43 protein-coding genes and 1 pseudogene are annotated in these 44,140 nt (G+C 71.1%); 26 read left to right on the forward strand and 18 right to left on the reverse strand.

Translation table 11 applies throughout. The features are described from left to right. The first annotated feature begins 51 nt into the window (after window positions 1-51). From HW837_RS46885 to HW837_RS46915, 7 genes are all read left to right on the forward strand, one after another. The gene (locus HW837_RS46885; RefSeq protein WP_045563270.1) at window positions 52-489 is read left to right on the forward strand and encodes an RbsD/FucU domain-containing protein; all 438 of its coding nucleotides are present in this window, start codon (window positions 52-54) and stop codon (window positions 487-489) included. Beyond that, window positions 486-1,535 (forward strand): (R,R)-butanediol dehydrogenase, encoded by a 1,050-nt coding sequence (locus HW837_RS46890; protein WP_045563271.1) that lies wholly within the window; start codon window positions 486-488, stop codon window positions 1,533-1,535. The genes HW837_RS46885 and HW837_RS46890 overlap by 4 nt, the downstream gene beginning before the upstream one ends. Then, window positions 1,532-2,302: an SDR family oxidoreductase gene (locus HW837_RS46895; protein ID WP_045563272.1), complete on the forward strand. Its 771-nt coding sequence runs from the start codon at window positions 1,532-1,534 to the stop codon at window positions 2,300-2,302. The genes HW837_RS46890 and HW837_RS46895 overlap by 4 nt, the downstream gene beginning before the upstream one ends. After that, window positions 2,299-3,024, forward strand: coding sequence for a bifunctional 4-hydroxy-2-oxoglutarate aldolase/2-dehydro-3-deoxy-phosphogluconate aldolase (locus HW837_RS46900; protein ID WP_078853981.1), 726 nt, complete (start codon window positions 2,299-2,301; stop codon window positions 3,022-3,024). The genes HW837_RS46895 and HW837_RS46900 overlap by 4 nt, the downstream gene beginning before the upstream one ends. A 79-nt stretch (window positions 3,025-3,103) precedes the next feature. Beyond that, window positions 3,104-4,159 carry a sugar kinase gene (locus HW837_RS46905; RefSeq protein WP_193382156.1) on the forward strand — a complete coding sequence of 352 codons (1,056 nt, stop codon included), beginning with the start codon at window positions 3,104-3,106 and terminating at the stop codon, window positions 4,157-4,159. An 88-nt stretch (window positions 4,160-4,247) separates the two neighbouring features. Then, window positions 4,248-5,255, forward strand: a complete 1,008-nt coding sequence (locus tag HW837_RS46910) for an aldo/keto reductase (RefSeq protein ID WP_093792474.1) — start codon at window positions 4,248-4,250, stop codon at window positions 5,253-5,255. Beyond that, window positions 5,246-5,983: a FadR/GntR family transcriptional regulator gene (locus HW837_RS46915; protein ID WP_045563275.1), complete on the forward strand. Its 738-nt coding sequence runs from the start codon at window positions 5,246-5,248 to the stop codon at window positions 5,981-5,983. Before HW837_RS46910 ends, HW837_RS46915 begins: the two co-directional genes overlap by 10 nt. 7 nt (window positions 5,984-5,990) lie before the next feature. On the opposite strand, the gene HW837_RS46920 is transcribed toward HW837_RS46915, so the two are convergent. Beyond that, the gene (locus HW837_RS46920) at window positions 5,991-6,734 is read right to left on the reverse strand and encodes a class I SAM-dependent DNA methyltransferase (RefSeq protein WP_045563276.1); all 744 of its coding nucleotides are present in this window, start codon (window positions 6,732-6,734) and stop codon (window positions 5,991-5,993) included. A gap of 151 nt (window positions 6,735-6,885) precedes the next feature. Here HW837_RS46920 and HW837_RS46925 point away from each other — a divergent pair, with 151 nt between their 5' ends. Genes HW837_RS46925 through hpaD form a run of 4 tightly spaced genes read left to right on the forward strand, consistent with a single transcriptional unit; the run spans window position 6,886 to window position 11,457 of the window. Beyond that, entirely contained in the window at window positions 6,886-8,028 is a 1,143-nt protein-coding gene (locus tag HW837_RS46925; protein ID WP_269153824.1) for a fumarylacetoacetate hydrolase family protein, read from the forward strand. Beyond that, window positions 8,025-8,957, forward strand: coding sequence for a 4-hydroxy-tetrahydrodipicolinate synthase (gene dapA / locus HW837_RS46930; RefSeq protein WP_193382155.1), 933 nt, complete (start codon window positions 8,025-8,027; stop codon window positions 8,955-8,957). The genes HW837_RS46925 and dapA overlap by 4 nt, the downstream gene beginning before the upstream one ends. Beyond that, window positions 8,954-10,435 (forward strand): 5-carboxymethyl-2-hydroxymuconate semialdehyde dehydrogenase, encoded by a 1,482-nt coding sequence (hpaE, locus tag HW837_RS46935; protein ID WP_193382154.1) that lies wholly within the window; start codon window positions 8,954-8,956, stop codon window positions 10,433-10,435. Before dapA ends, hpaE begins: the two co-directional genes overlap by 4 nt. Beyond that, window positions 10,432-11,457 (forward strand): 3,4-dihydroxyphenylacetate 2,3-dioxygenase, encoded by a 1,026-nt coding sequence (hpaD, locus tag HW837_RS46940; protein ID WP_193382153.1) that lies wholly within the window; start codon window positions 10,432-10,434, stop codon window positions 11,455-11,457. Before hpaE ends, hpaD begins: the two co-directional genes overlap by 4 nt. Before the next feature lie 79 nt (window positions 11,458-11,536). Here the strand turns inward: hpaD and HW837_RS46945 are convergent, their stop codons facing one another. Beyond that, window positions 11,537-11,629 carry a hypothetical protein gene (locus tag HW837_RS46945; protein ID WP_193382159.1) on the reverse strand — a complete coding sequence of 31 codons (93 nt, stop codon included), beginning with the start codon at window positions 11,627-11,629 and terminating at the stop codon, window positions 11,537-11,539. A 523-nt stretch (window positions 11,630-12,152) separates the two neighbouring features. On the opposite strand from HW837_RS46945, the gene HW837_RS46950 reads away from it, so the two are divergent. Then, window positions 12,153-12,542 (forward strand): hypothetical protein, encoded by a 390-nt coding sequence (locus HW837_RS46950; protein ID WP_060886372.1) that lies wholly within the window; start codon window positions 12,153-12,155, stop codon window positions 12,540-12,542. Between the two features lie 15 nt (window positions 12,543-12,557). On the opposite strand, the gene HW837_RS46955 is transcribed toward HW837_RS46950, so the two are convergent. From HW837_RS46955 to HW837_RS46965, 3 genes are all read right to left on the reverse strand, one after another. Then, window positions 12,558-13,511, reverse strand: coding sequence for a hypothetical protein (locus HW837_RS46955; RefSeq protein ID WP_193382152.1), 954 nt, complete (start codon window positions 13,509-13,511; stop codon window positions 12,558-12,560). Then, a complete protein-coding gene (locus HW837_RS46960) occupies window positions 13,508-15,169 on the reverse strand; it encodes a serine/threonine-protein kinase (protein WP_045563281.1) in 1,662 nt (553 codons plus the stop codon). Before HW837_RS46960 ends, HW837_RS46955 begins: the two co-directional genes overlap by 4 nt. Before the next feature lie 252 nt (window positions 15,170-15,421). Further along, window positions 15,422-15,958, reverse strand: a complete 537-nt coding sequence (locus tag HW837_RS46965; RefSeq protein ID WP_045563282.1) for a GNAT family N-acetyltransferase — start codon at window positions 15,956-15,958, stop codon at window positions 15,422-15,424. A gap of 32 nt (window positions 15,959-15,990) precedes the next feature. Between HW837_RS46965 and HW837_RS46970 the strand changes: the two are divergent. Continuing rightward, window positions 15,991-16,158: pseudogene (locus HW837_RS46970) on the forward strand (helix-turn-helix domain-containing protein); the annotation flags it as partial. 470 nt (window positions 16,159-16,628) lie between these two features. After that, the gene (locus HW837_RS46975; protein WP_045563283.1) at window positions 16,629-17,216 is read left to right on the forward strand and encodes a TetR/AcrR family transcriptional regulator; all 588 of its coding nucleotides are present in this window, start codon (window positions 16,629-16,631) and stop codon (window positions 17,214-17,216) included. A gap of 48 nt (window positions 17,217-17,264) precedes the next feature. On the opposite strand, the gene HW837_RS46980 is transcribed toward HW837_RS46975, so the two are convergent. The 4 genes from HW837_RS46980 to HW837_RS46995 all read right to left on the reverse strand — a co-directional run bounded on the left by HW837_RS46980 (window position 17,265) and on the right by HW837_RS46995 (window position 20,731). Further along, window positions 17,265-18,098, reverse strand: coding sequence for an ABC transporter ATP-binding protein (locus tag HW837_RS46980; protein WP_045563284.1), 834 nt, complete (start codon window positions 18,096-18,098; stop codon window positions 17,265-17,267). 13 nt (window positions 18,099-18,111) lie between these two features. Beyond that, on the reverse strand, window positions 18,112-18,897 hold the full coding sequence (locus tag HW837_RS46985; RefSeq protein ID WP_193382151.1) for an ABC transporter permease: 786 nt from the start codon (window positions 18,895-18,897) through the stop codon (window positions 18,112-18,114). After that, the gene (locus HW837_RS46990; protein ID WP_045563306.1) at window positions 18,894-19,667 is read right to left on the reverse strand and encodes an ABC transporter permease; all 774 of its coding nucleotides are present in this window, start codon (window positions 19,665-19,667) and stop codon (window positions 18,894-18,896) included. Before HW837_RS46990 ends, HW837_RS46985 begins: the two co-directional genes overlap by 4 nt. 89 nt (window positions 19,668-19,756) lie before the next feature. Next, entirely contained in the window at window positions 19,757-20,731 is a 975-nt protein-coding gene (locus tag HW837_RS46995; RefSeq protein WP_093792460.1) for an ABC transporter substrate-binding protein, read from the reverse strand. A gap of 469 nt (window positions 20,732-21,200) precedes the next feature. Here HW837_RS46995 and HW837_RS47000 point away from each other — a divergent pair, with 469 nt between their 5' ends. Next, window positions 21,201-22,283: an alpha/beta hydrolase gene (locus tag HW837_RS47000; RefSeq protein ID WP_093792458.1), complete on the forward strand. Its 1,083-nt coding sequence runs from the start codon at window positions 21,201-21,203 to the stop codon at window positions 22,281-22,283. A gap of 59 nt (window positions 22,284-22,342) precedes the next feature. On the opposite strand, the gene HW837_RS47005 is transcribed toward HW837_RS47000, so the two are convergent. Continuing rightward, entirely contained in the window at window positions 22,343-22,996 is a 654-nt protein-coding gene (locus HW837_RS47005) for a TetR/AcrR family transcriptional regulator (RefSeq protein WP_196790432.1), read from the reverse strand. A gap of 200 nt (window positions 22,997-23,196) precedes the next feature. Here HW837_RS47005 and HW837_RS47010 point away from each other — a divergent pair, with 200 nt between their 5' ends. The 3 genes from HW837_RS47010 to HW837_RS47020 are packed head-to-tail and all read left to right on the forward strand — an operon-like array spanning window position 23,197 to window position 26,802. Continuing rightward, window positions 23,197-24,000 carry an SDR family NAD(P)-dependent oxidoreductase gene (locus HW837_RS47010; RefSeq protein WP_045563287.1) on the forward strand — a complete coding sequence of 268 codons (804 nt, stop codon included), beginning with the start codon at window positions 23,197-23,199 and terminating at the stop codon, window positions 23,998-24,000. 45 nt (window positions 24,001-24,045) lie between these two features. Then, window positions 24,046-25,167: a DUF5938 domain-containing protein gene (locus tag HW837_RS47015; protein ID WP_193382150.1), complete on the forward strand. Its 1,122-nt coding sequence runs from the start codon at window positions 24,046-24,048 to the stop codon at window positions 25,165-25,167. A gap of 57 nt (window positions 25,168-25,224) precedes the next feature. Further along, window positions 25,225-26,802: an acyl-CoA synthetase gene (locus HW837_RS47020; RefSeq protein ID WP_093792454.1), complete on the forward strand. Its 1,578-nt coding sequence runs from the start codon at window positions 25,225-25,227 to the stop codon at window positions 26,800-26,802. Window positions 26,803-26,914: 112 nt separating this feature from the next. Here the strand turns inward: HW837_RS47020 and HW837_RS47025 are convergent, their stop codons facing one another. Then, entirely contained in the window at window positions 26,915-27,784 is an 870-nt protein-coding gene (locus HW837_RS47025; RefSeq protein WP_193382149.1) for an alpha/beta fold hydrolase, read from the reverse strand. Between the two features lie 4 nt (window positions 27,785-27,788). Continuing rightward, window positions 27,789-28,406 (reverse strand): dihydrofolate reductase family protein, encoded by a 618-nt coding sequence (locus HW837_RS47030; protein ID WP_193382148.1) that lies wholly within the window; start codon window positions 28,404-28,406, stop codon window positions 27,789-27,791. Window positions 28,407-29,142: 736 nt separating this feature from the next. Here HW837_RS47030 and HW837_RS47035 point away from each other — a divergent pair. From HW837_RS47035 to HW837_RS47060, 6 genes are all read left to right on the forward strand, one after another. Beyond that, window positions 29,143-29,760, forward strand: a complete 618-nt coding sequence (locus HW837_RS47035) for a DUF1707 SHOCT-like domain-containing protein (protein ID WP_045563292.1) — start codon at window positions 29,143-29,145, stop codon at window positions 29,758-29,760. Between the two features lie 165 nt (window positions 29,761-29,925). Next, window positions 29,926-30,318: a VOC family protein gene (locus tag HW837_RS47040; RefSeq protein WP_045563293.1), complete on the forward strand. Its 393-nt coding sequence runs from the start codon at window positions 29,926-29,928 to the stop codon at window positions 30,316-30,318. A gap of 638 nt (window positions 30,319-30,956) precedes the next feature. Further along, window positions 30,957-31,739 carry a phosphotransferase enzyme family protein gene (locus tag HW837_RS47045; RefSeq protein ID WP_045563295.1) on the forward strand — a complete coding sequence of 261 codons (783 nt, stop codon included), beginning with the start codon at window positions 30,957-30,959 and terminating at the stop codon, window positions 31,737-31,739. A gap of 115 nt (window positions 31,740-31,854) precedes the next feature. After that, complete coding sequence (locus tag HW837_RS47050) at window positions 31,855-32,232, forward strand: DUF4259 domain-containing protein (protein ID WP_193382147.1); 378 nt, start codon at window positions 31,855-31,857, stop codon at window positions 32,230-32,232. Then, the gene (locus HW837_RS47055) at window positions 32,232-32,750 is read left to right on the forward strand and encodes an NUDIX domain-containing protein (protein ID WP_045563297.1); all 519 of its coding nucleotides are present in this window, start codon (window positions 32,232-32,234) and stop codon (window positions 32,748-32,750) included. Before HW837_RS47050 ends, HW837_RS47055 begins: the two co-directional genes overlap by 1 nt. 231 nt (window positions 32,751-32,981) lie before the next feature. Beyond that, window positions 32,982-33,911, forward strand: a complete 930-nt coding sequence (locus HW837_RS47060) for an alpha/beta hydrolase fold domain-containing protein (RefSeq protein WP_052683197.1) — start codon at window positions 32,982-32,984, stop codon at window positions 33,909-33,911. Window positions 33,912-33,955: 44 nt separating this feature from the next. Here HW837_RS47060 and HW837_RS47065 read toward each other — a convergent pair whose 3' ends face one another. From HW837_RS47065 to HW837_RS47080, 4 genes are all read right to left on the reverse strand, one after another. Further along, a complete protein-coding gene (locus HW837_RS47065; protein WP_313895677.1) occupies window positions 33,956-34,975 on the reverse strand; it encodes an AI-2E family transporter in 1,020 nt (339 codons plus the stop codon). A 282-nt stretch (window positions 34,976-35,257) separates the two neighbouring features. After that, window positions 35,258-35,914, reverse strand: coding sequence for a response regulator (locus tag HW837_RS47070; protein ID WP_045563298.1), 657 nt, complete (start codon window positions 35,912-35,914; stop codon window positions 35,258-35,260). After that, entirely contained in the window at window positions 35,911-37,242 is a 1,332-nt protein-coding gene (locus HW837_RS47075) for a sensor histidine kinase (protein WP_193382145.1), read from the reverse strand. The genes HW837_RS47070 and HW837_RS47075 overlap by 4 nt, the downstream gene beginning before the upstream one ends. Before the next feature lie 132 nt (window positions 37,243-37,374). Continuing rightward, window positions 37,375-39,633, reverse strand: a complete 2,259-nt coding sequence (locus tag HW837_RS47080; RefSeq protein ID WP_193382144.1) for an MMPL family transporter — start codon at window positions 39,631-39,633, stop codon at window positions 37,375-37,377. A 411-nt stretch (window positions 39,634-40,044) separates the two neighbouring features. Here HW837_RS47080 and HW837_RS47085 point away from each other — a divergent pair, with 411 nt between their 5' ends. Then, on the forward strand, window positions 40,045-40,740 hold the full coding sequence (locus tag HW837_RS47085) for a type 1 glutamine amidotransferase domain-containing protein (protein ID WP_193382143.1): 696 nt from the start codon (window positions 40,045-40,047) through the stop codon (window positions 40,738-40,740). 232 nt (window positions 40,741-40,972) lie between these two features. Then, the gene (locus HW837_RS47090; protein WP_193382142.1) at window positions 40,973-42,178 is read left to right on the forward strand and encodes a hypothetical protein; all 1,206 of its coding nucleotides are present in this window, start codon (window positions 40,973-40,975) and stop codon (window positions 42,176-42,178) included. 49 nt (window positions 42,179-42,227) lie between these two features. Here the strand turns inward: HW837_RS47090 and HW837_RS47095 are convergent, their stop codons facing one another. Both HW837_RS47095 and HW837_RS47100 read right to left on the reverse strand, forming a co-directional pair. Continuing rightward, window positions 42,228-42,959 (reverse strand): FadR/GntR family transcriptional regulator, encoded by a 732-nt coding sequence (locus HW837_RS47095; protein ID WP_193382141.1) that lies wholly within the window; start codon window positions 42,957-42,959, stop codon window positions 42,228-42,230. A gap of 295 nt (window positions 42,960-43,254) precedes the next feature. Then, window positions 43,255-44,133 (reverse strand): amidohydrolase family protein, encoded by an 879-nt coding sequence (locus HW837_RS47100; protein ID WP_193382157.1) that lies wholly within the window; start codon window positions 44,131-44,133, stop codon window positions 43,255-43,257. Window positions 44,134-44,140: the final 7 nt, after the last annotated feature.

Genomic DNA, 44,140 nt, shown 5'->3' on the forward strand with positions numbered 1-44,140 from the left:
ACAGCCCGTGTCTGAGGGTGCCCCGAAAGTGACTGCGAGAAGGACACCCCCATGCTCCTGACGGAACTCCTCCATCCCGGCATCCTGGAAGCCCTGGCCGGATCCGGTCACGGAGCGCGCGTCCTGCTCGCCGACGGCCACTACCCGGCCGGCACGGCCGTCGGCGAGCGCGCCAGGACGGTGCACCTCAACCTGGCACCGGGCCTGTTGGACGTCACCACGGTGCTGGACGTACTGCTGCGTGCCCTGCCCGTGGAATCGGCCGACGTCATGGTGCCCCCGGCAGGCGAACCGGAGCCGCCGGCCATCACCGAGTACCGCTCCCTGCTGGCTCCGGTCCCCGTCACGACGCTCGGCCGCTTCGAGTTCTACGAGGCCGCCCGCTCACCCGACCTGGCGCTGGCCGTGGTCACCGCCGACATCCGTACCTACGCCAACCTGCTGCTCACCATCGGCGTCCGCCCCGAAGCAACCCTGGGATCACGATGACCACTTCACTCTCAGTCCGCTACACCGCCGCGCGAACCCTGGATCTGGGGCCCGCAGTGAGCGCGCCGCCGGGTCCCGGCGAGGTGGAACTGGCCCCGGCCTACGTCGGTATCTGCGGCACCGATCTGCATATCTTCCACGGTGACATGGACTCCCGGGTCAGCACTCCCGCCGTCCTCGGGCACGAGATGTCCGGGCGGATCGTCCGGGTGGGGCCGGAGGTCGAGGGCTGGGGCGTGGGCGACGCCGTGACCGTCGTGCCGCTGCGCTGGGACGGCACCTGCGCCGCCTGCCGGGCCGGTCACCAGCACATCTGCCAGCACCTGGACTTCATCGGCATCGACTCCCCCGGTGCGATGCAGCAGCGCTGGGTGGTGCCCGCCTCCACGCTCGTACGGCTGCCCCGCTCGGTCTCCCTGCAGCGGGCGGCCCTCGTCGAGCCGACGGCTGTGGCCGTGCACGACGTGGGCCGGGCCGGTGTCCGGGACGGCGAGCGGGTCGTCGTGGTCGGCGGTGGACCGGTGGGCCTGCTGATCGCCCTGGTGGCGCGGTCCGCCGGAGCCGACGTCCGCGTCGTGGAGCTGAGCGGCCACCGGCGGATCCTCGCCGAGGAGCTGGGCCTCACGACCTGGGATCCCGCCGCACAGGACGTCCCCGAGCTGGTGCGGCAGTGGACGGACGACGCGGGCGCGGACGTCGCCTTCGAGGTGTCCGGCGCGGCAGGCGGCGTCGACACGGCGGTGGAGGTGCTGGGCGTGCGCGGCCGCCTGTGTCTCGTCGCCATCCACCCCCGGCCACGCGAGATCAATCTGCACCGCTTCTTCTGGCGCGAACTCACCCTCGTCGGGGCCCGGTTGTACGACCGCGCGGACTTCGAGCAGGCGGTACGGCTGATCGCGGACGGCACCGTTCCCGCCGACCGGCTGATCAGCAAGGTCGTCCGACTCGCCGAGGCACCCTCGGCGTTCGAGGCCCTGGAAGCCGGTGGCGACGTGATGAAGATCCTCGTGGACTGCGGGAACGACACGACGGGAGCCCTCGTATGACCGCCGCGCACCCCTTCGACCTGACCGGGCGGCTCGCCGTCGTCACCGGCGCCCGCCGGGGCATCGGCCGGGCCATGGCCCGTGCGCTCGCCGAGGCCGGGGCCGACGTCATCGGCGTCAGCGCCGGTCTGGAGGAGTCCGGCAGCGACGTCGAGAAGGACGTGCACGCCGCCGGCCGCTCCTTCGAGGCGATCCGGACGGACTTCGCCGACCCCGACGCCGTACGGGCGCTGGGCGCCGACCTCGCCGGACGTACACGTCCGGTGGACATCCTGGTCAACAACGCGGGCACCATCCGCCGCGCGCCGGCCGCCGAACACAGCGACGCGGACTGGGAGTTGGTGCTCCAGGTCAACCTCAACGCGCAGTTCGCCCTCACCCGGGCCGTGGGCGCGGCGATGGTGGCCCGCGGCCGGGGGAAGATCATCTTCACGGCCTCGCTGCTCAGCTTCCAGGGCGGCATCACCGTCCCCGGTTACACCGCCGCCAAGCACGGCATCGCCGGTCTGACCAAGGCCCTGGCCAACGAGTGGGCCCCGCACGGTGTCAACGTGAACGCCATCGCCCCTGGTTACATCGCCACCGACAACACCCAGGCCCTGCGGGACGATCCGGACCGCAGCGAGGCGATTCTCGCCCGTATCCCGGCCGGGCGTTGGGGCACCGCCGACGACCTCGCGGGTGCCACCCTGTTCCTGGCCTCCGACGCAGCCGCCTATCTCCACGGCACCGTCCTGCCGGTCGACGGCGGATGGCTGGGCCGATGACCACCGGCATGGTGAACCTTCTGGACGGCGCCCGGGTCATGCCGGTGCTGACCGTGCCGGTGGTGTCGACGGCCGCCCCGCTGGCCGAGGCGCTCGCCGCCGGCGGGGCGGCCTGCGTCGAGGTCACCTTCCGCACACCGGACGCCGAGCAGGCGCTCAGGGCGATGGCCGCGCAGGGAGGGCTGACCGTCGGCGCCGGCACGGTACTCACCGCCGAGCAGGCGGAGCGGGCGGTGGCGGCCGGGGCCCGGTTCGTGGTCTCCCCCGGCTTCGACTCCGCTGTCGTCGACCGCTGCCGCCGGTTGGGGGTACCGGTCGTACCCGGCATCGCCACCGCGACCGAACTCATGCGCGCCCTCGGGGCCGGCCTGGACACGGTCAAGCTGTTTCCCGCCGAGGCCCTGGGCGGAACCGCGATGATCCGGGCACTCGCCGCGCCGTTTCCGCGGGCACGGTTCCTACCGACCGGCGGCATCGGGCCCGCCCAGGTGGCCGGGTATCTGGGCCACCCTGCGGTCGTCGCCGTCGGCGGCAGCTGGATGGCGACGACCGAGCATCTCGGGCGTGGGCAGTACGAGGAGATCAGGCGGCTGACCGCCGAGGCGGTGGGAGCTGCCGAGGCCGTCGGGGCTTCCGACGCCGGCGGGGCTTCCGACGCTGTCCGGCCTGGGGACGCCACCGGGGTTGTCAACGCCGTCGCGGCTGCCGGAGCCGAGGCGTGAGGGGCGCAGACGTCAGGCACGCAGCCGTGCGAGCCGGGGACGTGCGGGCCGGGCAAGTGACCGGAGACAGGAGCAGGACATGAGCGGGCCCGGCCGAGCACCTGATGTGATCGCCCTGGGCGAGGTGATGCTGCGCTTCGACCCGGGCGAGAGCAGGATCCGGACGGCGCGCACCTTCCAGGTCTGGGAAGGCGGGGGCGAGTACAACGTCGCGCGCGGTCTGCGGCGCTGCTTCGGTCTGCGTACGGCCGTCGTCACGGCGCTCGCCGACAACGCGGTGGGCCGGCTCGTGGAGGACCTGATCCTCCAGGGCGGCGTCGACACCTCGCTGATCCGCTGGGTGCCCGGCGACGGCGTCGGCCGCGTCGCCCGCAACGGGCTGAACTTCGTGGAGCGGGGCTTCGGCATCCGTGGAGCGTTGGGTGTCAGTGACCGCGCGAACACCGCCGTCTCGCAGCTGCGCAAGGGCGACGTCGACTGGGACGCGGTCTTCTCGACGGGCCCGCGCTGGTTCCATACGGGAGGTGTCTTCGCCGGCCTGTCCGACACCACCGCGGATGTCGTGGAGGAGGCGATGGCATCGGCCCGGCGCCACGGGGTGACCGTCTCCTACGACCCCAACTACCGCGCCAGCCTCTGGGCCGACCGTGGAGGTCCGGGGCGCGCTCGTGAGGTCGACCTGCGGCTCGCCCCGCTGGCGGACGTCGTGGTGGGTGCCCTGGGCCTGGCGGGACCGCACCCCGGCGCGGTACGCATCGGCGCCGACGCGCTGCCGGACGCGTTCGCCGAGGTCGCCGCCCGAGTCCCCGGCGCGAAGGCGCTGGCGACCACCTTGCGCGAGGTGCCGTCGGCGGGCGTCAACGACTGGTCCTCGGCGGGCTGGTCGCCCGAGACCGGGTTCGTCACCGGCCCGCGCATGCCCGGGCTCCACGTCATGGACCGGATCGGATCGGGCGACGGCTTCGCGGCGGGGTTCATCCACGGCCTGCTGGCCGACGCCGGTCTGGAGCGAGCCCTCGCCTACGGCACGGCGCACGGGGCGCTCACCATGACCACGCCCGGGGACGTCTCCATGGCCTCGCTCGCCGAGGTCGAGGCACTCATGGCGGGCGGCTCCGCCCGGGTCACACGCTGACCGACCGCCCCGACCGCCCAACGACCCGACAGCCCCGTACGACCGACCCGCAGACCCAACCGACCGCACCCAAACTGAGGAGCAGGCCTTGCGCCACCGGAACATCACCAACACGTCCGTGGAGCTCACCGAACTCGGCTTCGGAGCCTCGGTCATCGGAAACCTCTACCGCGTCACGCCGGTCCACGACGCGACGGCCGCGATCGGCGCGGCGTGGGACGCGGGGGTCCGGTACTTCGACACCGCCCCGCACTACGGGCTGGGGCTGTCCGAGCGGCGGCTCGGTGCCGCCCTGAAGGACCGTCCGCGCGCCGCGTATGCCGTGTCCTCCAAGGTCGGCCGGCTCCTCGTGCCCAACGAACGGCCGCGAGGCACCGACAGCGAGGGCTTCGTCGTACGGGACGACCTGCGCAGGCAGTGGGACTTCAGCCGAGACGGCGTCCTCCGCTCCGTCGAGGAGACCCTGACCCGCATGGGACTGGACCGTCTCGACATCGTGTATCTGCACGACCCCGACGACCACTGGCGGCAGGCCGCCGAGGAGGCCATGCCCGCCCTCGCAGAGCTGCGTGACCAGGGGATCGTCGGTGCCATCGGGGCGGGCATGAACCAGTCGGCCATGCCCGCCCGCTTCCTCCGCGAGACCGCGGCCGACGTGGTGATGGTGGCCGGCCGGTACACCCTCCTCGACCAGTCGGCGCTGGACGACGTGCTGCCGGCCGCGCTGGAACTCGGCAAGAGCGTCGTGGCGGCCGGGGTGTTCAACTCGGGGCTCCTCTCCCGCGAGCGGCCCGCGCGGGACGCGAAGTACGACTACCAGGACGCGCCGACGGAGCTCGTCGCCCGCGCCCATGCGATCGCCGAGACCTGCGAACGGCACGGCACGACTCTCCCCGCGGCCGCCATGGCCTTCCCGTTCAGCCATCCCAGTGTCATCAACGTGACCGTCGGCATGCGCGATGCCGGGCAGGTCGCGCGGAACGTGGAGCTTCATGGCCGAAGCGTCCCGGACGCCCTCTGGGACGAGCTTCGCGATCGAGGTCTGATCAGGGCCGACGTGCCCGCCGCCACGGGAGGTGTGTCACGTTGTCTCTGACGGACAGGGCCATCGCACAGCTCAGGGAGCTGATCCGGTCGGGCGCCCTGCCGCCCGGGTCGAAACTGCCCCCGGAGCCGGATCTGGCCGCCCAGTTGGGACTGTCACGCAACCTGGCGCGAGAGGCCGTCAAGGCGCTGGCGGTCGCCCGGGTGCTGGAGGTCAGACGGGGCGACGGCACCTATGTGACCAGCCTGCAGCCGAGCCTGCTGCTGGAGGGCCTGAGCGGGGCGGTGGACCTGCTCCAGAGCGACTCCGGCGCCCTGCTGGATCTGATGGAGGTCAGACGGCTGCTGGAGCCCGTCGCCACCGCACTGGCCGCCACCCGGATCTCCGACGAGGACCTGGCCGAGGTGAAGCGGCACCTGGACGCCATGCGGGAAGCGCAGGACGACGTCGAGCGGCTGAACGCGCACGACGCGGCCTTCCACCGCGCCGTCGTGTCGGCCACCGGGAACGAATCCCTGCTCAGCCTTCTCGAGGGCATCTCGGGCCGTACGTCGCGGGCGCGCATCTGGCGCGGACTGGTGGACGCCCGTGCCGCCGACCGGACCCTCGCGGAGCACCAGGCGATCTTCGACGCCCTCGCCGGCCGCGACGCCGCCCTCAGCAAGGCCGCCGCCCTGCTGCACGTCGGCAACACCGAGCAATGGCTGCGGGAGCACGTCCGGGTCGACGCCTCCATGCCCGACGCGCCGCCGGCTGAGAGCCACGTCGTACGACTGTGAGTCCTGGCTACGGCGTGGGCGGCAGCCGGTAGACGGAGACATGGGAGCGCGACTCGGCGGTGAACTCGGCACCGGACCAGTCCGCATGCCTGCTCTCCAGCTCGAATCCGGCGAGCTGGGCCATCAGATCGAGTTCGGACGGCCAGACGTAGCGGTGAGGGCTGCGGAACAGCCGGGTCTGCCCGCTCTCGTCGAACGAGAAATGGTGCGACACGACCTGCTGACGCAGGACGTCGTAGGTGCCCACATTGACGTAGCCGGGTGCGGACCGCTGGACGACACCTGGTTGCCCCGGCGGGAGCCTGCGCAGATCCGGTACGCCGAGCTCGACCACGAACCGCCCGCCGGCGGTGAGGTGGCGGGCGGCGTTGCGGAAGCAGTCGACCTGCTCGGCCTGGGTGAGCAGGTTGGAGAGTGTGTTGTAGACGAGGTAGACCAGGCTGTACTTCCCGGGGGCGACCGTCGTCGCCATGTCGCCGATGATCACGGGAAGAGTCGCTTCGTCAGCCTTGGCACGCAGTTGCTCCACCATCGGCCGCGACAGCTCGATCCCGGTGACCGGTACGCCTCGCCGGGCGAGAGGAACGGCCACACGACCGGTACCGACAGCGAACTCGACTGCCGCTCCGCCACCCGCCAGTGCGGCAAGGCGCTCCACGGCCGGCCCCACGACGTCGGGCGCGAACATCCCGGTACCGGGCGTGTCATAGCTCTGGGCGACGTCAGCGTCCCAGATCATCTCCTGATCCATTCAGCCAACGCTCCCCACTGACGCGTGCACTGTCCAACGATTTTCCGCGTCCCCTCCCGCACGACGGGCCGCCGACCCCCTCGACTCGCGGTAAGCGTCAGCCCACAGACTCGCGGTAAGCGTCAGCCCACATCAAAGCCACGGAAGGTCCCTGTCCCATCAGCGGCGTCGGCTCCGTTCCAAAGGCGCCGACGGCTTCACCCCGATCGGGCCGCGCCTGCTGGACGCCCGACGGCTCGACCCGGCGGCGCTGCGGCTGCGGACCTGGGTGAACGGCGAGCTGGTGCAGGACGACACCACGGACACGCTGCTGTTCCCGTTCGGGCAGCTGGTCGCCGACCTGTCACGGCTGGTCACCCTGGAGCCCGGCGACGTGATCCTCACCGGGACCCCGGCAGGGGCGTCGGTCGTCTCCCCCGGTGACGTGGTGGAGGTCGAGGTCACCGGCGAGTCCACCGACGGAGAGCTGTCGACCGGGCGGCTGCGCAACCCGATCGCCGCCGGACCGGAGCTGCAACCGTTCGGGGCGATGCCCAGGACCGACCCGGCCGAGCGGGAATCGGCGTACGGGAGCGGGTACGTGCCCGCGCCCCTGCTCCCCGAGGGCCTCGCCACCGGGCTGCGTTCGGTCGCCGTCGCGACGCTCAGCGCGCAGCTCAGGGCCCGCGGGCTGCCACACATGTCCCTCGACGGCGTACACCCGCTCGCCCCCGGCACACACCTGGTGGGAGTCGCCCACACCCTGCGGTATCTGCCGCTGCGCGAGGACCTGTTCAAGCGGTACGGCACCGGTATGAACGCGCAGAAGAGGGCGATCGAGGAACTGCGTCCCGGACATGTCCTGGTGATGGACGCCCGGCGGGACGCGACGGCCGGAACCCTGGGCGACATCCTCGCCCTGCGGGCCGCCAAGCGGGGCGCGGCCGGGGTCGTCACCGACGGCGCGGTGCGCGACAGCGCGGCCGTCGCCGGCCTGGGCCTGCCGGTGTACGCGGCGAGCAGACACCCCTCCGTCCTCGGTCGCCGCCACGTCCCCTGGGACACCGGAGTGCCGATCGCGTGCGGTGGGGCGCTGGTGCAGCCGGGCGACCTGATCGTCGGGGACGACGACGGCGTGATCGTCGTACCGCCGGACCTCGCCGAGGAGTTGATCGCCGACTGCCGGGAGCAGGAGCGGCAGGAGCGGTTCATCACCGAGCGGGTCACCGCCGGAGAGAGCATCGACGGCCTGTACCCGCTGGGTCCGGCCTGGCAGGACGCCTACGAGACCTGGTGCAAGGGAGAGACACAGTGAAGTTCCGCAGTGACCCATCGGTCGTCCGGGGGTCCATCGCCCCCGTCGTCACACCGTTCACGGCGGACGGCGCCGTCGACCACGACAGCCTGCGCGGCCTGATCAGCTTCCAGCTGGAGTCCGGCTCGCACGGCATCTCGCTGGGCGGATCCACCGGCGAGCCCAGTGCGCAGAGCGTCGCCGAACGGATCGCGGGGATGCGCACCGCGGTGGAGGAGATCGGCGACCGGGTGCCGTTCCTGCCCGGCACGGGCTCCCACAAGCTCGACGAGACCCTCGAAATGACCGCCGCCGCACAGGAGTTGGGCGCTGACGCGGCGCTGGTGATCACGCCGTACTACGCGCGGCCCACCCAGGAGGCGCTGTACGAGTGGTACGCGACGGTGGCGCGGGAGTTCCCGGACCTGCCGATCGTCGCCTACAACGTGCCCTCGCGCACGGCTGTCGACATCGCGCCCGAGACGGTGAAGCGGCTGTTCTCCGACTTCGAGAACTTCGTCGGGGTGAAGGAGACGACGAAGGACTTCGAGCACTTCTCCCGCGTGCTGCACGCCTGCGGCCGTTCGCTGCTGATGTGGTCGGGGATCGAGCTGCTGTGCCTGCCGCTGCTGGCGCTCGGCGGGGCGGGCTTCGTGTCGGCCGTGGCCAACCTCGCGCCGACGGCGGTGGCGCGCATGTACGAGCTGTGGGAGGCCGGCGAGTTCGACGCGGCGCGTGACCTGCACTACCGGCTGCACCCGCTGGTGGACCTGCTGTTCGTCGAGACCAACCCGGCGCCGGCGAAGTGGGTGCTCGCGCGGCAGGGCCGTATCTCCTCCGCCCATGTCCGGCCGCCGCTGACCACCCCGACGGAAGCGGGTCTGGCGAAGATCCGCGCGCTGCTCGCGGAGGGCGGCGACCTCACCGCACCGATCGGAGCCGACAAGTGACCCCTGAGAATCTGCCCTCCCTCATCCCGCACTGGATCGGCGGCGAAGCCGTCGAGGCCGCCGACGGGCGGACCTTCGATGTGGCCGATCCGGTCACCAACGGCGTCTACGCGCAGGCCGCACGGGGCACGGCCGCCGACGTCGAACGGGCCGGGAACGCGGCCCGGGCCGCGTTCCCGGCCTGGGCCGGCCTCGCGAACCGCGAGCGCGCCGGCGTTCTGTACCGCGTCGCGGACGCCGTCGAGGCCCGCCACGAGCGGCTGGCCGCCTTCGAGACCTACGACACCGGCCTGCCCATCACGCAGGCCAAGGGGCAGGCACGCCGTGCGGCGGAGAACTTCCGCTACTTCGCGGATGTCGTCGTCGCGCTCGGCGAGGAGGCGTTCCGGCAGGGCGAGAACCAGTTCAGCTATGTCGTGCGGGCTCCCGTCGGCGTGGCGGGGCTGATCACGCCGTGGAACACCCCGTTCATGCTGGAGAGCTGGAAGCTGGCCCCGGCCCTGGCCTCCGGCTGCACGCTGGTGCTCAAGCCGGCCGAGTGGACACCGCTGTCCGCGTCGCTGTGGCCGGAGATCTTCACCGAGGCGGGCGTCCCGGCGGGCGTGGTGAACATCGTGCACGGCATCGGCGAGGAGGCCGGCCAGGCGCTCGTCGATCATCCGGACGTGCCGCTGATCTCCTTCACGGGGTCCACCGACACCGGCCGCCACATCATCCGCTCCAGCGCCGAGCACCTGAAGACGACCTCGATGGAGCTGGGCGGCAAGTCCCCCGCCGTCGTCTTCGCCGACGCCGACCTCGAAGCCGCCCTCGACTCGGTCGTGTTCGGGGTGTTCTCCCTCAACGGTGAGCGCTGCACGGCCGGTTCACGGGTGCTCGTGGAAAGGCCGGTGTACGAGGAGTTCACCCGCCGTCTGGGCGAGCGGGCGGCGAACGTACGCGTCGGGCTCCCCGCCGACCCCACCACCGAGGTCGGCGCGCTGGTCCACCCCGAGCACTACGCACGCGTCCTGAACTATGTCGAGATCGGCCGGAAGGAGGCCAGACTGGTGGCGGGCGGCAGCCGTCCCGACCACCTCACCGAGGGCAACTACCTCCAGCCGACCGTCTTCGCCGATGTCGAACGCGACGCGCGGATCTTCCAGGAGGAGATCTTCGGCCCGGTCGTCGCGGTGGCCCCCTTCGACACCGAGGAGGAGGCGATCGAGCTGGCCAACGCCACGCAGTTCGGCCTGGCCGCCTACATCTGGACGTCCGACATCAAGCGCGGCCACCGCATCGCCCATGCCGTCGAGTCCGGCATGCTGTGGATCAACTCCCACAACGTCCGTGACCTGCGCACCCCCTTCGGCGGGGTCAAGGTATCCGGGGTCGGCCGCGAGGGCGGCGCCCACTCCATCGACTTCTACACCGAATCGAAGATCGTCCACGTCGCCCTCGGCGACGTCCACACGCCCCGTTTCGGAGCCACGTCATGAGTACGCACCCGCATCCCGACGCCCCGGACGTCATCCGCTCCGCGTACGCCCAGCTCGCGGTCGCCGACCTCGGTGCCGCCCGCTGGTTCTGGGTCGACATGCTCGGCTTCCACGTCCAGCACGAGGACGCGGGAGCGCTCTACCTGCGCGGCAGCGACGCACTCACCCACCACTCCCTGGTGCTGCGGCGCGGGGACGTGGCCGCTCTGGATCACATCGCCTACCGGGTGCGCACGCCGGACGACGTCGACAAGGCGGAGACGTTCTTCCGCCGGCTCGGCCGGCCGGTCAAGCGGCTGAGGAAGGGAGAGGGCACCCACGGCGTCGGCGACGCGGTGCGGGTCGTCGATCCGCTCGGCTTCCCCGTCGAGTTCTTCCACGACATCGAGCGCGCCGAGCGGCTGATCCAACGCTACGACCTGCGCCACGGCGCCGAGATCGCCCGCCTGGACCACTTCAACATCTGCACGCCCGACATCCCCGCCGCCTACGCCCACTACCGGTCCCTCGGCTTCGGCTGCTCCGAGACGATCGAGGGACAGGACGAGGACGGCGAGCACGAGCTGTACGCGGCCTGGATGTACCGCAAACAGACCGTCCACGACGTCGCCTTCACCGGCGGAGCCGGACCGCGTCTGCACCACCTCGGCGTCGCCACCCACGAGTCCCACCAGGTCCTGCGCGCCGCCGACCTGTTCGGCTCCCTGCGCAAGGAGCACCACATCGAGCGCGGTCCCGGCCGCCACGGCGTCTCCAACGCCTTCTACCTGTATCTCAGGGATCCCGACGGCCACCGGGTCGAGATCTACACCTCCGACTACTACACCGGCGACCCCGACCACGAGACGTACCGCTGGAACGTCCACGACGACCGCCGCCGCGACTTCTGGGGCAACGCCGTCATCGAGTCCTGGTACAAGGAGGCCACGCGGGTTCTCGACCTCGACGGCCACCCGCAGCCCGTCTCCGACGCGCTGCTCGACGAGTCCGCCGTCCAGGTGGGGGCGGACGGACTGGGCTGACACCCCCGGGGGCACGTGCGGCTCCCGGCTCACAGAGCGAGGCACCGCGCGGACCGGGTGTCAGTCCTCGCAGGAGACCTCATCCCCGCATGGTGTCGGCACCCGCGCCGCCCCACAGTTCGTCGGCGCCGTGCCCGCCGTTCAGGGAGTCGTCGCCCGCGTCGCCCTCCATCACGACACGGACGCCGCTGGGCCCCGCGTCGGGGGTGTCACCGTGTCGGCGAGGTCGCCCGTGTCGATGGACAGCGCGCGTACCCCGGCCCGCGCAGATCACGGAGTCGGGGGTGCGCTGGGTGCAGCCCGTGCCGGCGGTGACGGTGTCGCCCTCGTCGGCGATGACGACATTGCCGCCCGACGCGCTGACGGTGACCTCTGCTGCTCCTGTCGTCGAGGTGTCCGTGAGCCGACCGTTCGTCGGGCGATCGGCGCTCGTTGGAGCATGCCCATGGCGAGGTCGGGGCGGACGGGGGCACGGCCCCCAGTCATGGAGCACGCGTCCTGGCGTGCGTCCCACGGGCGTCCCAGCGCCCGTGGAACGTCCCAGGCAGCAGCGGCCACGGCGTCCCACCGTCCCCCGGGCCCCGGATCTCCTTGCCGGAAAGGATCATCGTCGGCAATGTCTGTTGCCCACCGGGCCTCTCCGCGATCACCGGAGACAGGGACCCGTGGCATCTCATCGACAGAAGGAAGCAGACATGCGCCTTTCCCTCAGCAAGCGCACTTTCGCCATGGTCGGCGCCATGGTCGCCGGTTCGGCGATCTTCGCCGCGCCCCAGGCCCACGCCGACTCCTACAAGGGCTGCGTGTACCCCCGCGTCTGCTTCTATCTGACCGCCGCCGACTGGGAGGCGCAGTCGCCGACCGCCGCGTACCAGGACGTCACCAGCAGCTACCAGAACCTGGGATCGCGGAGCCGGGGCTCGGTCTATGTCTTCAACACCCGCAACGACGACCGGGTGATGCTCAGGTACCTCCGCAACGGCGTGACCGGCTACGAATGCATCGAGCCGAGCACGGGACGCCAGTACCCCTCCAATCACACCGTGACCGGCGTCATGATCCAGAGCGCTTCCAGCTGCGACTGACGCGCACGACGGCCCTCAGGAGCAGTCGTACGTGAAGCGGGTGCCGGCCGTGTGCCGGTCCGCGGTGAGGATGCGCAGTTCGGCCCGGGCCGTGCGGTGGCCCTTGCCCTGGAAGGTCCACCGCAGGTGCACGCGTGCCTGACGCTGCCCCCGGACCATCACCTCTTCCAGGACACCCGAGCGGGTCCCGTCGCTGCGGATCCAGCGGTACGAGAACGTGCCCGGACGGCCGTTCGTCGCGACGACGGCGACGATGTCCGCGGTGCCGTCGCACCCCAGGACCGTGGGCCGGGCCGTGACCGTCACCGTGTCGACCTCGAGAGGCGGTCCGAGCCGCTGCCAGGCGAGGAACGCGAGGACGCACAGGAGCACCAGCACGGGCAGGGCGTGTCGGCGCAGCCGTCGGCGCCGCGGTACGGGGGTGGGCGGCAGGGCGGGGAGCGTGCGGTGGGTTCGCTGCGCGACGACGTTGGTCACGCCCGGGCCGAAGCGCAGCAGCGTGCCGTCGATGCGGTCGGGCGGGGTGGACCCGTTCACCGCGGCCGCGGAGGGCTGTTCGACGGTCCTCTCGGGGAGGGTCGCCTCGGCAAGGGTCGCCTCGGCGAGGGTGTCGTCGGTCTCGGGTCTCTGGATCCAGTGGCTGGCCAGCACGGTGGCGCTGTACTCGGGGGCGTGCTCGGCGTCGGCCGCGTTCGTCTCGGCGGCGGGGACGCGGTCCTCGACGGGGCCGAGGTGGAGGGTGGCGGCGGGCCCCAGTCGCACTGTGGCGGCGGGGCCGAGGTGCATGGTGGGGGCCGACTCGCCGACGGTCGGAAGAACCTGGGTGGGCTCGCCGGCTCCGGTGTGCTCCGGCACCTGTGTGACCGCGTCGTCGACGCCCTCCACCAGCGTCACCGAGTCCGGCAGCATCATCGTGGGCTCGTCGGCCGCCGCGGTCGCGGGCGTGCTGTCGTCGTTCTGCGTGGTCATCGGATATCACACCGTCTGGTCAGAAGCTGCTGCGAGGCACCGCCGTCGGCGGAGGTCGGGGTGGTCGTGGCCTGCACCGCCCAGTAGCAGGCGGTGCTCCGGAAGGCGTGGTCGACGGTGAGTGTGTACTGGGTGGCGCCGCTGCGTTCGAAGGTCTGGGACGTGCCGTCCGGGGCGCCGAGTTGTCTGCCCGAGTCGCCCGCGAACCACGAGACGGTGAGGGAGAACGGTCCGGTGCCGTCCGTGACGATGCTGATGGTCGCCGTGGCGGTCACCGGACCCGTCTGCCGGAAGCCGGAGACCGTCACGTCCTTGACGGCGGGCGCGACGACCGGAGCCGGGGAGGTGGTCGTCGGCGCCGGGGTGGTGGTCTCCCCGCCGGGCTCGGTCGTCTCCGTGGTCCCGCCCGTGGTCCCGTCCGTGGTGGCGGAGGACGAGGGTGCGTCGGTCGGGGTGGGGACGGCGTCCGAGGGCGACAGGGAGGGTGACGGCGACTGGCCGGCCGAGTCGGAGGGCGTCGGGGACGGGGAGGGTGAGCCGGTCGGGGACGGGGGCGCCGCCGTGTCCGTACTCGCATCGGCGCTGGTGGTGGCAAGGGCCTGGGCCACCTGACCGGTGTCGCCCCCGGGGGTGTGCTGGAGTCCGACGGTGAGGACGGCTCCGAGGAGCAGCGCGGCACCGGAGACGAGCATGCCGGAGCGGCCCGGCAGCCACGCCTGGGCGCCGCCGCGGCCCGGTTCCTGGTGCAGGACCGTGCGGGCGGTGTCCGTGGTGGTTCGAGGGGTACTGCGGGCCGAGGGCAACAGCAACGGCAGGAGGGCCACCAGCGCGGCGAGCCGGCCACGGCCGCGTTCCTCCCATTCGGGCCCGTAGCCCGCGAGGGCGGCCGCCTCCAGTTCCCTGACGAACGCCTCGGCCTCCTCCGGCCGGTCCTCCGGGTCCTTCGCCAGACCCCGGCGTACCAGCTCACGCACCGCCTCCGGCACCTCGTCCGCGGGCACGGGTGCGTCGACGTGCTGCAACGCGAGCGCCGCGAGGTTGTCGCCGCGGTACGGCTTGTGGCCCGTCAGGCACTCGAAGAAGGTGGCGGCGGCCGCGTACACGTCGGCGGCGGGGGAGGCGGGCGCTCCGGTCCACTGCTCCGGGGCCATGTAGGAGGGGGTTCCGGCCACACCCGCGCTGGTGCCCGCGTCCACCGCGATGCCGAAGTCGACCAGCTTGGAGGATCCGTCCGGCGCGACGAGGACGTTCTCCGGCTTGTAGTCGCGGTGGACGACGCCGACGCGGTGCGCGTCCGCCAGTCCGAGCAGTGATCCCTTGAGGATGACGAGCGCGGCCTCGGGCCCGAGCGGGTCCTCCCGCTTCAGCACGGCGCGCAGCGAGACGCCGTCCACCAGCTCCATCACGATGGCGGCGCCGTCCGGGCCCTCCACGTACTCGTACAGCTCGGTGACGAAGGGGCTCTCCAGCCCGCCGAGCAGCCGCGCCTCGGTGCGGAAGTCGCGTACGAAGCCCGGCCGGGTGCGCAGGGACTCGCTGAGGTACTTCACGGCCACCGGCACGCCGGTCTCCTCGTGCACGGCGAGAACGACCCGCCCGCTCGCCCCCGACCCGAGCTCGGACGACTCGGTGTATCCAGGCAATGTCCATGTGTTCATTCCAGCCCCCCAAGGCCGCCGTGCGTCGAAGCCCCACCTCTCTGGCGAATCGCCGCGCCGCGCGATGAGAGACACATTTTCAGCCACTGCGGTTGCGGTGCGCCATCCTCTGCGGAGCGACTTCCTGCGGACCGCTTTCCTCTGAGGAGCGCCTCCCCTGCGGCACGCGGTCCTCGCGTGCGTGCGACCGCGCTACGGCAGCGGAGTGTACGGCGGGACCGCTCGTGCTGCGAAGACTCGCGTCGAACCTGGTCACCCACGCGTGTGCTCCTCGCGTGTGATCGCGTGGACGCGTACTCGTCTGCCGTGCGCGGGCACCGTCGTCTCGCGGTCCAGGTGCATGCCGAGTTTGCGCATGACGGACTCGGAGGCGGTGTTGTCTACGTTGCAGATGCTCAGGATCCGGTCCAGGCCGACTCCGTCGAAGGCGTGCTCCAGGACGGCACGAGCAGCCTCCGTGGCGATGCCGTGTCCCCAGAAGCGGCGCGCGAGACGCCAGCCGATCTCGACGGCCGGAAGGACCTCGGGCAGGAAGTTCGGAACGGCGGTGCCCGTCCAGCCCGTCAACTCGCCGGTCTCGCGCAGTTCGACGGCGAACAGACCGTGCCCCTGCTCCTCCCCATCGGCCCGTATCCGGTTCAGCCATGCCGCCGTCTCGTCCCTCGTACGTACGGAGCCGTCGCCGACGTACCGCATCACCTCCGGGTCCGCGTGCATCTCGGCGAGCAGGTCGAGGTCGTCGTCGCGCCAGGGCCGCAACCGCAGCCGGGCAGTGAGGAGTTCGGGCACGGCGCATCATCGCACGCGATCTTCGATGAAGCCTGCGCCGCAGCGAGGTCGTCGCGCTGGCCGACGTCAGCGTCGAGTACTACGCCAAGCTGGAACGCGGCAACCTCGCCGGAGTCTCCCCGGGCGTCCTCGACGCCGTCGCCCGCTCTCTCCGGCTCGACGACGCCGAACGGACCCACCTGCTGCACCTGGCGAAGGCCCACCACCGAGCGTCAACCCGCCAACCTCGCCCGGTACGCGTTTTGGGATCCCGCGTCGTTCCCACGCCGACCCCCGGGAGTCACCAGCCCTTCGGATCGTCCGGCCCCCGTGGTGCCCACACGCCCCCGGGCGCGGCAGAAAGCTGACCGCTCGCCGACCATTTCGCCACGTGCGCCCGCGCGTCTTAGGTCCATGTACTGAATGCGAATGGGGCCAGGGTCGGGTTCCGGACCGGCACCGCGCCGCTATCGTTGGCGCTCCGCAACGATCACCTGCGTGCCGCTCCAGACCGTCGCGGCCTGCCCGACGCGTTCCCGTGAGGTGCCGCCGGTCGCGCCCAGGTGTCGTGGACGCACCCGAGGAGAGCCATGCCCAGCAGCGGCTGCACCTACATCCGCGAGGCCGACGAGCTGGAGGACGGGGTCCCCCGGCGGTTCGAGACCGAGGGCGTCGCCCGCTCCGGTGAGCGATGACGGGGACGCCGGACGACGTCACGGCGGAGCGGGCCGATGCCGCTCGCAACCGCGCACGGCTGCTGGAGGCGGCCGCTTCCCTGGTGGCCGAGCTGGGAGCCGAGCATGTGACCATGCACGAGGTCGCGCGGGAGGCCGGGGTCGGAAAGGGCACGCTCTTTCGCCGGTTCGGCGACCGCACCGGGCTGCTGCTGGCCCTGCTGGACGACGCCGAGGCGGAGTTCCATGAGGCGTACACCTGTGGTCCCCCGCCGCTGGGACCGGGAGCACCGCCGAGAGACCGCCTGACGGCGTTCGGCTGCGCCCTGCTCGCGCGCACGGCCGACGACGCGGACCTGGGTGCGGCGCTGGCACGCCAGGTCCCCCTCGAACGGCGCCACGCCTCGCTCGTCGGCCGGGCCTTCCATCGGCACGTCGCGTCTCTCCTGCGGGAAGCGGGAGTCGAGGGCGATCACGACATGCTCGCCCACACCATGCTCGCCCTGACGAACTTCGAGACGGTGGACTATCTGCGCGAGAAGAACGAGGTCACCACCGCGCGCCTCCAGGCCACCTGGGTGGACCTGGTACGGCGGGTGACCTGAGCCGACGCACGACGGAACCGCGGCCGCGCATCGTGACCGGGACGCCACCTACGACTCGCTCTTCTGCAGGGCGAGGTCGTCGCTGCGGTCGGTGGTCCGGGGGACGGTGTCGCCGCTGTGGTGCTTGGCGCGCTGGATCTGTTCGTAGACGTGGGCGCGCAGTTCGGCGAAGCGGGGGCTGGAGCGGGTGTGCAACTGGTCGCGCTCGTCGGGGAGGTCGATGGTCAGGTCCTCCTGCACCACCGTCGGCGACTTCGACAGGATGATGGTGCGCTGCCCGAGGTAGACGGCTTCGTCGATGTCGTGGGTGACGAACAGGACGGTGACCCCCAGCTCGTGCCACAACCGCCGGATGAGGTCCTCCAGTTCGGCGCGGGTCTGCGCGTCGACCGCGGCGAACGGCTCGTCCATCAGCAGCACCTTCGGTTCGAAGGCGACGGCGCGGGCGATGGCGACGCGCTGCTGCATGCCGCCGGAGAGCTGCCACGGGTAGGCCTGGTGGGCGTCGGCGAGCCCGACCACGTCGAGGGCGTGGTCGACCAGTTCCCTCTCGCGGGCCTTGCCGAGTTTCTTGCGGCGCAGGGGCAGGGCGACGTTGTCGCGGACGTTCATCCAGGCGAACAGGGAGCGGCCGTACTCCTGGAAGACCACGGCCATGTCGGCCGGGGGCCCGCTGACCGGGCGGCCGTCCAGGCTCACTTCGCCGCTCGTCGGGGTGAGCAGTCCCGCCATGCACTTCAGCAGGGTGGTCTTGCCGCACCCCGACGGGCCCACCAGACAGACGAGTTCGCCGGCGCCGATGTGAAAGGTCAGGTTCCGCAGTGCTTCGACGTTGCGGTTGCGGCCGGTGTAGATCTTCTGCAGGTTGCGTACGTCGAGCATCGACGTCTCCTTGTCAGGGGTTGCGCTGGGCCCGGCGCAGGCCGTGGTACCAGGCGAGGACCCGGTTCTCGGCGATGCGGAACAGCAGGGAGAGGACGAATCCGAGCAGGCCGAGCAGCAGGACTCCGCTCCACATCTCGGGGATGGCGAAGGAACGCTGGAACTGCACGATGGTGAAGCCGAGTCCGTTGCTGGCGGCGAACATCTCGCTGATCACCATGAGGATGATCGCGATCGACAGCGCCTGGCGCATACCGGTGACGATCTGCGGGCTGGCCGAGCGCAGCACCAGGTGCCACAGCCGGGAGGGGCCGGTGATGCCGTAGGAGCGGCAGGTGTCGCCGAGGACCTCATCGACCGCTCGGACGCCTTCGACGGTGTTGAGCAGGATCGGCCACATGCAGCCGCTGACGACGACGAGCACCTTCATGGTGTCGCCGATGCCCGCGAACAGCATGATGACGGGGACGAGCACCGGGGGCGGGATCGCTCGGAAGAGCTCCAGGACGGGCTCCAGGACGTCGCGCACGCCCCGGTGCAGGCCGACCAGCAGGCCGAGTCCGACGCCGGCGGCCACGGCGAGGACGTAGCCGACGAGCAGCCGGACCAGGCTGGGCACGACGTCCGACAGCAGTCGTTCGCCGGTCCACACGTCCCCGAATCTGCCGAGGATCGTGGAGAGCGGGGGGACGTAGAAGTCGGTGCTGCCGGCGGTGGCGAACCACCAGACCGCGAACAGGACCGCGGGCAGTCCCAGGACCAGCCCGGCCCGCCGGGCCAGTGTGAGGACGGTCGTCATCGTCCCTCCCTGCGCATCGACTGGTGCCAGTGCAGTGCCCGTCGCTCGACCGCCCGGGCCACCAGGTTGACCGCGACTCCGAGGATCCCGGTGACCAGGACCAGGGCGTAGACCCTCGGCACGGCGCCGGACGTCTGTGCGACCGCCAGCTCCTTGCCCAGGCCCGGAGCGCCGATCACGAGTTCGGCGGTGATCGTCAGGACCAGGGCCACGGTGGCGGCCAGCCGCACGCCGGTCATCACGTACGGCAGCGCGGTGGGCCACAGGACGTACCGCACCCGCCCCCAGGTGCCGATGCGGTAGCTGCGGGCGGTGTCCTCGGCGACCGGGTCGACGTCCTGGGTGCCGGCCAGCACCTGGACGAGGACCTGCCAGAAGGAGGCGTACACCACCAGCAGCAGCTTGGACTCCAGGTCGGTGCCGTAGAGCAGCACCGCCACGGGGATCAGGGCCACGGACGGGATCGGCCGCAGGAACTCGATGGTGGAGGCGGTCACCGCCCGCAGCGCCGGGACCGAGCCGATCACGACACCGGCGACCACCCCGGCCACCACGGCGATGGCCAGGCCGAGGCCCCAGCCGGTGAGGGTGTCGCCGAGCGCGGTCCAGAACACGTCCTCGCCGAGCAGCTGCCACAGGGCCCGGCCCATCTCGGAGGCGGGCGGCAGGTAGTCGGCGGAGACGAGGCCGGTGTGCGGCAGCACCTCCAGCAGGACGACCAGCCCGGCCAGGCCCGCCAGTCCGCGCAACGGGGTGCCCGCCGAGTCCATCGCGCGCCGGACGCGGCCGTCACCCGGCCCGCCGGGACCGGTGGAGGTCCCGGCGTGCTTCGTCAGAACGGGAGTGCTCCCGGTGGCGCTCATGAGAACAGGGCGTCCAGGTCGGGCTTCTTGCCGCCGAAGAGGCCGTCCTGCTCGCCGAGTTCGGCCAGCTTCCGCAGGGAGGCCATGTCGTACCCGGCCGGCCAGGTCGGCAGCGTCAGGTCCTTCAGCACCCCACTGTCGATCTTGGTGTAGCCGGTGATCGTCCGACGTGCCTCGTCGGGGTGGTCGGAGGCGTACTTCAGGGACTCGGTCACCGCCTCGGTGAACTTCTTGACCAGGTCGGGGTTGTCCTGGGCCAGCTTGGTGGAGGCGAAGTACGTCGCGATGGTGAGGTTCGGGTCGGTCTCGGCGAACGGTGACGCGATGACGCGGGCGCCCTGCCCCTTGGCTATGGTCAGCGCCGGCTCGCCCATCCAGGCGGCGTCGACCTGGCCGCCGTCGAGCGCGGCCGGCATCTGGTCGAACGGCATCTCGACGAACTTGACCTTCGAGGGGTCGCCGCCGCCCTTGCGCACCACCTCACGGACCGTGGTGTCGCCGATGTTCTGCAGGGTGTTGACCGCCACCGTCCTGCCGGCGAGCTCCGCCGCGGACTTGATCGGGCTGTCCTTCTTGACGGCGACCCCGCTGATGTCCTTGGCGGTGTCTCCGGTGGAGGAGGCGCCGTTCACCACGGACTTGATCGGTACGCCCTTGGTCTGGGCGATCATGAGCGAGGTGACGTTGCTGAACCCGAACTGGAACTGACCGCTGACCACCCCGGGGATGATGGCGGCGCCGCCCTGGGCGGCTTCCATCGTCAGGTCGATGCCCCGCTTGCTGAAGAATCCCTTCTCCTTCCCCAGGTAGAGCGGTGCCACGTCGACGATCGGGATGATCCCGACCTTGACCTCGGTGGTCTTGCCACCGTCGGACGACGAGGCTCCGGTCGTGGACGACGACGATCCACATCCGGCCGCGGCCGCGACCGTCAACACCGCTACAGCAAGCCCTAGAACGCGCCTTCGCATAGGGGCCCTCCTGACAGAAAAAGTGGAGTGTTCGCACTGCGCACAAATCTGCGTGTGCCGAACAAGGCAAGCGGAGGTTATGTCTCCAGGTGGGGTGCGTCAATAGGCGCGCTCGAGCAACTCGCACCGCCCCGCGAGGGCCCTGCCGGACGGAGAGCCCTCCCCCCACCGCCGGGGCCCGGCGTCCGAGACCTACCCAACTCACGCAGGTACATCCACCACGCGATCGAGCGCCAGGGCACGCACCGGCAGGCCCTCGGCGCGACGGAGGCATGACTGATCGACACTCGCCCCCTACAAGGCGAGGCGCACGGGCGACAGCTAGTGGACAATAATTCACCAAGCGAACATCCTGGCCGGAGCCGGCCGCATCGGAGCCGTCGTCGGCCCCTGGCCGTGGACGCCTGGGCGCTGCCCCGCTCGACCGCTTTTCGCTCACTCCCGCCCGCACCCGCAGAGGAGAGACACGATGCACACACGAACGCAGTCGGGATGGTCGCGCGGAAGGCGCGTTCCGCTGACCGTGGCGGTGGCCGCCACGGCGGGGGCCGCCGTCACCCTCGTCACCACGGCGAGGGCCGCGACCTCGCCCCCCGGAGCGGGGAAGAAGGCGACTCCCGAGGTGCAGATCACCAAGGACCTCGCCTACGCGCCGGCCCAGCCCGCCGGCACCGAGGGCCATCTGCTCGACCTGTACGTACCGAAGTCCAGGAAGCCCGTCCCGCTGGTGATCTCGACCCGCGGCTCCGCCTGGCTGGCGGACAACGGACGCCGGGACGCCGACAAGGTGGCCGCCCACCTCAACCCGGCCGGCTACGCCGTGGCCGGCGTGTCCATCCGCTCCACCTCACAGGCCCGCTTCCCGGCCCAGCTGCACGACGTCAAGGCCGCCATCCGCTGGCTGCGGGCCAACGCCGAGAGGTACAACCTCGACCCCGGGCGCGTCGCGATCATGGGCGACTCCTCGGGCGGCTGGGCCTCCGCGATGGCCGCCGTCACCACCGGCGACCCCGCGACGGAGGGCGACGTCGGCGTCAGCGGCCCCTCCAGCGCCGTACAGGCGGCGATCCCCTTCTACCCGCCGACCGACTTCCGCCAGATGGACGCCCACATGCCGGGCAACTGCGAGGAGTTCAACGCGATCATGGGGACCACCGGGTGCCACAACGACCCGCGCTCCCCCGAGTCACGACTGGTCGGTCGCACCGTCCCGGACTGCACCGAGGAGCAGATCGCCCCCACCGACCCGCTCACCTACGTCGGCAGGCGCCCCGTCCCGCCGACGCTGATCTTCCACGGTGAGCCGGACGCCCTCGTCCCCTACCACCAGGGCCGTCTGCTGTTCGAGGAGCTGGCGGACAAGGGGCACGACACCGGCATGTACTCCTTCCCGAAGGCGGCTCACGGCACGCTCTTCGAGATGCTCAGCGACGACGCGGTCCGCGAAGGCGCCTACAAGGAGACCGCGCGGAACGGCCGGACCACACCCGCCCGCCCGACCACCCCCACCTGGAACACCGTCATCGCCTTCCTTGACCGGCATCTGCGGTAGGACCGGAAAGGCCGTAGGACCCGCAAGGACCACATCGAGAACGAAGGCGGCGGCTGCGCTCAGGCAGCTGCGACCAGGTGATCCAGGAGCTGGGCCACGCTCGCCTCCAGGTCGGACGGGGCGCTCTCGCGGCCGCTCAGGTGCCTCAGCAGCGCCTGTTGGAACAGCCCGTCGAAGAGCGCGTAGGCGACGGGGGACGAGACGGCGGCGGGCGCACCGGCCAGGTCCGCGTACTGGCTGACGATGCGCCAGATCATGCGTTCCAGGCTCTGGTCGATGTCGAGGACGTCGTCACGGAACGACTCCTCGAACAGGCTCTGGTTGCGCAGGTCGTACCAGAGCCGGTGCAGGGCCGCGTCGTCACGCAGGGTCCCGGACATCGCCTCGGCGAAGCCCTTCCTGAGCGCCTGGGCCGAGTCGGCGGTGGCGACGATCCCGTCGTAGCGGGTGACGCACTCCGCCTTGTACTGCCGCACGCAGTAGGTGATCAGCTCGACCTTGTCGCGGAAGTAGTAGTGCAGGACGCCGTGCGAGAACTCGGAGTTCTGCGCGATCTCGCGGAGGCTCGTACGGGCGTAGCCCAGCTCGGACAGGGTCCGTAGCGCGGACGCGGCCAGCTGGGCCCGGCGCTCGGCGAACTTGTCGACCTGCCGCCGGGAGATCCGGTCCGCGTTCTTGCCGTCCCTGCCGTCCTTGCGCACGGTCTGCGTCACAGCTGCATTCCCGTCAACCTCTCCACCGGCCCCGCCCCGCGCGGGCTCCGCCCCCACGTTATCGCGGCCGGGACGCTCCCGCACCGATTCCCTTGACACTCGTCCAGTAAAACCTTGACGAGCGTCCAAGAAACTCTTGACGAGTGTCCAGAAATGGCCGACGCTGACGCCACTCAGCCATCTCGACGAGGAGAGGTTCCATGAGCGTGTACGACCTGACGGGACGCAAGGCGCTGGTGACGGGCGGGGCTCGCGGACTGGGCGCGGGGATGGCGGAGGCACTGGCCCGTGCCGGGGCCGCCGTCGTCATCGGCGACATCCAGGAGGAGGCGGGCAAGGCGACCGCCGACGCGCTGCGGGAGTCCGGCGCGCACGCCGGGTTCGTCTCCCTCGACGTCACCGAGGACGCGAGCTGGGAGTCAGCGGTCGCGCAGACGGTCGACGAACTGGGCGGCCTGGACATCGTCGTCAACAACGCCGGGATCGAGATCTCCGGACTGGTCGTCGACCTCGACCCGTCCGACGTCCGCCGGATGCTCGACGTGAACATCCTGGGCACGGCACTCGGCATCAAGCACGCGTTCCGCGCGATGCGCCCGGGCGGTCCGGCAGGCGGGGGCGGCGCGGTCGTCAACATCGCGTCGGTCGCGGCGACCATCGCCTTCCCCGGCATCGCGGGCTACTCCGCGACGAAGTCGGCGGTGGACCGGCTGACCCGGGTGGCCGCGCTGGAGTCGGGCAAGCTCGGCTACGGCGTGCGCGTGAACTGCGTGTACCCCGGTCTGGTCCCGACCGAGATGGGCGCCCGCCTGGCGGCGGACATGGAGACGCTGGGGCTCTTCCCCAGCGCGGAGGCGGCGGTCGGCGGCGTGATCGGGCTGACGCCGCTCGGCCGGCTCGGCGAGGTCACCGACATGGCCGACGCCGTGGTCTTCCTCGCCTCCGACGGTGCCCGCTTCATCACCGGGGCCGGCCTGCCGGTCGACGGCGGCATGGGCATGTGACGGCCCCGCCCACCCCTCCCTCCCCTAACGAAAGGCCGACCGATCATGAGCAACAGCAAGCCCGTCGTCGTCTACGGGGCCTCCGGCTACACCGGCCGCCTGGTCTGCGAGTACCTCCGCGAGTACAACATCCCCTTCGTCGCCGCCGGCCGTGACAAGGCCCGTATCCAGGAAGTCCTCGACAAGGTCCCCGGCATCGACACCGTGGACCACGAGGTGGTCGAGGTCGAGCACGCGGTCGGACCGCTGACCGAGCTCTTCCGCGGCGCCAAGGTGGTCAGCAACATGGTCGGCCCGTTCATCAAGTACGGGCCGGAGGTCGTGGAGGCAGCCCTCGCCGCCGGCTGCCACTACCTCGACACCACGGGCGAGCAGGACTGGGCCCTCGACGCCCAGGCGCGGTGGGGCGACGCGTACGCCGAGAAGGGCCTGCTGCTGTCTCCCGGCATCGCGCAGATGTACACCACCGGCGAGATCGCGGCCAACATCTGTCTGGAGACCCCCGGCCTGGACACCCTCGACGTGCTGGTGCTGTGGAAGGGCTTCCCCACCTACGCGTCGACCCAGACGATCTTCACCATCCTCAAGGCCGACTGGCACTACCTGGAGGAGAACCAGTACCGCAGGTGGGACCCGCTCACGGCCGTCGACGTCGCCGTCCCCGGACAGCACGAGACGGCACTCGCCCTGCCGTGGGGCGGCACCCTCCACCCCGTGTGGTTCAAGAACGACCCCAGGGTGGCGACGTGCAAGGTGCTCGGCGGGGTCATGGACCGCGGCGTCATGCAGGGCGTGGTGGAGACGGTCAAGATGGTCGAGTCGCAGATCAAGACCCTCCCCGCCGAGCAGCAGGACGCCGCCCTGGCCGAGGTGGCCGCCTCGGTGCAGGCCGGCATGCCGCCCCGCGAGAACCCGCGCGTCAACACCTCCATCGACTCCGTCCACGCCTCGGGGCCGCTGGGGCGCGCCCACTGCGTGATCCACGGCCACAGCAACTACAAGCAGACCGGACTGCTCCAGGCGTACGCCGCGTACTGCCTGCTCCAGCAGCCGCCCCGGCGCGTCGGTGCGGCCTCCGCGTGCCAGGCGTTCGGCCACCGTGAACTGCTCGGCGCGCTCAAGGCGTTCGGGCTCGTCCTGGACCCGGTCCTCACCGTCCACAAGTGACTTCTCGACGACCGCCGGACCACTTCCCGAGAACCATGGAGGAACGAGGATGACGCCGTGCGTCTGACCGACTGTCTCGACAAGGGCGCGTCCCTGGGACCCGACGCCCCCTGCCTCACCACGGGGGACCACACGCTCACCTACGGCGAGGTGCAGGGCCTGTCCCGGCGGGTGGCCCGGGCGTTGGGCCGGTCGGGCGTGCGGCCCGGGGACAAGGTGGCGGTGCTGTCCGCCAACGATCCCACCGCCTTCTCCTGCGTGTTCGGCATCTCCCGGGCGGGCGCGGTGTGGTGCCCGGTGAACCCGCGCAACGAGGCCGCCGAGAACCGCGAGTTGCTCGACCTCTTCGACTGCGTGTGCCTGATCTTCCAGGAGTCGTACGCCCCCTTGGTCGCGCAGATCCTTCCCGAGCTGCCGAAACTGACCACGCTCGTCTGCCTCGACGGCTCCCCGTCCTTCGCGACCCCGCTGGAGACCTGGCTGGACGGCGTCCCGGCCACCCCGGAGCGGGCGGACCCCGTCGGTCCCGTCGCGCCGGTCGACGACACCGTCATGCTCGTCGGCACGGGCGGCACCACGGGCCGCCCCAAGGGCGTGATGCTGACCGGCCGGAACATCGAGACCATGTCGGCCCTGACGCTGATGAGTTACCCGTTCGGCCCGTCGGGCGACCGGCCGGTCTATCTGGCGCTCGCGCCGCTGACGCACGCCGCCGGGGTGCTGTGCTTCCCCGTGATGACGCTGGGCGGCGAGATCGTCATCATGCCGACGCCGGACCTCACCGAGTTCCTCGCGCTGGTCGAGCGACACCGGGTCACGCACACCTTCCTGCCGCCCACGCTCATCTACATGCTCCTCGGGCACGCCGACCTGCCCTCCACGGACCTGACCTCCCTGCGCTGCCTGTGGTACGGCGCCGCCCCCATGTCGGCGGCCCGGCTGAGGGAGGCCATCGAGCGGATCGGCCCGGTGATGGGGCAGCTCTTCGGCCAGTCCGAGGCGCCCATGATGATCTCGACCATGGCGCCGGAGGACCACTTCCACGCCGACGGCTCGCTCGCCGTCGAGCGGTTCGCCTCCGCCGGACGCCCGTCTCCCCTGGTGACGGTGGCCGTCATGGACGGCGACGGCCGACTGCTGCCGCCCGGCGAGCGCGGTGAGATCGTGGTGCGCGGCTCCCTGGTGATGGCGGGGTACCACAAGAACCCCTCGGCCACCGAGGAGGCGTTCCGGCACGGATGGCACCACACCGGGGACGTCGGCTATCTCGACGCCGACAACTATCTGTTCATCGTGGACCGCGCCAAGGACATGATCATCAGCGGCGGGTTCAACGTCTACTCCGCGGAGGTCGAACAGGCGCTGATGGAGCACCCCGCCGTCCAGGACTGCGCGGTGGTCGGCATGCCCGACGACAAGTGGGGCGAGCGGGTGACCGCCGTCGTCCAGCTCCACACCGGGGGGAGCGCCACCCGTGTCACCGCTTCGGGCATCCGTGACTTCGTCAGGTCCCGGATCGGGGGCGTCAAGGCCCCCAAACAGGTCGAGGTGTGGCCCGACCTGCCCCGCTCCAAGGTGGGCAAGGTCCTCAAGAACGAAGTCAGGGCCCACCTCCTCGGTAACACGCGCGAATGAAACCGCCGGCACGACATCGGCCCGGGCGGGGCTGGCGCAATCACTCCGTACGAGAGCGCCCTCACCTGAACTCACGCCGCGGATCGTGCTCCTGCCTGTGGGGCCGTCCGGTTCATCGGGGTCCTGTCGCCTCCGGCCGCTGGGCGAGTGAGAGCATCGCGGCGGTCACCTCGTCGATCGCCGCAGCGGGGAGCGCGGTGGCGGCCTCCTCGAGGACGAGCAGTCGTGCGCCGGGGATCTCGCGGGCGATCGCCTCGCCGTCACCGACGGGGAAGAACCGGTCGCGACGGCCGTGGACGACGAGCGTGGGGACCGTGATCTCGGGCAGCCGCTCACGCCAGCGAGGTGCGCAGTCGAGGCGGGAGAACTCCATGCCCATCTGGTTGGCCATCTGGACCGGGGGTGCGGTGCCGGGCGTGCGGTCCCAGACGCGGGCGGCGGTCTCCCGCGCGGTGACGGGGTCGTCGCCGAGGATCTCCGCACCGCCGGCGGTGAACTCCGCGACCGCCTCGCGGTCGGTCCAGTCGGGCAGCGGCCGCGTGAACAGCCGGCTCATCGCCGCTTGGTCGTGGTCGGGGAGGTCGTCGTCGGGCGGGCCGGGGGCGACCGCGCGCGTGCCGACCAGGGTGAGCGCCGAGAACGCGCCGGGATGGTCGAGGACGGCCACCTGGGCGACCATCCCGCCGACGCTGATCCCCGCCAGGTGCGCGGGGCCACCGCCGAGCGCGTCGACAAGGGCCGCCGCGTCGGCGGCCAGGTCGCGCAGGGTGTAGGCGGGCGCCTCCGGATCCCTCGTCGTCGACTGCCCGCTGTCGCGCAGGTCGTAGCGCACCACGCGACGGCCGCCGGCGGCGAGGCCTTCGCACAGCGCGTCGGGCCAGGAGAGCATCGTCGTCCCGCCGACGAGCAGGACGAGCGGTGCGTCGTCGTCGCCGAACGACTCGACGCCGAGGGTGATCTCACGGATGTGGAGGGTGGTCATCGGATCACCGCTCGACGTCGTAGGTCAGGTGCGTGGCCGTCGATGTCGCGAGCACGCTCCGCCGCACCAGCGTGCGTGGCGTCCCGCCGGTGAACAGGGGTGTCCCGGAGCCCAGCACGACGGGCGCGAGGTGCAGGGTCAGCGCGTCGACCAGTCCGGCCTCCAGCGCCGAGCCGACCGTGGCGCCGCCGCCCATGAGCACGACGTCGAGGTCCTTGCCACGGTCCGACGACGCCGCCTCGGCCCGCTCGCGCGCGGCGGTGACCGCGTCGGGCAGACCGGTGGTGACGAACGTCCAGTCGAGGCCGCTCGTCCGGACCGACGCCGGTGGCGTGCTGGTCACGACGACGAAAGCGGGCCTGCCGACCTCGCCCGCGCCGTAGCCGACGGTGTCGTCCCAGCCCTTCGGCCCGTCGACCACGTCGAAGAGGTGACGGCCGAGGACGACGGCGCCCGAGCGGGCGGTCGCCTCGCGCAGGAGGCGGCGGTCGTCGGGGTCGTCGGAGAAAGCCCAGGTGTGCAGGGCCTCGCCGCCGGTGCCGAGGCCGGTGTCCGGCCCGGGGTCGGGCCCGGTGACGTAGCCGTCGAGAGAGACCGAGATGTCAGCGATGATGCGAGTCATACAGGGTAGACCCGGCCGGCCGCCCGAACTCATCGCTCACGTGTGACCGGACGCACGGGGACGAGCCCCCACAGCCACCCGGGGGTCCGTGGCTCGGCCGGCCGTCGCCACCCTGGGGCCGGCGTGCCGAAGTGGCAAGTTTCGAATCCCGGGAAGTCCTGCCCACCGAGCCCGGCGCCCTCGCCGGCTCCGAGGCCCTCGCCGACGTGAAGAAGCGCCAGCGGGCACGCGCTCGTCGTGCTCCTGCATACAGCGACAGCGGTCTGCCCCGCCGCCGTCATCGTGCTCCACGAACGACGTATGACCTGTGCCGGAGCCTTCGATGGCCGAGGGCGCACATCGTTCCCGGCCATCGAAGCCTCCGCCCGCCCCCGATCAGTGCGGGCCTGGTGGGCGTATCTGATGCTCGGACCGCTCGCGCTCCGCATAGGCGGTGATCCGGGCCCGGCACCATCCTCCAGGCCACCTCGGCCGGCGCCATCTGGTGCGACTACGGGGAACCGGCCGGACACTGCTGCATTCCCGGCCGGTCCACCCCCGGCCGCGCCGCCATCGGCTCCATCGACTTGCGCCTCCAGCCGGCCCCGGGCCTCGCTGAACTCCTACGGGGTCATGGCCCTCACCTCCGTGAGGCCGACACGCCATTCCCCATCCAGGACAACCAAGCCCTACTGGGCAGTGATGGAGATGTGCAGTCCCAACCCGCTCGGTCCGCTGGCCGCCTATCCTTGTGGCCATGCCTACCCAGACTCCGGAGCCCTCTCCGCGCCCCGCTTTACCAGGAGAGATCCGCGCCTCTCACGACGACCGGGAAGCGGTCGTGGAGCAGCTGCGCGATGCGGCAGCCGAAGGACGAATCGATCTCGATGAGCTGGATTCGCGCCTGGAGCAGGCGCTGAAGTCGAAGACCTACGCCGAGTTGGCCGTCGTGACCGCCGACTTGCCGAGGCTGAATTCCCCGGAGAACCAGCCGCCGCTGGTGCTCAAGGGCGGCATATATGGCGCGTCTCGAGGCCCCGGGCGCTGGGAGGTTCCCGGGCACGTGATCGCGCGCGGAGGCGTGGGGGGTGTGAAGGTCGACTTCACCCGGGTTGAGTGCCGCCTCACGGAGGTCGCAGTGGAGGCGTACGGGGAGACATCCGGAGTCACGATCATCATCCCCGACGGCTGGGCCGCAGACACCAGCGGCATGGATCCCGGTGCCGGCGGCCTGACGGACATGACCACTCCCGACCGGCTCCCGGGAACTCCGCTGATCCGGCTCACTGGGTCCGGCGGCATGGCGGGAGTAGTCATCCGCCACCCCGACCGCCGGGAACGGCGCAAGCTGCACAGCAACCCGACGCAGGGTTAGGGCGCCGACGACGGGGCAACGGCCACGGGATCGGCGGTAGATCTCGGCGACTCCCGGCAGTGAACCGCACCTGACGGCACCCCCGTGAGTGCGTACGGCCATCGAGGAGACCCCGCTCAGCCCTGCCACGCGGATCCGCGCGCCGAAACCGGGCAACAGCACCGTATGAAGCATCAGCCGCGTTTCACATTGGCCGCGACCACCCTCGACGCCCCGGACGCCGACGAACTCGCGCGGTTCTACCAGGGACTGCTCGGGTGGCCGAGGCGGAAGGACGAAGCGGACTGGATCGAGATCGCGCCGCCGGACGGGGGCGCCGGGTTGTCCTTCCAGACAGAGCCGCTCTTCAGGCGCCCGCAGTGGCCTTCCACCGGGTCCGCCCAGCAGATGATGCTGCATCTCGACATCGAGGTGGACGACCTGTCATCAGCCGCCGCCCGTGCCCTGTCCCTGGGAGCGACCATGGCGGACTTCCAGCCCCAGGACGACGTACGCGTGCTGCTCGACCCGGCGGGCCACCCCTTCTGCCTTTTCGTACGCACCGACTCGAGCACCTGACACGGGAGCCGCGCGGCACCGCCGGCAACGACCTGTCGTGCGGTGCGCCCCTGTCCCTGACGGAATCCCGAGTCGGTGGCGTCCGGAAGGACACATGTGATGACCTGTGACCTGACGGAACAATCCGGACGTCGTGACGATCGACATCGAGTATCGCCGGGAGGAGGCCACCACCCGGCAGTCCGGTACCGAGGCCGCGGAGGACTTCATCGATGCCCGCGCCACGTTCCTGCGCGACCACTCCGTGTGCTTCGAGAAGGTGCCGAGCATCGGTGATGCGACCATGGAGACGTCTGGCACGCAGCCTGGCTGTCGCTGCCGTCGAGAAACTGAAGGAAGCGTGATCGGGGAGAGCGCGCATCAGGGCGTGAGCGGGAAGCCACAGACCGCGGACCCGGGACCAGAGGCCGACCGCGCGGACTCCGCGGTGAGGACAGCGCGCACATCCCGGCCCGAGCCCAGGCTCGGCGGGTCCCCGTCCTCGGGGAAGTCCCCGAGCTCGGGCGGAAGCCTCATGATGAACACATCCCAGCTCACCCGCCCAACGTTGAGCTTGTTCTTCAACCTCCCTCCGTCCCTACTCTCACGGTCCCCCTTAATGGGGTGATCATGACGAGCTGATCCGACACACTGGTTCGATGCGGCACGATGATGAACAGCCTTTGTCCGGTGGCAACGTCAGTGAGGGTGTCGTTCGCGTCGGGGACACCGTTCGCCGTCCGGCCGGACCATGGACTCCGGCCGTGCACGCCCTGCTTGCCCACCTGCACGAGGCGGGCTTCGGCGCGGCGCCTCGTCCGCTCGGCATTGACGATCAGGGGCGTGAGGTCCTGACCTTCATGGCGGGAGATGTGGTCTGGCCCGAGCGGTTCTCGCTGATGGAACCCGCTCGTCAACTGGCTCGTGTGGCACGGCTGATCCGGGACTTCCACGACGCCGTGCAGGACTTCACGCCGCCCTCCGATGCGCGGTGGCAGACGCTGATCCCCGCAGAGGGCGGTGACATCATCGCCCACAACGACTTGGCCCCCTGGAACCTCGTGGTCGCGGACGAGGCGCGGTGGGCCCTCATCGACTGGGACGGTGCGGGTCCCGGCTCGCGCCTGTGGGATGTCGCGTACGCCATGCACGGATTCATCCCGCTGTCCGCGCATCCGGACTGGCAGAGCCCGGACGCGGCGGGCCGACTGCGAGTCTTCGCCGACGCCTACGGTCTGGCTGAGTCCGAACGCCGCCGGTTGGTCCCCCTACTGGGGCGCCGTACGCGTTCCATGCACGACTTCCTGCGCGACCAGGCAGCCCAAGGAACCCTGCCCTGGGCGAGGCTGTGGGCTGAAGGCCATGGCGACGCCTGGCGAAACGACGCCGAGTACATCGAGCAACGCGAAGACCAGTGGTTGCGGGCGCTGCTGGCCGGCTGAGGCATGTCCACGTCGTTCAGTGCGTCCCAGCCGCCGCACCTCTGTGCGCTTGCCCGGTTGTCAATGCGCGCTGATACAACTCTCGCGCACCGACCCGAAGAGCAGAGGAGGCCACGTGGGCGACTGGGGCACCGGCAATTTCGAGAACGACACGGCCGCAGACCATCTGTCGGTCCTGACGGACCGGCTCATCACCGAGGTGGTGGACGCGATGGCCGGCGACCCGGTTGGGATCGAACCCGACGAGTACTGGGGAGTGGCGGTGCCGGCCAACCTGGAGCTGCTGAGCCTCCTGGCGCGGCAGGGCTACGTGGGGGCGTCGCTGCCCGAGGCCGACGTGGTCGAGGAGTGGAAGAGGACGTACATGGCGGTGTGGGAGGACTACATCGATGAGTTGGAGGTCTCGGCGGGTTACAGGGAAGAGCGCCGCGCAGTCCTCATCCGTACTTTCGACGAGCTCGCCGAGCTCAGGAAGAAGGAGGACTCTGCCTGATGTCTGCGCCGAACGGACGCTCACCCGGCGCCGATGAACTCGTGGAACGCGTCGACGCTCAGGACCGTGTGGTGGGGGTGGTCGGCCGGTGGGAGGCCGTCGGGGAGGGCTGGCTTCATCGAGTTGCTTCGGTGGTGTGCCGTGATGGACAAGGCCGCTTTCTCGTCCATCGGCGTGCCGAGCAGCTGTCCCGTTTCCCGGGGCATCACGAACTCGGGGTCGGGGGCGCCGTAGGAGTCGGCGAGTCCTATGAGGAGGCAGCCGCACGCGAGCTCAGCGAGGAGCTGGGGTCGTCGGCAACGGTGCGCCTGCGGTGCAAGTTCCTCAACCGGGGCGGGCTCAGCCCTCACTGGCTCGGGGTGTGCGATGCCGTGCTTTCGGAGGTCGTCGCCCCCGATCCGGGTGAGGTGGCCTGGTACGGGTGGCTGACCGAGTCCGAACTGCGGCGGGCTCTGCGGCAGTGGACGTTCACTCCCGATAGCCAGGAGATTTTCGGTCGCTATCTCGCTTGTCTTTGACCGAGGGCAACGGCGCGCCTGTCCTTTCGGAGGATGCGGCCCCCTACTCCGGTACCGGTCGGCCCGGCCCTTTTCACTTCCTCGGTGCCATGCTCCTCCCGTACCGGATCACTAGCCTGGACATGCGCCACAGGGCACCTCGGGCGGGTCCGGCAGGAGCAGGGTGTCGCGTCGTGTGGCCGCCCCTCGAAGCGGCGAGCCCGGCGCGCCCTCCCACCGAACGGAGCTGTCATGTCCCTCCTGGCCCGGCCCGCGCTGGCCTCCCCCGCCGCCAAAGTGATGCAGCGTCTGAATGCCCTGCTGGCGGACCGCCATGTCGCGTCCTCCCTCCACAAGCGTTATCCGGAGTACCCCAGGAACACCCGTGAGCTGACCGTTCCGACCTCCGTCGCCCCGGCCCGCGCGGTCGTGTACGTCCCCGACCGTCCCGCCGACGCACCCCTGCCGCCGGTCCATGTGAACTTCCACGGCGGCGGCTTCGTCCTGCCGCCCGTCGAGCTGGACGATCCGCTGTGCCGTTTCCTCGCGGCCGAAGCGGGTGTGGTGGTGGTCAACGTGGACTACGTCGTCGCGCCGCAGCACCCGTTTCCCGCGCCGCCCCTCCAGGCGTACGAGGTGGTCGAGTGGGTGGCCGGGCACGGCGCCGAACACGGCTGGGACGGCGGCCTCCTCACCGTGGGCGGCCAGAGTGCCGGCGGGGCCCTCGCGGCGGCGGTGGCCCGTCAGGCGCTGGAGAAGCGAGGTCCCTCCATCGCTCTGCAGATCCTGCACTATCCCCCGCTGGACCTCGTCACCGATGCCCGCGACAAGCGCTCGGTCATCGCCAAGCCGTTGCTGAGGCCGTGGATGGCGGACATCTTCGACACCTCCTACGTGCCGGACCCGGCCATGCGCGGCGATCGTCTGGTCTCCCCCGCCCACCCCTCCGACACGGCCGACCTGACCGGTATCGCCCCTGCCCTCGTCATCACGCCGGAGCACGACCTCCTCCATGCCGAGGGCCTGCGCTACGCCGAGCGGCTGCGCGCCGCCGGAGCGCTTCGCGACCGGCGTGACGTGCCGGGCGCCGACCACGGCTACGACCAGAACGACGCCGAGACGGCCAGAGACGTCTACGGCCTGATGGCCCAGCACCTGCGTCGAGCCGTTCGCCCCGACTGATCGCGTGACGCCCGCCCCGGAATCGACGAGCGGGGCGGCCGGCGTCAGCTGTCGTGTCGCAACGGTGCGCCCGTGCCCTCGTACCGGCCCCGCAGTTCCGACATGACACCGAACACGGCCGCGGTCATGGGCACGGACAGGAGCATGCCGAGGACGCCGGCGACCGAGGCGCCGGCGGTGATCGCCAGCAGGATCACCGCGGGGTGCATCTGCAGTGTGCGGCTCTGGATCATCGGCTGGAGCACGTTGCCTTCGAGGAGCTGCACCACGAAGACGATGGCGAGGACCCACAGCGCTGTCCCGAGGCCACCGTCGGCGAAGGCGACCAGGACCGCGACCGTGCCGGACAGGAGCGCGCCCAGGTACGGGATGTAGGCGCCGATGAAGACCAGTGCCCCGAGGCCCACCGCGCCCGGTACGTCCAGGACGAGCAGGCCCACGGTGATGCACACGGCGTCGATGAAGGCGACGATCGTGGTGCCGCGCATGAAGCCCTCGATCGCCCGGAAGGCGCGGCGGGCCATGACTTCCAACGTCCCACCGGAGCCGCGCGGGGCGAGCGAGTGGAGCGCGGCGACGGCCCGGTCGGAGTCGCGCAGGAAGAAGAACATGAGCAGGATCGCGAGCGTTCCGGTCGCGGCCATCTCGACGATCACGCTCACACCGCTCAGCAAGCCGGACACGGCGGTGCCGCCGAACTTCGACAGCAGGCCCTTCGCGTTCGCGGCGAGATCGTCGAGGGAGGCCCCCGCCGGTTCGAACCTCTCCTCGATCGACGCGGCCGCGTCGCGCAGCGAGGAGATGATCTGGTCGCCCGTGTCGATGAGGGCGGTGACCACGATGTACGCCGCCCCGCCCATGACCACGACCACGGCGGCGCAGGTCAGCCCGGCGGCCAGCGACTTGTTGATCCTCATCGCGACGAGCCGGCGGTAGAGCGGCCCGAGCAGCGCCGCGCCGAGCAGGGCGAACAGAACCGGCGTCACGACGGTCTCGAACGTGACGCAGAACCACACCACCACGGAGACGACTCCACTGACGAGGAGTATCAGCGCGCTCCCCACGGCCACGCGGCGGGCGATCCCGGAGAGCGCGTCGTGCCGGGGATCAGCGCCGGACCGGTCGCTCCGCCCCGGTCGGTCGGCCGGCGTGCCCGTGGTCCTGAGCACCGGACGCGTCCGGTGTGTCGGCCCGCGCCGTCGGCTCTTTCCCGGGCCGGGACGGACTCCGTCATGTGCTTCGATGCGCGTGCTCATGTGCTCGTCTCCGCTCGCGGGTGGCCGCCGCCGGCGACCACCGCCCGTGTGTGGCTCGGTGGCTGAGTGACCGTGTACCGCTCCGGCTGCTCAGGCCGGCCGTACGAGCCCCACGTCGTAGGCGAAGATGACCGCCTGGACCCGGTCCCGCGCACCGATCTTGGCGAGGATGCGGCTGACGTGGGACTTGACGGTGGTCTCGGCCAGATGCAGGCGTTCGGCGACCTCGGCGTTGCTGCAACCGCCGGCGACCGCGGTGAGCACCTCGATCTCGCGTTCGGTGAGGACCTCCAGTTGTCGCGTCTGCTCGGGGCTGTGGCCGGGCAGGCGCGTGGTGAAGGCGTCGATGAGTTTGCGGGTCAGGCCCGGTGAGATGACGGCGTCCCCGGCCGCCACCGCCCGGATTCCGGCGAGGAGTTCCTCGGGCAGGGCGTCCTTGAGGAGGAAGCCGCTGGCTCCGGCGCGCAGGGCGTCGTAGGCGTACTCGTCGAGGTCGAAGGTGGTCATGACCAGCACGCGGGAGCGGCCACCGGAGGTGACGATGCGTCGGGTCGCCTCGATGCCGTCCATGCCGGGCATGCGGACGTCCATCAGGACGACGTCCGGGTGGAGTTCGGCCGTCATGCGGACCGCTTCGGCGCCGTGCGTGGACTCGCCGACGACGGTCAGGTCGGGGTGCTGTTCCATGAGCATGCTGAAGCCGAGGCGTTGCAGGGCCTGGTCGTCGACGATGAGGACTGTGGTCATGCCGGGTTTCTCTCCGTGGGCGTGAGCGCGTGGGTGGGGGTCGGGGTGGGTGGGGCGAGGTGCAGTTCCGCTCGGACGCTCCAGCCGCCCCGGGAGTTCGGGCCGGCGGTCACGGTCCCCTGGTAGAGCGAGACGCGTTCGCGCATGCCGAGGAGGCCCTGTCCCCCGTCGTCGCGGGGGTGTCGGCGCGGGGCGCGGGGCGGGCCGCTGTCCTCGACGGCGACGCGTACGACGTGCGAGGTCGCCACGACAGCCACGTCGATCGTCGTGGCGAGCACCGCGTGCTTGAGGGTGTTGGTCAGTGCTTCCTGGACGATGCGGTACACGGTGAGCTGAAGTCCTGCAGGGAGTCCGGCGAGAGTTCCCTCGGTGCGCAGGGTCACGGTGGGGCCGGCGGTCCGGATCCGTTCCAGGAGGGCATCGAGGTCGGTCAGGCCGGGCTGTGGCGCCAGGGGGGTCTCGCGGGAGGCGGTGACGGTGTCGCGGAGGGTGCCGAGGAGCCGGCGGAGGTCCGCGAGGGCGCCGCGCCCGCTGTCGGCGATGATCCGCAGTGTCTCGGCGCCTCGCCGGGGCGCGGTCTCGGCCAACCCGGCCGCGCCGTCGGCGAGACCGACGACGACGGCGAGGGTGTGGCCGAGGATGTCGTGCATCTCCCGCGAGATACGGGTGCGTTCCGCCGCCTCCGCGAGCCGGGCCCGCTGGTCCCGTTCCACCTCCAGCCGGACCGCCCGGTCCCGCAGTGCGGTGATGTACAGCCGTGCCACCCGGCCGCCCAGGCCCAGTCCTGCCATCGCGATCATGCTGAGCGTCAGCATGACGGCCAGGGCCAGGGCGGTGGTGATGCGCGCGAGCTGCACGTCGGAGGAGAAGGCGAGGACGGTGATCAGCGTCTGGGGCACGGCGATCGACACGGCCCAGGCCAGCGCGCGGGGGGTCGCGAAGCGGGCCAGGTTGTAGAGCATGATCAGCTGGGCGAGGAAGTGTGCGTGCGTGAGTACCCCGCACGCGGCCTCCGCCACGGAGAAGCCCGTGACGAGGGCGAACACCGGCACCGGACGGCTCTGGCGCCACAGCAGGGGGACGGTGATTCCGGCCAGCAGGAGCAGCGGGACGGGGAGTGCGGGTCCGGAGGCGCTGTGATCCAGCAGGGGTTGGAGGCCGAGCGCGGCGCACAGGAGGGGTACCCCCCACCTCCTGATGCGGGGATGCGCCTGGTCCGCCCGCCCCACCGAGGTCAGCAGGGTCAGGAGCCGTACGACGGTGCGGTCCTCCGAACTGCCCAGCAGGGTACCGGGGTCGATGGGGTGGGCCTTCGATGCTGAGGTCACGGCGGGTGTCTCCGAGGTACCTGCGGACCGTCCGTCGGCCCCACGGGGGTGAGGGCCGACGGACGGCGTCCGGAGCGGCGGCTCGCGCTGCGTGGGATCACGTGCGCCGGGCCGCCGCGAGCGGCGGGGTGGTCAGTCCTGGCCCCTGCGGGCGGGCGCGAGCGCCTTGTCCTGGGCGCCGGGGGGCTCCGCGTCGCCGCCCGGCTGTGTCGTGGTGGCCTGCCCGTCCAGGACGTGCCGCAACTTCTCGCCCTCGACGTCGACATCGGGCAGGATCCGGTCCAGCCGGCGGGGCAGCGCCCAGGCCCGGCGACCCAGCAGGGCCATGACCGCGGGCACGATCGTCATACGGACGACGAAGGCGTCGAAGAGGACGGCCGACGCGAGCCCCAGACCGATCGACTTGATCAGCGCGGCGTCGGCGAGCAGGAAGCCGGCGAAGACGGAGATCATGATGATCGCCGCGGCCGTCACCACGCGCGCGCCGTGCCGGAAGCCGGCGACCACCGCCTCGGTGGGCTCGGCGCCGTGGACGTACTCCTCCCGCATCCGGGTGACGAGGAAGACCTGGTAGTCCATCGCGAGGCCGAAGACCACACCGATCATGAAGATCGGCATCACGCTCACGATGGGCCCGGTGGTGTCGACACCGAAGACGTCCTTGAGCCAGCCCCACTGGAACACCGCGACGAGGACGCCCAGCGTCGCCGTCACACTGAGCAGGAAGCCCAGGGTCGCCTTCACGGGCACCAGGACGGAGCGGAACACGAGCAGCAGCAGGATCACGGCCAGGCCGACGACCACCAGGAGGTAGGGCACGAGGGCGTCGCCGAGCTTGTCGGAGACGTCGATGTTCAGGGCGGTCGTGCCGGTGATCACGACCTCCGCGCCCGTGGCCTCCAGCACGGCCGGGGCGGTGGTGTCGCGGATCTCCCCGACGAGGTCCACCGTGTTCTGGCTGTTCGGGGAGCTCTTCGGGACGGCGCGGATGAGGGCCACGTCGCCCGAGGTGTTGAACACGGCCGGGCTCACGGAGGCGACGTCGGGCAGCTCGTCCAGCGCGGCGACGGTCTCCTCGGCCGCGGCCTTCGGGTCCTTGCTGTGCCGGGCGTCGACGACGACCGTGAGGGGGCCGTTGTAGCCCGGTCCGAATCCCTTGCTCAGGGTGTCGTAGGCGATCCGCTGTGTGCTGCCGGGAGGGGCGGTGCTGTCGTCGGGCATGCCCAGCTGCATGGCGAACGCGGGGACGGACAGCACACCGAGGAGGGCGACCGAGGCGAGGAGCGCCCGCCAGGGGCGGCGGATGACGAGCCGCACCCAGCGCACCCCCATCGGCTCGCCCTCGCCGCGCTCCAGGGCCCGCATGCGCTTGGTCCGCAGGTTGCCGTTCATGATGCGTGTGCCGGCGAAGCCGAGGACCGCGGGCAGCAGGGTCAGCGCGACGACCACGGCCACGACGACCGCGAACGCCGCCGCCAGGCCCAGGTCGGACAGCAGCCGGATGCCGACGACGCTGAGCCCCGCCAGCGCGATGACCACGGTCAGGCCGGCGAACACGACCGCCGATCCGGCCGTGCCCAGGGCGCGTCCGCAGGCGTCCTCGGGTTCGTGGCCCGCCCGGATCTCGCCGCGGTAGCGGGAGACGATGAAGAGGGCGTAGTCGATGGCGACCGCCAGACCCAGCATCAGCGCGAGCGTCGACGCCGAGGAGCTCATGTCCCATATCGCGGTCGCGATGGTGATCGACAGGATCGCGATGACGACGCCCAGGAGGGCGGTCAGGAGCGGCAGGCCGGCGGCGAGCAGCGAGCCGAAGGTGATCACCAGTGCCACGGCGGCCACCGCGATACCGATCAGCTCGGCGGCTTTCGCGCTCTCCTTCGCCTCGACGGCGTTGCCGCCCAGGCTGACCGCCAGGCCCGCCTTCTCGCCCTCGGCGGCGACGGCGTGCAGGGCGTCCCGCGCCTTCGCGGTGACATCGGCCTGGGCGACGCGGTACGTCACCTGGGCGTAGGTGATGGTGCCGTCCCGGCTGATCAGACGGTTGGCGTAGGGGTCGCTGACGTTCGCGACCTGGGGCGCCTTCTTCAGGTCGGCGATCAGGGACTCGACCTCGGTCCTGTGGGCGCCGGACGTCAACTGCTGCCCGTCGGGGGCCTCGAAGACGACCCGGGCGGTGGCGCCCGAGGCGGCGGCCTGGGGGAACTCCTTGTCGAGCAGGTCCAGCGCCTTCTGCGACTGGGTGCCGGGGATGGTGAACTGGTCCGACGGCGTGCCGGACACACTCGCGGAGCCGATGCCGACGACCGCCAGGACGGCGATCCACAGCATCACCACGAGGCGGCGGCGCCTGAAGGCGAGCCGGCCGAGTCGGTAGAGGAAGGTGGCCACAGAGGTACTCCCACCTGGGAAACTACGGGACGGATGACGAGAACTGGGTGGGTCTGCGTGACCCGTCCATCAAGCTAGGCGCGCAATCGCGGCCGCCTACGGCACCGGGGAAGCGAATACGGCGCCGCCGCCTCCTCCTCCGGTACTGGTCGGCCTCCTCCCGAAGCACGCATGGCCCGGTACGTCAGCGGGGTCGGCCATGTCGCACCGGGCCGGGTGCGGGCGGCGGGGTGGGGGAGAATCGCCGAGAGACCGGAGGTCCTCGGCCTCGGGGAGGAGGGACGGTAGTACTCCCGTACTAGACGACGCGTCCCGCTTCACTTCCGAAGTACCGGGAGGTGCCTGGAAGACCACTCCAGGGTTGTCCCAGGAGCCTCGCCCTCGACGTCGATCCGCAACAGAAGGAATCCCATGCCCCGCACGAACCGCATCCTTGTCATCGTCACCAGCGTCGGCGAGTACGAGACGGTCGGATACCGCACCGGTCTCTGGCTGGGCGAGCTGACGCATTTCTACGACGTCGCCGAACAGGCCGGGTTCGAGGTCACCATCGCCGGCATCGACGGGGGGCCCGTGCCGCTCGACCCGGAAAGCCTCTCCCACGCGGTCCTCGACGACCTCGGCACCGACAAGCGGTACGCCGACCGCTCGTTCATGGACAAGCTCAGGGACACCGTGGCCGTGTCCGACGTCCAGGTCGACGACTACGACGCCATCTACCTCACCGGCGGCCACGGCGTGATGTTCGACTTCCACCAGAGTGAGGCGCTGGAGACGCTCATCGCCCGCTTCTACGAGTCCGGCCGGATCGTCTCGGCCGTCTGCCACGGCCCGTGCGGTCTGCTCGACGTCACGTTGAGCAGCGGCGAGCCGCTGGTGAAGGGCCGGAACGTCACCGGCTTCTCCTGGCGCGAGGAGGAACTCGCCCAGCGGGCGCAGGCCGTCCCGTACAGCCTGGAGGACCGGCTCAAGGAACTCGGCGCGTCGTACAGCCTCGCGGAGAAGCCGTTCGACGTCCATGTCGTCGAGGACGGCCGTCTCATCACGGGCCAGAACCCCAGCAGTGCCAAGGCCGTCGCGGAGGCGGTGGTCCGCCGACTGGCCTGAGATCGGGCCCGGGTTCGACGCGATTCGCTGCCGGACGACGCCGCCGAAGCCGAGCCGTGGTGCGGCCCGGCGCGGCGCCGTCCCGCACCGGCGTCGGTCGGAGGCTCGGACAGGGCGAGCAACTGGCCTGGCACCGTGGGTGGTTGCCTCGGGTTCACTCATCTCCGGCCGCCGGTGCGGTGGTCGCTGACGGCTTCCGCGGCAGCGCCTGCTCGGGGCTTAGCATCCGCGTATGCGGAACATCGAGACATGGGTGCCGGACGCGGGGCAGGCCGACATCGCCGGTCTGAGGAGGCTCGACGCCGACGCACTCGCACGCTACGTGGCCGACCCGGCCTACCCCTGGTGGCGCCGCGTGCCCTGCGCGCGGGCGCTGGGGGAGCGGGTACCGGAACAGCATGTCGCCCACTTGATCTCACGTGTTCGTGATCCGGGCGATGTGGCCGAGGTGCGCATCGCGCTTCTCGACCTTCTCGCGGACCGGGCCGAACTGCTGCCGTGGCTGAAGCACCAGGACCGGCGGCACGAGCGGTCGTACGGGATGCCCGAGGCGTTCCTCAAGGCACGCGGCATGCTCGGCGATCGCTCGGCCGCACGCGAGTTGGCGACGCTCGCGGCGTCCCCGTGGGCGCGTCGGCAGGGCGTCGGCGAGGCCGGACTGGACGCGCTGGTGACGCGGTACGGGGTCGAGGTGGTCCTGGCCGACCTCGGCGACGAGCGGCCCGAGGACCGGGCTTTCCAGGTCCGGATGCGGCATCGCGCCGCGGCGGACGTGACCGACGCACTGGCGGACCCCGATCGTGAAGTCGCCTACCTGGCCCAGTCGCTCCTGTCGGATCCGCGACGCGTCCGCGGCTACCTCGACGAGGCTCCGACGGTCGAGGCGAAGCTCTGGGCCGCATACGCGCTGCATCGCCTCACCGGTGACGTTGCCGAGACCCGGCGCGTCTACGACACCCTGGGGCGTCCGCGGGTCGAGGTGGCCGGTCTGGACGACGAACTCCGCGGCGCGATCCTGCACGAGTACGCGAGCGGCTGCGAACGACAGAGCGATCCGCGATGGCGTGTCGAAGCCCTGTGCAGCGAACCGCCCGTCCGTCCGGACCAGAACGAGCAAGTCGGGCGCGCGACGGCCGCGTTGACCGAAGCGGGCCTCTCGCCGATGCCTGCCGTCTCCTGCGGCGAGCACCACGGGCAGGGCGACGGGACGTACCACGTCATGGAGTTCGGCGAGAACGAACTGTTCATCAGTACCCTCGGACGGTTCGTCACAAGTGCCGAACCCGACCCGACCGCCCGTCAGGCCCTCGAATCCGCGGGCTTCCGCTGGATCGACGAGACCACCAGTGCGATATGCGTCCCCGGCCTGTGTGTCTACTACTTCGGCGCGCGTGCACCCGTCAGCGTCGACACCCTGCTGTTCTACTGGCAGGACTAGGGACTCGCCCGGATCGTCCCCGGGCGGGCGGACCCGGACGGGGTTGCTGTCAGGCGGAGTTCGCGCGGGCGTCGGACGCAGAGCCGTCGAAGCCGTCGGACTCCAGGTGTTCCCGCAACCATCCTTCCGTGCTGCTGACGTGCAGCAGTGCGGCCGCCTGGCTGAGGGGGGCGTCGCGGGCGGCGAGCGCCTCGTAGATCGCCTCGTGCTCCGTGACGGTCCTGGCCGCGACCTGGGCGTCGACCTGGCCGCGCCAGATCCGGGCGCGCAGCGTGTGACCGGAGACGCCTTCGAGCAGCGCCAGCAGGGACTCGTTGCCGGTGGCCGCGACGACGGCGCGGTGGAAGGCCGCGTCGTGCATGTTGAGGAGTTCGACGTCGTCGCGGGCATCCCGCATCGCGTCGAGGTGGTGTTTGACCTCGGCCAGCTGCTCGTCGGTGATCCGGACCGCGGCGAGCCCGGTGGCGGCCGGTTCGAGCAGCCGCCGTACCTCCATCAGGTCCAGCAGCGCGCCCGCGTCGGCCTGGAGCAGTTCCACGGCACCGCCGAGGCCCTCCAGCAGGACGCTCGCCTGGAGGCTGGTGACGTACGTGCCGTCGCCCCGCTTGACCTCCAGCACCCGCGCGACGGCAAGCGCTTTGACCGCCTCGCGCGCCAGATTGCGGGAGAGCCCCAGCTGAGCCGCCAGATCGGGTTCCGGAGGCAGCTTGGAACCGGGCGGCAGCTCGCCGGTCCGGATCAGCTCACGAATCTGCTCGATGGCCTTGTCCGTGAGGGACACCGTGCCCCCTCTTCGTCCGTGTGTGTTTCCGGCATGTCCGGTCCGCCGAGACCCCGGGCGGACGGATCGGCCCGGAGACGACCGGGACCCGTCGGCTGTGCGGTGTGGCGTACCGCCTGGCCTGGTCCCCCGTCGCGTATGCCGAGCGTGTGGTTGATGATACTGGGATGCGTGAGGGGGATCGACGAGGTCGCCCCGGCTCCGGACCGTATGAGCGGGCCGGAGGTAAGGGTCGACCGTCGCTCGCCCCGCGCTCACCTACGCCCCGCGCTCACCCCCACTCAGCCCGTGTTCATCAGGCACCCAAGCGGTAGAAGTCGGACGCGGTGCCGGCGAGGATCGCCCGGGTCTCGCTCGCGGAACAGCCGTGGAGGATTTCCTCGACGGTGGCGGCCCAGCGATTCCAGCCGCCGGCGAGCACGCAGACCGGCCAGTCGGAGCCGAACATGAGCCGGTAGGGGCCGAAGGCGGAGAGCAGTACGTCCCACACGGGCCGGATGTCGGCGACGGTCCACTTCGCGTGGTCGGCCTCGGTGACGAGGCCCGACACCTTGCAGCGCACCTGCGGATGCGCGGCGAGCAGGCGGATCTGCCGTTCCCAGTCGGCCAGGTCACCCCCCGCGATCGGTGGCTTCCCGGCGTGGTCGAGGACGATCCGCAGGTCGGGGATGCTTTCGGCGAGCCTGATCACCTGGGGCAGCTGGTGGCTTCGGACCAGGACGTCGTAGCCGAGCCCGTGGTCGCGCACCGCGCGCAGCCCGGACTCCACGACCGGGCGCTGGAGCCAGTCGGGATCCGGTTCCGCCTGGACGATGTGCCGCACGGCTCGCAGGTGGGTGCCGCCGGGACTGGCGTGCAGTCCGTCGAGGATGTCGTTGATGGCGAGACAGGTCAGGTCGGCCCATCCGACCACCGCGCCGATCAGAGGATCGGTGTCGGCCAGCGACAGCAGCTCACGGGTTTCGGGCAGGGAGGTCACGCACTGGACGACCACGCTGCGCTCCAGTCGGCGGCCCATGATCCCGCTGGTGGCGGTCGTGCGCAGGCCGCCGGCGTCGAAGGAGCGGCGGATCGGTTCGTGCCCCGGGTCGTCCAGCCAGGGCTGAGGGCGTCGGTCGAGGTTCCACACGTGGTGGTGGGCGTCGACGAGGCCGAGGTCCGCGATGTCAGACACGGGCTGC

Origin of the sequence: Streptomyces caniscabiei (genome assembly GCF_014930365.1) — a bacterium.
Lineage (GTDB): Bacteria > Actinomycetota > Actinomycetes > Streptomycetales > Streptomycetaceae > Streptomyces > Streptomyces caniscabiei.

What these genes read in the sequence shown, in the direction of transcription:
- HW837_RS47090 (WP_193382142.1), top strand. Translation starts at nt 40,973, where the DNA reads ATGCGGAACATCGAGACATGGGTGCCGGACGCGGGGCAGGCCGACATC.
- HW837_RS47085 (WP_193382143.1), top strand. Translation starts at nt 40,045, where the DNA reads ATGCCCCGCACGAACCGCATCCTTGTCATCGTCACCAGCGTCGGCGAG.
- HW837_RS47000 (WP_093792458.1), top strand. Translation starts at nt 21,201, where the DNA reads ATGCACACACGAACGCAGTCGGGATGGTCGCGCGGAAGGCGCGTTCCG.
- HW837_RS46985 (WP_193382151.1), bottom strand. Translation starts at nt 18,897, where the DNA reads ATGACGACCGTCCTCACACTGGCCCGGCGGGCCGGGCTGGTCCTGGGA.
- HW837_RS46905 (WP_193382156.1), top strand. Translation starts at nt 3,104, where the DNA reads ATGAGCGGGCCCGGCCGAGCACCTGATGTGATCGCCCTGGGCGAGGTG.
- HW837_RS46960 (WP_045563281.1), bottom strand. Translation starts at nt 15,169, where the DNA reads ATGAACACATGGACATTGCCTGGATACACCGAGTCGTCCGAGCTCGGG.
- HW837_RS47035 (WP_045563292.1), top strand. Translation starts at nt 29,143, where the DNA reads ATGCCTACCCAGACTCCGGAGCCCTCTCCGCGCCCCGCTTTACCAGGA.
- HW837_RS46945 (WP_193382159.1), bottom strand. Translation starts at nt 11,629, where the DNA reads ATGGAGGGCGACGCGGGCGACGACTCCCTGAACGGCGGGCACGGCGCC.
- HW837_RS47040 (WP_045563293.1), top strand. Translation starts at nt 29,926, where the DNA reads ATGAAGCATCAGCCGCGTTTCACATTGGCCGCGACCACCCTCGACGCC.
- HW837_RS46975 (WP_045563283.1), top strand. Translation starts at nt 16,629, where the DNA reads ATGACGGGGACGCCGGACGACGTCACGGCGGAGCGGGCCGATGCCGCT.
- HW837_RS46920 (WP_045563276.1), bottom strand. Translation starts at nt 6,734, where the DNA reads ATGGATCAGGAGATGATCTGGGACGCTGACGTCGCCCAGAGCTATGAC.
- HW837_RS46995 (WP_093792460.1), bottom strand. Translation starts at nt 20,731, where the DNA reads ATGCGAAGGCGCGTTCTAGGGCTTGCTGTAGCGGTGTTGACGGTCGCG.
- HW837_RS46990 (WP_045563306.1), bottom strand. Translation starts at nt 19,667, where the DNA reads ATGGACTCGGCGGGCACCCCGTTGCGCGGACTGGCGGGCCTGGCCGGG.
- HW837_RS46900 (WP_078853981.1), top strand. Translation starts at nt 2,299, where the DNA reads ATGACCACCGGCATGGTGAACCTTCTGGACGGCGCCCGGGTCATGCCG.
- HW837_RS47015 (WP_193382150.1), top strand. Translation starts at nt 24,046, where the DNA reads ATGAGCAACAGCAAGCCCGTCGTCGTCTACGGGGCCTCCGGCTACACC.
- HW837_RS47010 (WP_045563287.1), top strand. Translation starts at nt 23,197, where the DNA reads ATGAGCGTGTACGACCTGACGGGACGCAAGGCGCTGGTGACGGGCGGG.
- HW837_RS47070 (WP_045563298.1), bottom strand. Translation starts at nt 35,914, where the DNA reads ATGACCACAGTCCTCATCGTCGACGACCAGGCCCTGCAACGCCTCGGC.
- HW837_RS47045 (WP_045563295.1), top strand. Translation starts at nt 30,957, where the DNA reads ATGCGGCACGATGATGAACAGCCTTTGTCCGGTGGCAACGTCAGTGAG.
- HW837_RS47060 (WP_052683197.1), top strand. Translation starts at nt 32,982, where the DNA reads ATGTCCCTCCTGGCCCGGCCCGCGCTGGCCTCCCCCGCCGCCAAAGTG.
- HW837_RS46950 (WP_060886372.1), top strand. Translation starts at nt 12,153, where the DNA reads ATGCGCCTTTCCCTCAGCAAGCGCACTTTCGCCATGGTCGGCGCCATG.
- HW837_RS47030 (WP_193382148.1), bottom strand. Translation starts at nt 28,406, where the DNA reads ATGACTCGCATCATCGCTGACATCTCGGTCTCTCTCGACGGCTACGTC.
- HW837_RS46885 (WP_045563270.1), top strand. Translation starts at nt 52, where the DNA reads ATGCTCCTGACGGAACTCCTCCATCCCGGCATCCTGGAAGCCCTGGCC.
- HW837_RS46895 (WP_045563272.1), top strand. Translation starts at nt 1,532, where the DNA reads ATGACCGCCGCGCACCCCTTCGACCTGACCGGGCGGCTCGCCGTCGTC.
- HW837_RS46955 (WP_193382152.1), bottom strand. Translation starts at nt 13,511, where the DNA reads ATGACCACGCAGAACGACGACAGCACGCCCGCGACCGCGGCGGCCGAC.
- hpaD (WP_193382153.1), top strand. Translation starts at nt 10,432, where the DNA reads ATGAGTACGCACCCGCATCCCGACGCCCCGGACGTCATCCGCTCCGCG.
- HW837_RS46980 (WP_045563284.1), bottom strand. Translation starts at nt 18,098, where the DNA reads ATGCTCGACGTACGCAACCTGCAGAAGATCTACACCGGCCGCAACCGC.
- HW837_RS47055 (WP_045563297.1), top strand. Translation starts at nt 32,232, where the DNA reads ATGTCTGCGCCGAACGGACGCTCACCCGGCGCCGATGAACTCGTGGAA.
- HW837_RS47025 (WP_193382149.1), bottom strand. Translation starts at nt 27,784, where the DNA reads ATGACCACCCTCCACATCCGTGAGATCACCCTCGGCGTCGAGTCGTTC.
- HW837_RS46890 (WP_045563271.1), top strand. Translation starts at nt 486, where the DNA reads ATGACCACTTCACTCTCAGTCCGCTACACCGCCGCGCGAACCCTGGAT.